The following is a 46,611-nucleotide window of genomic DNA, read 5'->3' as shown; positions in this document are numbered from 1 at the left end:
AAAGCTCAATTCGTTTACTAGCTTAATTGAATCTCATATGAGATTCGCACGTTACTCGTTGTTCAGTTTTCAAAGAGCAAGTTTGTCTTACTCAACGTTGCTGCCGAAGCAGCGAGTAATAATATATCATGTTAACCATTTGAAAGTCAATAGCTTTTTTTTCTTCCAATCCGTCTCGAAAGTACGAATCAATCGAAGCAGATCATCCGTTTATTTGCTAGACTTACGACCGCCTCTCAACGGCCGGAAGAACAATATATCATGTTAATCGATAATGAGCAACAAACAATTTTTTCCTTTTGGGTAGTCTTCTTATTCAAGTAATCTTGTCATATGGTTTGAGCAAATCTGATAAAAGGAAAACCCTTTACATAAAAATGTTAAAAGGGTTCCCCTCACCAGGCTTACATGACTAAGTTTATATTTCATTTTCGTGCCTGAATGTGAGTTATATGATCATTTGAGACATAAACAGCCCATTTTAGGCTGTTTTTTTAACATCAATGTGAGACTGTTTATAATATCCGATTGGACAAACCTTATATTTTTATAAGATAACCTTAGACAAACATCATTTTCTTAGTTTCTTGATCACGACTTCCATTTGGGCAGGCATAGGTGTTAGGGGAGAACAGCAGCATAAACCAAGGGAAGTGGAGCGGTGTTCATATGCTCGGCGCCGTCTTATGCCTTAAAAAACAGTGGATGCAATTCCTTGTCTGGAATTAAAGAACAAGAAATTGCAAATATTAATAACGTTCGCCGCGTACAGATCGACATAGGAATCAGGTTCGGCAGTGGCAGTTATCATCCGGGTTTATGCGATGATTCCAAGTTCCAAAGCTTTCATAACAGCTTCTTCCTTGTTGCTGACGCCAAGCTTAGTATTAACTGAGCTGGCGTAGTTTCTGACCGTGCCGACCGACAAATACAATTTGGACGCTATCGTCTTGTACCGGTGACCTTTGGCGACAAGCTGCAATATTTCGATTTCTCTGGGTGTCAAATCATAGGTATCGGCCGTATTCGATCGCGGTAATGCGCTGCTCTCATCAAGCTTTTCAAATATTTTGCGGGACATTCCCTGTTCGATCAACGTGTCTCCACGGTGAATAATCCGTATCTTATTAGCTAACTCAAGCGGCTCCGTCGTTTTCAGCAGGAAACCGTCCGCGCCGTTGCGCAGTAAATCCCGCGCTTGCTCGCCATCCTGAAACGTGGTGAAAATCAATACCCGGATATGAGGCCACTGCTCCTTGATGATCGTGGTTGCTTCCGCTCCACCCTTGCGCGGCATATCCAAATCCATGAGCACCACGTGAGGCTGAAGACGTCCGCATAAGTCGACAGCTTGCTCGCCGTCCTCAGCCAAGCCGACTATGACCAAATCCGGGAATTTGTCCAGCAGCGTCCGCAAACTTTCTCGAATAAACGGTTGGTCATCGACAATCAGCAAGCGTATCTCCTCTTCCAACGTCTCCGCTTGTCGGGGCAAAGTACAAGTGACCCGTGTCCCGTCCCCCGGTTTCGTAAAAACGGATACTTGGCCCTGCAAATTCATCGCTCGTTCCTTCATCGCGTTAATGCCGAACCCCTCGCGCCACTCTTCCATCCCTCGCCCGTTGTCCTGCACCTCAAGCCTCGTAAATTGCTGTTCGAATTGTAGTGAAACGGTCATTTCCGTCGCCTCGCCGTGACGAACGGCATTTGTAAGCGACTCTTGCATACAGCGAGTCAAGGCCATTTTCGCTTGCCGTGACAACATATACTCCTCTCCCAACACTCGGAAAATGACATTGACCTGGGCATGCTCCTGAAATTCATCTCCAAGCAGTTGCAGAGACTGAATCAGCGAATCCTCTGCTGATCCCATTTGATGCAAATAGCCCCTCACTTCCTCGATGCTTTTGCGGCCCAGTTCAAGCAAGGAATCTAGTCTTTGTATGCCTGTTTCGGTAACAAGCTCGGCACGCAATGTCTCCATTCCCATGATGATGGAAGTATACGCATGCCCAACCGTATCGTGGAGCTCCCGCGACAGCCTATTTCGTTCTTCCGTCAGCGTAATGCGCTCGATCTGGGACATATATTGCTCGAGCACCGCGTTTTGCTTACGAATCGTTTCATTTTGCCGATGATTGACGATCAATAAATGAAAGGCGAAGCCCATCACATAAGCAAGCCCATAATAACTGATCGTAATAAAGTAATCGTTGCTTTGCGCTACCGTATAGAACAAGGCGGGGAAAATAAGGATCGTGGCCGGAGCCGTCCAACGATAAGATCGGTGGGCGCTATTCGCCGCGATGAGAAACGCAGAGACAAGAAATGAGACGAAAGCAACAGGGAACAATGAAGTTAAATAGATGCACAGTCCGCCATAGATCAGCATTTCCGTGAACAGGTAGTATTTATAACTGAACTGCAAGCAAAGCCAAGGAATGGAGAAGGCAGCGATTCCCCAGAAAACAACGATCCAAAGCGGTAGTGTCAAACCTTCCTGAACACTGATCATCGTGATGATGAGCGTAGTGCTGTTTATAAAGCGGGTCGCCAACATAATCCAGTCATACCATATCCACTGTTTAACCATGTCCAACAATTCGTTTCAACCCCTGTATCCAACGTCTGATATTTTTCATAGCTATCATTTTAACTGTCGAATCATGATACGAGTATAACCTCCGATCGATTTCACCAAGCGATCGGCTAGCTTGAAGCTGATCAAAGCAAATGCGGCTCCGACCGCCATCACAATGAGCGATTTTGCCAAAGTATCTACACGCATGATAATAACATTCATATCAATGTAACGATACAGCAGTGGAGTCAGGAGTAACATAAAAGGAGCTACATAGAGCGCTGCGGCACTGACGAGGCTGATAAGCCCAATCACTAATTTCTGCATCAACCAATAGACGGCGACCCAATTGCGACGATCCGTCAGCTCGGATTTGGCTTGAGTCCACACCGATCCTTCCGTTGTCGCTTTCTTGTCGTATGGGGCAATCGTAACATCGGTATAAATTTTTGTTTGCGTTCGCTCAAATTGAATAAACGTTGCAGTTGTTCGTAAAACATGAGTGACTAAAGGAATGCCAATGACTGTAAAAGAAAGGCTTAAACTAAACGATAGAGCAACCAGATAGAAGCAAAAGTAAAACAGACCTGTAGCAAAAGTCAATAATAAAAAATAACCATTTTGGATGAAACCTGTCATAATGTTCTTCATAGGTTCATCGCTCCTCTCCAGTAATACCCGCATCGTACAGCTTCCTGTGTCATTTGCGCCAGTGTAAAAATGTCATGTGATACTTTCCAAAGAGAGGATTATCCCAGTCCTGGATTGTAAAATGATAAGTTATTTGGATTCAGTCAACGAAATGGATTCAAGCCCAACTTGAGAATAGGAAGCACGAATGGTCCGATTAGCTGATAGGCGTTCTCAGACAGGTTGATCCTCATTAGTTCATCTGCGATGCCGTCACATTCTGAATATGGACGACAATATCGAACACTTGTTCCAAGGCTATGTTGACGTGTGAAGATCGATGGCATATTGCGAGAACTCGACTTGGCCGAATGCGTAGTTAAAGCTTTCCGGGTGGTTCGCATTAACTGGAAACGGAACGATGGTTTTGCCATTTCGTCTTCCGCTTGATATTGGCCTGTAGTGACTGAAGTTCCGATCGATACGTATTTAGGGCCGTAATGCTTTGCCAGATGTTGTCCCGCGATCTCGTCATATACTTGCGGGAGCAGATTTGTTTTCGCGGTGTGGCCGTTGCGCGCCCAGACGATCGACTTCCCAAATTTCTCCTCCGTCCATCTGGCATTTTCGTACATCGCAATATCATACTGATTGTAAAAGTCTTTAGGCTTCTCCGGTAAGTATCCCATCATTTTGGTAAACTGTTCGATGACGGCAGCATACTGTTCGATCCAGGTGAATTCTGGGGATTCCCCGTTCAATTGTATTCTGTTCGAGCAACCTACGAATTTCTTCGGTGTCTTCATGATATTTGTTTTTCATTTCTTCCGAAAGATTCATGTAAATGTACGCATCCTTCGTTCGGGGATAAGGTCTTTAAACTTATCGTTCAAAAGTGGCACAAGTTCCGGTTTATGCAGTTGCACATACTCTATGATGGATTCATAGACATTTTCGCTAATCGTTTTCACATGCCTATGATACGCACACTTTTTGATCATTGTCTGGATTGTTATTATAGACCCGAATCCATTCAATCAGATCGGTCATTTCTTTCGTATTAAATATAAGGTAACCCCACTGCTCCGGACGACAGCGCATGCCTTGCCGCGAACGGTTCCCAGCGTGACGACCTCTGCGGGACGGCTAGCTGCGAATCACCGCAAGCAAATGTCGGATAGAACCGTCCGAGACCGAATCCGACACGCCCGCCTTCACCTGCTTCGAACACATCTCCCACGCTGCCGCATCAACGATGACGGCAACAAACGTCTCCCGCCAACCCAACTCTAGCAGCCGCTTCAGAACGAGGGTCAAATCCATGCTAGCGCCTGCAGCGGGTTATCGCCGGTATCCGACAAAATGACCGATCTCGCCGCCTCCTCTGCCGCCGCTTGTAACGCATCATCCAAGGAATAAGCTTCTGTCGTGAAGCCGAATTGCTCACTTCGGTCCCAGAAAACATTGGGCGATGAGCCGTCATATGACAGTAAATACGCATCATGGTGACATAATACATCTTGGCAGTATGACAATTACTTTGCAATACTCGGGGAGACAAATCGCTTCGCAACGATTGTCAAACAATAACCCTGGGGAGGAAAAAAATGAACAAGAAATTATTAACGAGGCTGGCGCTTACTACAATATGTAGTATAAGTTTGGCCGGTTGTTCCACAGAAGAAATCCCATCAACACCACCCAGTTCGGGCAATACGCCTGCATCTAAACTTGAAACTGACATGAAGGACAACCAGACTCCATTACAGTGGCTGGAGAAGAATGCAATCAAATTAACAACAACTGAGCCTCGTGCTTCTTTGGAAGATTTACAACCACTTAAAGAGATGATAGGATCCGCTTCTATTGTTGGTTTAGGCGAAGCTTCTCATGGCATGCATGAAATCTTCACAATGAAAACCCGTATCGTACAGTATATGGTTACGGAATTGGGGTTTACAAACCTTGTCTTAGAAGAGAACTGGGGGAACGGATTGATGCTTGATCGCTATGTTCTTACAGGTGAAGGGCATCCAAGCAAAAATCTCAGCCCCACGTTTAACAATAAAGAAGAGACACAGATGTTGGAATGGATTCGTGACTACAATGCCAATCCCAAACATGTCAACAAAGTACGTGTAATCGGGATGGATCAACAAAAATTAGATGAACATGTGTTTAACAAAATTTCGGACTATATCCAACAATATCATCCGAATTTGATTTCTCAATTAAATGGCAAAATGAAAGAGCTTATTCCCGCAACAAAAGATGATCAAAGTTTTGCGGAACTGCCCAAAGATGAGAAAGAAAAGCATCTTTCCAATGCCCGGTCTATTATTGAGCTGCTAGAAAAAAATGAAGCTAATACCGGCAAGCAAAAAGAAGATTACGCATGGGCATTGCATAGCGCCCGTATTATCGAGCAATTTATTTATATGTTTGCAGCTGAAGAACAGCCGGAGTTCTTCTTAAGACATGATATTGCAATGTATGAAAATGCGAAGTGGACACAAGAGCAATGGGGGAAAACCATTGTATGGGGTCATAACGGACATATATCCAAAACCAATATTCTTCCATTCGTATATCCGGAGATGTCAGGACAACATTTGGCTAAACATTACGGCGACAAATACGTATCCATCGGGACTTCAATCAATTCAGGTTCATATAACGGTATTAATGAAAGCGGCAAATTCGGTCCTTACGGAACGGTTAAAAGCGATGACCCCAATAGTATTAACTATACCTTCGGACAAGTCAAACAAGATCAATTTTTTGTAGACTTGCGCAAAGCAAGCGGTTCGGTGAAAACTTGGTTAGATGAAACCCGTCCTCTATTTGCCGGAATAACAAAATTGGGACCTCAAGTACCTTTGTTTGTAGACGCTGCATTCGGCAAGACATTTGACATCTTTTTCTATATCAATAAGGTCACTCCATCACAAATGAATGAATAATACGACGATTCCATAATCAAAAGGAGAAACGAAATGAACAAAATTTCTATGCTCACTGTATCGACAATGATTACCGCGACTCTATTACTGCCATTACAAGGAACTGGTATTGCAAAGCAGGCGGATCCCCTCGTTACTACTTGCAGTCAAGATTCGCAGACCAAAGCCAAGCAACTTATCGATGAAGCTGCTAACCAACAAAATATACCGGGCATAATTGTAGCTTCCTTAAACAAAGGATCAAAATGGGCATATGCTTCCGGTGAAGCAAGCATTTACGGTACTGACCCGGTTAAGACGAACTTTACTTTCCGGATCGGTAGTCTAACAAAGACGTTTACTGCAATGGTCGTTCTTCAGCTTGTTGATGAACAAAAACTGAACCTGGATGACACGATAGACAAATGGCTGCCTGATGTTGTTAAGGGTACTGAATATGAAGGGGGTCATATCACGATTCGGCAACTATTAAACCAAACAAGCGGTATTCCTGACTATTCAGATCACCAGGATTTTCTCGATAAATTTCTCCCAAACCCGTTACATTCCTTTACTGCTGACGAATTAGTTCGTACTGCACTGAGCATGAAGGCAATCTCTAAGCCTGGAGAGAAATGGGTTTATTCCAATACGAATACGGTACTGGCAGGGATGATTATTAAGAAGGCTACTGGAGAAACATACGGGGAACATATTAGGAAACGTTTCATAGCTCCCCTTAAGCTAACGAGCACTTATGTACCCGACGACTACTCGTTTATTCCAGGTGAACATGCACGAGGATACTTCGTACTCGACGACGGTCAATTCATAGACAGAACCGAAATGAATCCCTCTTGGGCAAATGCTGCGGGATCTATGATTTCCACAGCGGATGATATGAATACATTCTTCCATGCTATACTTAGTGGCAAGCTATTAAAACCAGCTACTTTAGATCAGATGTTAACTGGGGTTGAATCTCCAGCAGGTGAATACGGCTTGGGGATCGCTGGAATAAAGCTGACGAATGGTATTACGATTTGGGGGCATGGCGGCAACGTTCCAGGATTCGCAACGTTCACAGGTGGAACTCGCGGCGGGGATTATGTACAAACCCTTAATATCAATGCGATGCCTTCTGATAATACGTTGCCTCTTTCCAAAAGCATTGCCGAGCAACTCATTGGCTCTTCATCACAATAAGAACACCAGCAAGCTGGCACCGGAAATTTCCTATTCCGGTGCCAGCTTGCTGCCATCTCGGCCCCGACCGTTTCCTCTGCCCGCGACGGAATGTCCGAGATAAACAGTCTCAAACTATCTTATAAACAGTCTCAATTTACGTTATAACTCACAACTTGATACATTAGTTGTCTCAGTGCCCCCGCTGCCGCATCGCCTCGAATAGGACGACGGTAGCGGCCATCGCCGCATTCAGCGATTCGGCGCGCCCCTTCATCGGGATGAGCACCTGATGCCGGGCAAGCTGCCGAACTTCCTCTGAGACGCCTTGCCCTTCGTTGCCGATCACAAACCACGTGGATTTGCGGAAATCGTGCTCGTAGCAGCTAACCGCCCCCTGCAGGCTTGTAGCGACAACCTGCACGCCGGACTCGGCCGCCCGCGGCAGCCATTCGGTCAAGTCGCCTTGGACGATTGGCAGATGGAACAGCGATCCCATCGTCGAGCGCACCGTTTTCGGGTTATACAAGTCGACGGTTCCTTTGCCGAGCAATACGCCGGAGGCGCCGACCGCATCCGCGCTGCGGATGATCGTGCCCAGATTGCCGGGGTCTTGGATGCCGTCGATGACGACAACCAGCCCATTCGGCTCGCTGGCCGCCAGCAGATCGCTTCCGCGCCACGGCAGCTTCGGCACGACTGCGAACACGGGCTGCGGCGTCTCGGTGTCCGTGCATTTAGCCAGTACGGCTTCCGTTACCGGGACGCTTTCTACTCCTTTAGTCACTGCATCTTCCAGCAGCCCGGCAATCGCTTGCTTCTTATCGGAGGCATACACCAAAACCTCCGGCACCAGGTCAACGGAACGCAGCGCCTCCTGCACAAGGTGGACGCCTTCGATCAGGAAGCGTCCCTGCTTGTCCCTCCCTTTGCGGCTGAGCAGCTCGGTCCACTGCTTTACCCGCGGATTTTGAACCGAGCTTAGGATAGCCGATTCGCTGGAAACTGTCTTTTTTTTATCGCTCATACGATTTCTGCAGCCCTCTATTCCGCAAACGTCTTTTCGAAATTTTTCAAATCTTCGTTCGTCCCAACGACGACCAGAATGTCGTTATGTTTTATGATATCTTCGGCGTGCGGAGCGATGTTCATCTTGTCCCCGGTTCGGATCGCCATCACGTTGCAGCCGTATTTGGCGCGAATATCGAGCTCTCTCAGATTGCGGCCGACCATCTGCCCGGACGCCTGAACCTCGACGATGCTGTAGTCCTCCGAAAGCTCGATGTAATCGATAATGTTGGATGAGATCAAATGATGGGCTACCCGAACGCCCATATCGCGTTCCGGATAAATAACCTTATCCGCCCCGACCTTGCAGAGCACCTTGCCGTGAAGTTCGTTCTGGGCCTTGACGATAACCTTCGGCACGCCGATTTCTTTGACAATGATCGTCGTGAGAATGCTTGCCTGAATATCTTGTCCGATTGCGACGATGACGACGTCGAAATTGCGCAATCCGAGCGCTCGCAGCGCTTCTTCATCAGTAGAATCGGCTTGAACGACGTGGGTTACAATATTGGACACTTCCTGAGTCCGCTGCTCGCTGCTGTCGATCGCCAGCACTTCAAAACCGAGATTCGATAACGTTTTGGCTATGCTGGAGCCGAAGCGTCCCATACCGATGACGGCGAATTGTTTTTTCATCCGTGCTCATCCCCCTTCTCATTTCTTTATTATATCAAGAAGCGCGGCAGTTCACCAAAGTTCGTGCCGAAGCATGAATCTTATTCAAGCGGAGCATATTAATAAAAGCGAAATCGCATCAACCAAGTGGAAAAGACAACAAAGCGAGGAACTGCCATGAACCTGAATTTGCGGCAAGCGATCATTCAGCGCATGCATGACAAAAGCAACGAAGAGCTCTTTGATGTTATTGCGGATTCGATGGATGCGGAAGAACGTGTGCTGCCGGGCCTTGGAGTGCTGTTCGAAATTATTTGGAAGCACAGCGAAGCGGATACGCAGAACCAGATGGTTGCGACGCTCAAAGAGCATTTGGCTTAAAGCAACGGCAAAAAAGCGTGCGGGGAACGGTCCCTGCGCGCTTTTCCGTTTATATTATTGCAATTCGTCGAAAATACCGCCGGCCAGCCCGGCTTTCAATGGCGCCGGACGTTCACAGCTGCTGTGCATCTCATAGTGCTTTCCATGCATAGAAGCGTCATGGAAGCCATGCATAGCCTCCAGCACGTGATAGGCTAGTTCCCCGTTGGCCCGGTTGATCCGCCCTTGTCGAATCGCCGCGGCCATATCCAGCACGCCAAGACCGCGACAGTTGTCCGTAAAGCCATGCGTAAGCGGCATATCGCCGAATTCCGTCGCGTCATAGCGGCGGACCCGCACCGGTCCTCCGAACGTGTTCGGATCGGGTACGCTAAGCGTCCCCTCGCTTCCGTAAATCTCAATCCGCGGCAGTTCCGTTCCACCGAACGCATCGAACGAGGTGATAATCGTTCCAATCGCGCCGCTGCGGAAGTCGAGTACGCCCGCAATATGGGTCGGCGTCTCCACCTGAATCGTGCGGCCGAATTTAGGCTGGCTTGTTATCGTTCGTTGCGGGTAGGAGATGCCGGCCGGGCCCGTAACCCGGCGGATCGGTCCAAGCATAGCCACGAGGGCGGTTAAATAATAAGGCCCCATATCAAACATTGGGCCTCCGCCCTTCGCATAGTAAAATTCCGGGTCAGGGTGCCAGTGCTCGTGACCCCGGCCGATCATAAACGCAGAGGCAGCTACCGGCATGCCGATCCATCCGTTTTCGATCAGCTTAATGCAGGTCTGTATGCCGCCGCCGAGAAACGTATCCGGGGCGCTGCCAACGAGCCGCCCTTTCTCTGCTGCCTTGGCCAGAATGGCCCGCCCTTCCTCCCGGGTTACGGCGAGCGGCTTCTCGACGTAGACGTGCTTCCCGGCCTCCAGCGCTTGCAGGCATACTTCGGCATGCGCGGCGGGAATCGTCAAATTGACGACGATGTCAATTGCCGGATCGGCCAGCAGCTCGGCAGGCGTGCAGGCTTTCGGGATGCCGTATTCGTCGGCGCTCGCCCGGGCTCGGGCCACGTTCAAATCGGCGCAAACCGTCACTTCAAGCTCCCGATTCGCGGTTAAATTTTGCAAATAGATACCGCTGATTTTGCCGCAGCCGACGATGCCCGCTTTTAGTTTATTCATAGGTCAACCCCTCCGGGCCGCTTCCGCCCGTCCGTCGGAAGCCCACAGCAAGCCACGCCGCATGATTTCGTTCACTTGCGGTATTTCCAGAATGCCTTTCTCATGACCGAGCGAGCAGTAGAACACCCTTCCCGCCCCCCACCATTTTGTCCAAACGACGGGCATATCGACGGCGCCATTCGGCGAATGAGGTCCAAGCGCAACCGGGAATCGCGTGATCGCCAGCACGTTGACCGCAGGATCGACGTGCATATAATACTGCTCACTCCGCACGCGGAAATCGCCGATTCCGTCCAGCAGCGGGTTGGAGTTCGGGATAAGCTTGACTTCGTAATCCACCTCGTTGTTTCCCGGATGGGCGACCCATTGTCCGCCGGTCATAAATTGCCATTCGACGTCCGTGCGGAACGCGTCGCACATCCCCCCATGGCAGCCTGCAAGACCGGTGCCGTTCTGGACGGCAGCCGAGACGTTGCGGATGAGCGCCGGATCGGCTTTCCCCATCGACCATACCGGCACGATCAGATCCAGCGTCTTCAGCTTTTCCCCATCAGCGAATGCCTCAAGGGTATCCGATATTTCCACTTCGAACTCCGCGTCAATCAACAGATCCCGGAACAGACCGGCGATTTCCTCGGGGTGATGTCCCGGCCAGCCGCCCCAGACGATCAATGCTTTTTTCATCCCTCGATGTCCCCTTTCTACACTTCCTGGATGGAAACCCAGCGGCGTTCCGCGATCGACAGATCGACCGCTTCCAGCACCTGCTGGCTTTTGACGCCGTCCCTGAAATTCGGCACCGGCTGCCGGTCCTCCCCAATCGCCTGAAGCAGCTCGACCGTCTCGTGGATGATGGTGTGCTCGTAGCCTATAGTATGGCCGGGAGGCCACCACGCTTCCGCATACGCATGAGACGGATCGGTCGCCAGCACGCGCCGGAAGCCCTGCACATCGCCTGGATCGTCTGCGAAAAAGACCTGCAGCTCGTTCATCCGCTCGAAGTCGAATTTAACACTGCCTTCGCTGCCGTTAATTTCAAAAGCATTTCGGCAGCGGCAGCCCCCTGCGATCCTCGTCGCCTCAAAGCTGCCAAGCGCCCCTCCCGCGAACCGGGCAAGGAACAAGGTCGCGTCGTCGACGGTGACGGGGCCGCAAGCTTGCCGTCCGTCCACGGGAGCGCCTGCCTCCGACTCCGGCAGCGGCCTTTCCTTGACGAACGTTTCGTTCATTCCGACGACCTCCGTCATGTCTCCGATCAGGTAATGCGCCAGGTCGATCAGATGCGCGCCCAAGTCGCCGTGAGCGCCGGAGCCGGCCACTTCCTTCCGCAGCCGCCATACGAGCGGGAACTCCGGGTCGATAAGCCAGTCCTGCATAAACCAGGCCCGGAAGTGATAAATGTGCCCCAGACGGCCTTCGTCTATCAGCTTCTTCGCTAGCCGAACCGCGGGAACGAAGCGGTAATTGAAGCCGACCATATGCTTGACGCCGGCCGCTTCCACGGCCCTGAGCATTTTACGGGATTCGGCCAATGTCAAAGCGAGCGGCTTCTCGCAGAACACATGCTTACCCGCGGCGGCGGAAGCCAGCACGATCTCCTTATGCACATGGCTCGGCGCATTAATATCGACCAGATCGATATCCTCCCGCTGCAGGAGCTCCCGCCAGTCGGTCGTGCAGCTTTCCCATCCGAATTGCTCCGCCGCTTGCGCCACAGCTTCGGCATCGCGCCCGCAGATCGTCTTCATCACAGGTTTCGGTACCTTCGGAAAAAACATCGGTACATCTCGATAAGCGTGGCTATGCGCCTTGCCCATAAATTTGTACCCGATCATCCCTACGCGGACTTGTTTCATCTTCGGTTCCCCTCCTTTGGCCTGTGGCTTATTACCCTTCGCCGCCCCTTACCGAATCGGACGCCGCGACGGTCTTACCGCAGGATGCGGCACGATTGCCGCACGACAAGCTTCGTATCCAGCTTCAGTCTGAAGCTCTCCGATCCGCCATCCGTTTCATTCCCTCCGCCTACGCGTCTTAACACCCGCTCCGCCGCAAGCCGACCCATCTCGTAAAACGGCACGGCCACGCTTGTCAGCGGAGGGTCAGTTACGCGGGCAGCTTCCGAATCGTCATAGCCGACAATCGCATAATCCCGGCCGGGAACGTGTCCGTACTCGCGAAGTCCCTGCATCAAGCCGATCGCCATCCGGTCGTTCGAGGCGAACACCGCCTCGATCCGGCTCAGGTGCGGATGCATGGCCGACGCCGCTTTCATTCCGCTTGTTCGGCTGTAGTTGCCTTCATAGTACAGATGCGCGGGCAAGTCGCCCGCAGCCTTGGCATCCGCCGGGAGCAGACCCGCTTCGCGCATGGCCCGCATGTATCCCCGCAGCCGGTCGCCGCTGTTGGAGAATTCGGGCGAGCCGCTCAAAAATGCAATGCCCCGATACCCCAAGTCGAGCAGATGCCGTACTGCGCGGTAGCTTCCTCCCTCATGATCCGCATCCACTTCATTGAACCGCTCTCCGCTCATATGCTGGTTGATCAGGCAAAACGGGAACCCTCCGTCCTCCAATCTTTTCAGCTCCGCCCGCTCCGAGGGCGTATCCGTCGCTCCGAGGATCACGCAGGCGTCCACCTTCTGTGAACGAAAAATACCGCTGTAATCGCTTTCCTCTCCGGGAACGCGGAATTTCAGCAGCATATCGTAGCCTGAAGCCTTCACCTGTTCCCCGATACCGCTGAGCACTTCAGAGAAATAGTAGGTCGAAAAAATGTGTACTTTCGGCACATAAGGCAGCACGACACCCAAGTTGCCGCTTCGACGGCGGGCGAAGCTTTGGGCAATCGCGTTCGGATGATAATTTAATGTCTTGGCGGCCTGAAGCACCCGCTGCCGGGTCTGCTCCTTCATCGGACCGACGTCGTTGAATACGCGGGAAACTGTCGCTTCGGATACTCCCGCCAGCTCTGCAACTTCCTTTCGGGTTACGATTGCAGCCACCTCCTTCATAATAATGTACGCGCGTTCATTATCTCACGCTCCCGCTTTTTATGTCAACCCTGAATGCCGAAGTTCGCTTCAATAAAAAGTAAACATTTTCACCTATTGACAGCTGGCGAATTATAGGAAACGATTAAAACATAACGACGTTCATCAACGAACGAAAACGAGGGGAGAGGTAGTGTTGGACACCTTATTGTATTTGGAGGAACTGGCGTTAATAAGGCCTGACAGCCGTTTTAAGGCGCAGCTGTGCCTTGGCGGCCGTACATATCCATATGAAGATACGGAAGCATTGAGCATCCTGCATGAACAGGAGCTTGCTTACTACCGCAAGCTTCAATATAAAAGGAAGCATAGCTTTGTGCTCGGCCGCTACTGCGCGAAGCAGGCGATCTCCGCTTACACCCGTATGGCGGAACCTCAGCTTGGGCAAATATGGGTGCAGCCGGGGGTGTTCCAGCAGCCGGTCATCATGCTTCCACGAACCGAGCCCCTTCAGATCACCATTACACATTGCGATCATATCGCGGCTGCCGTTGCATTCCCGGAGGCCCACCCGTTAGGAATCGATTTGGAAAAAATCGACGGCGCCAACGTCAGTGCCATCGAATCGCAGATTACAACATCCGAGAAACAAATGATCGCGGACACCTCCCTTGATTACGAGGTCGCTCTCACGATGCTGTGGACCTCTAAGGAATCCTTGTCAAAAATTTTGAAGACCGGACTCATGACCCCGCTCCCCGTATATGAAATCAATCATATGGACATCAAACAAGACCGCATCGTCACCAGCTATACGAACTTCGCCCAATATAGTACCGTATCGTTCCGAGTCGGTCACCACATGTGCTCGATCACGCATCCGAAAAGAACTGAATTCAACGTGAACATCGCGGAGATTCAGCGGTTTTTCGGTTCATCGCGCGCTGTCGATGTCCGGTGACTGAGAGCTACAAGAAAGGGAGCGCGAACTATAGTACGTTCAGCCGATCCCTTCTTTTTTTGAAAACGGTTCGGTCGAATTCCGCTCGGACGACTGGCGCAAAACACCCGTATCGTTCGGACTTATCACACCCTTCCCTGGGAAGTATTGGCGACTCCTCAATATGAACCGGGCAACGCAACTGCGTTTCTGAGCGGGGATGATGCCGAGGCCAAAGAAATCGTTGTTCGATTGTCCCGCGACATCGACCTCGATCCGGTGGACGTGGGCGGTTAGCAGCAATCAAGCGCCTATATGATAGTCAATCCAAGACAAGCCCGGCAAGCAAAGGGCTTGTCTTTGTGCATATATGCCGCATGCCCCGTTAAAATACATTACGGTAGGGTATACTTCATCAATCGCGGTGGACAGTCTGGATTATATGCCTCTCGCTTGACTTGCTATCCCGCTTGGAACCCACTATGCTGGAGATAACAGACTTAACCGAACCATTCCGATTTCGATGGAGGTGCCGCCATGAAACTGCTGATCGCGGAGGACGACACGTCCGTTTGCGAAATGCTGCACTTGTTTTTTCAAAAAGAACAGTATGATACGACCTTCGTTCATGACGGGCTTAGCGCTCAAGAACAGCTTGACCGATATACGTGGGATTTCGTCATCCTGGATTGGATGCTTCCCGGCAAGGACGGGCTGGCCCTGTGCAGAGATATACGCCGTAAAGGAGAGACGCCGGTCATCCTGCTTACGGCACGAGATCAGGAGCAGGACCGGATCATGGGACTTGAGCTCGGAGCCGACGATTACGTAAGCAAGCCGTTCAGCCCGATGGAGCTGATCGCCCGCATGAAAGCCGTGCTTCGCCGATATCATCGTGGCGGTGGAGCTGAGACAGAAGGAGCGGCCGAACCGCATGAGCTGCTCAAGCACAAGACGATCGTCGTCAATCTGTCCTCCCGGACCGCCACCGTCGGCGGGAATACAATCAGCAACTTAACGCCGAAGGAATTCGATCTGCTCTCGCTGTTCGTCCGGCATCCCAGACGCGTCTTTACCCGCGAACAGCTGCTGGAAAGCATATGGGGCTACGATTATTTGGGCGAAGAGCGCACGGTCGATGTCCATATCAAGCGTCTCCGCAATAAGGTGTCCTCGCCGGAGCATCCGCTGATCGTGACCGTCTGGGGCGTAGGCTACAGGCTGGAGGATTGACGATGAAGCTGAGCGACCTGCGGCCGCGCTTCCGGTTTACGTTTTTCCAGCGGCAGTTCCTGTCCCATCTTCTTCTGTCCATGCTCATTCTCGTCCTGCTGGCCGCCGGGTTTACCTACTACATGAAGCAGCAAACGTTTAACAACGAGACGGAAGAGCTCACCAGCGTATCCAAGGGAATCGTCCGCCTGTTCGCAAAAGAAGGGGAAGATCCGACCAGCGCCTTGCAAGCGTATCGCAACCTGCTGGCCGAGCGCCGGACGTCGTTCATCCTGCTGGACCAAGCCGGCGAAATCGCCTACCGCGATCCGAAGATGCCCGGTGCGCTGCGCACCAAAGCGTTCTTGGACGAGCTGCGGTCGCACATGTCCAACACCAAGGAAAACGAAAGCTTCATCGTCGAACGCGGCGCCGAGGAGCCGTGGGTCGTCGTTTACAGACAGACCAAGCTGAAGCCGCAAAAGAACGAGCTGCATCTCTTCATCTTCTCCCCGCTCCACGGCATTCAAGAGACGATGGACACGCTTAATCAAGCGCTGATCTACATGATCGTCGTTATTTTCGTACTGGCCGTCGCCGTCAGCTGGCTATTCTCCCGCAGCATGAGCGCCAGCATCCTGTCGCTGCGCCGGACGACCCGCCAAATTGCCGCGGGAGATTATGCCGCCCGATCCACAGTCCACCGGTCGGACGAGCTGGGCGAGCTCGCGGGCGACTTCAACTCCATGGCCCAGCAACTCGAGCTCGCCCTGCACAAGCTGCAGCAGTTTGAAACGCGGCGCCGCCATTTTATTATGGATGTGACGCACGAGCTGCGTACGCCGCTCACCTCGATCCGCGGCATCATCGAAGGGCTGAAGAACGATCTCGTCCACTCGCCGGAGGAACGGGCCAATTATTACGGCATCATCGAGAAGGAAACGTTCCGCCTGATCCGGCTCATCAACGGGCTGCTCGACATGGAAAAAATCGAAAGCGGCCTCATCACGCTGAACAAAAAACGGACGCCGCTCAAAGAGCTGTTCGAAATCGTTCACGAGTCGCTCGAAGTGTTGATTGAAGAGAAGCGCCTGCACATTCTTATCGAATGCGAGCCGGACCTGCAGGTCTATGCCGACTACGACCGGCTGATGCAAATTCTCATCAATCTGGTCAAAAACAGCATCCAATTTACAGCATACGGCACGATCCGCCTGACCGGCTCGGAAACGGAAACGCATACCGTGATCGTGATCGCGGATACCGGTCGCGGCATGTCCCAGGAAGAGCTGGCGCTCATCTGGGAGCGGTTCTACAAGGCCGATCCGTCCCGGTCCAAGAGCAACAGCGAGACCGGACTCGGTCTATCCATCGTCAAGCAGCTCGTCGAAGCCCACGCAGGCACGATCGAAGCGGACAGCACGCCCGGCATCGGCACCTCGTTCACGATCGCCCTGCCCAAAACCGATCAAGCCGCATCCAAGGACGACGAAGCGGGATAACGCCGATACGGGAGCTGCGCAAGGCCCCTTCTTCCTAAAAAACGGACGGCTGCTTAGAGCCGTCCGTATGCTTTTGCGTATCGGTAAATTCTCGCGAAGATACGCTTATCCTTCAGCTTTCGGAATATATAAGGGTCGGGTGCTGTGTTAATCTCCAAAATCCACGGATGCAGCTTCTCGTCCAGCGCGACGTCCAGCCCGATTTCCTTGAGCCTTCTATACTTCAAGCGAAGCTGCCTCGCAACCGAAGTGCCGAGCCTGCGCAGCCCTGAGGTTAATCTCAACCTTTCCGCGCTCCCGGCATGCCCCCCTAGCAAAACCTCCACAGGCTTGAGCTTTCCTCCGTTATGCACGTTGGTCACGATCTTGCCCGGCGCAGCGACGCGCCCGATCAGTCCTGTCGTCTGCCAGTTCCCGGTCGGCGTCTTCTGCACCATGACGCGAAGATCGAAGCGCCGCTTCTTATATTTGAGCAGATGGATGCCTTTTTGCACCAAATACATCCGTTTTCGGGTCAATCCCGCGATATGCCTGTATAAGTCATCATATTGGGTAAAGGTATGAATTTTCGTTCCAAAATGACAGCGGTAAGACCCGCTCCCTTCGCCGGCCAGCCGCTCCACCCGCATCACGCCGATGCCGTAAGTGCCGCTGTTCGGCTTGACATAGACCATGCCGTGCCGGTCCAGCATCCCCCTCAAGCTATCGCGGTTCAGCTTGCGCGTCTCGGGAATGTATTGGGCCAGCTTCCGGTTCGGAATCACCGCCTGGGTTTTGGCCCATTTACTCACGATGTAGCTGCTGTAATTCGGTTTGATCTTCCTCATTTCATCCACCTTTCTTCCTTTGGCCGGAGAACGGCTGACACCAAGATCCCTCTGCAGCGCCTTTGACGAACCTTCTGCTCCCGCGCTCCGCTCACTCTGAGCCCTAGTCTCGTTCATCCATCATATTGTATGCCTTCCGCCGCAGCACGGTCAGGTATAGAGGCCTACGACAGGCGGCCGGGACACGCGGAGACCCCCGATTTACCGCAAAAAAAGCAGCTACCGCGATCCGGCAACTGCTCCAACAGTCTTTCTACGATTTATAGCCAAGCTTGCGCTCGATTTTTTCAAAAAACGACAAGCCCGCGGCCAACAAGCGCCGGGCGAGCGTCCATTGGGTGAACAGCTTGTTTACGGCTATGGCGGAGCCGATGCCAAGCAGCGCACCGACGGTCACATCGATCGGATAATGGACGCCGGTCCAGATCCGGGACAAAGCGATCAATGCAGCCAGCACAAGCCAGACGTATCCGTCCTTACGACGGTACAGCCAGATCGAGGTGGCGATGACAAAAGCGCCGATGGCATGGCTGCTCGGAAACGACGCATTGGCCGCATGCTGGATCAACTGATGAACCTCGTGGCTGACGAACGGCCGGTTCCGGTAAAACAACATACCGATCAGCGAGCCGATTCCCATCGCCAGAACAGCGGAACAGAGCGCGTTAGCCACCATCCGGCGGTTCTCTTGTTTTCGAGTGAACCAATACACGAGGATGCCCAAATAAAAGAAATATTCCGCATATTCCGCAAAAAAGCGCATCCACACGTTAAGCGTCGTATGATCGACAGCCAAGCCGTTGATCATTTCGAATAAATCATAATCCCATTTCAACAACATTCGCAATCTCTCCTCTTCCCGTAATCCGTTTCGTTACCGGCTGAACGGCAATTGTACCGTCACCGTTGTCCCCTGGTTCTCTTCGCTTTCCAAGCGTATGTCCCCATGATACTTCTCGACGAGCCGCTTGGCGATCGAAAGCCCCAGGCCGCTGCCGCCGCGTTTGCGGCTGCGGGCTTTGTCCACCCGGTAAAACCGGTCGAACACGTGCTCCACTTCCTCTTTCGGGATACCCATACCGTAATCGCGGATGGCGATGCGCAGTATCCTATCTTCTACCAAGACGGCTGAAACGTGGATTTTGTTTCGTTTGGTCGAATATTTCACTGCATTATCCAACAAAATCAACAAAATTTGTTTGATATGATTGGGAACCAGCCGGATTTGGACACCTTTCAGCGCATCCACCTCCGTCGTAATCTCGAACTCGGGATGAACCACGGAGACGTTCTTCACGATTTGGGCGATAGTGTCCCCCAGATCGAACAGCTCGATGGCACCGTCCGGACTCGCATTTTCCGCACGGGTAAGCTCCAGCAGCTCCTGCACGAGTCCCTTCAGACGTTCAAGCTCCTCTAGCGAAGCGAGAAGCGATTCGTCCATGAGAACCGGGTCGTGCTTGCCCCAACGGTTCAGCATTGACAAATGTCCGGAAATGATCGCAATCGGGGTCCGCAGCTCGTGCGAAGCGTCTTCTACGAATTGCTTTTGCTTGCGGAACGACGTTTCCAATTGATCCATCATCTCGTTGAACACATGGGCCAGCGCCGAAATCTCATCCTTATTATCGTAAAAAGGCACCCGCTCCTGCAGTCCGTTCCGCTGGATTCTTCTCATCGTTTCGGTTATGCTTTGCACCGGTCTTAGCAGTCGGCCGGCCAAAAGCAAGCCGCCCAGGCCGCTCAACAGTATTCCGCCGATCCCGCCCAGAATCATGACCAGCGTGATGACCCCTTTCAGCTCGTCGAACGTCTCCAGATTGCTGACGATTTCAATCGTGCCGCGGAATTTCTCCGATACGACGGGGGCGCGCAGAACGAGCAGATGCTCCTCTTGATGCCACACGCTTTCAAGCTCGGTCTTTGTGACCGGACGCGGCGCCACCCAGTCCTCCGGCAGGTCCGTAAGTACCGTCAGCACCGGCTTTCCCTCGTTGTCCAAAATTCGGATCAATTGATTTTTTTGATTGATGCTCTGAATAAAATGCTTGCTCCTGACGATTTGGCCGGCATCCAATATATCGCTTTTTTCCGTGAAATAACTTTGCAGCTCCCCCATCGTCTTGCGCACCGATTCCACTTCGCGGCTGCTCATCCATTGGTTGATGCCTATATATTGAACGGCGTTATAGACCGTGAACAAGACGAACAGCATGAAAGCCGACCATAAGGTCATCTGCCATTTGATCGGCAGCCGGGTGAAGCACCTCCGCAGCTTGTTCATGACCGGATGACGTAGCCGATGCCGCGGACGGTTTGAATATAACTCCGCTGCGCCGGATCGTCGATTTTGTTGCGCAAATAACGGACGTACACATCGACCACGTTCGTCTCGACCTCGCAATCGTATCCCCAGACCAGATCAAGCAGCATATCCCGGCTCAATACCCGGTCTCTATGATTCATGAGTACCAGCAGCAGCTCGTATTCGCGCTTGGTCAAGTCCAGGGGAACTCCAGCTTTGCTTACGGTTCTGGTCACCGGATCGAGCCGAAGATCGCGGTACGTCACCGCTTCTTGCGGCTCGGCCGTCCCCCGCTTGCTCCGCCGCATCACCGCCCGAATCCGTGCCAGCAGCTCCTCAATCGCGAACGGCTTCGACAAATAATCGTCAGCTCCGCTGTCCAGCCCCGACACGCGATCCGTGACGCTGTAGCGGGCCGTCAGTATAATGACGGGCGTCGCCAAACCCGCCTCGCGAATGCGGCGGCATACCTCGAAGCCGTGCATTCCCGGCAGCATGGCATCCAGCAGAATGGCATCCCATGCGTCACGAGTAGCGGTTTCCAGACCTTCCTGACCGCTCCCGACGACGGTAACGGCATAGCCCTGGTGCATCAATTCTAATTCCATAAAACGGGCGAAATTTCGCTCGTCTTCCACGATAAGAATCCTTTTCATCCTGTTCCCTCTGGCTGCCCTTGAAATAGTAAAAAAGCGGCAATCGTCCCGGTTCTATTATTGCCCCTCCGCCGCTTCTTTAACTATACACAACGAAGATGAAAATTCGATGAGAAAAGAGAAAAATTTCGCTTCCGCTAAAGCCCCAAAAAATAGAAAAAGGCCGGCCGGACTCCGCGTCCCAACCGACCGGGTATTCAAGGCGTGTCTAGCCTCCGTTCAAGGCAGCCCATATGTTTTGGATAAAGGAATAAGCAAGCAGGACCGCCATCGATCCTACCGAGACGATGACGTATAAGCGAAACGGGTTTTTAATACGTCCGGGGTAATGGTCCAGACGCTTGGGCGTAGATACCCCTTGGACGACATCAAAATGATGAATCGCATCGTTAAAAGGCTTCCGGTCCTCCAGAATTAACATTCGGTTCGGCTGCGTAGCGTGCAGGGCGGCATCTTCATACCCCGGCAAAACAAGAACAGCCCTTCGCTCGGCCACGAAGACCGCGAAGGGCTGCTGTTTATCGGATCGGCGCCATTAAGGTGCGGTCTCCAAAAATTTCAGGTTCGGATTTTTCTCCATCGCCGTACGCAGCGCGTATTCGTTCTCGAACAGCGCGACGTAGTTGTCCTTCTTATCCTTCACCAACTGCGAGTTGATCCGGAACTTGGCCGGATCGATGTCGTCGCCGACGAGCCACCGCGCGAACTGGTAAGTCATTCGGGAGAGCTGCACTTCGCTGCTGTACTCCGCTTTCATCCGGTATTCGAACACCTCGAATTGGAGCTGTCCGACGACGCCGAGAATCAAATCCTCGAAGCCGATCGTTTTGAACACCTGAATGGTGCCTTCCTCGGTCAACTGGTCGACGCCTTTCTGGAACTGCTTGTGCTTCAGCGCGTTTTTGACCGTCACCTTGGAGAACAGCTCCGGGGAGAACGTCGGCAGCTCGTCGAATTCCAAGCTTCCGCCTTGGCTTAGCGAATCCCCGATGCGGAAAATACCCGGGTCGAACAGTCCGATAATGTCGCCGGGATAAGCGTCCTCGACGATATCGCGGTCCTGCGCAAGAAATTGCTGCGGCTGCGCCAGCTTGATGTCTTTGCCGACCCGCACGTGCTTCACCGACATGCCTCGTTCGAATTTGCCGGAACAAATCCGCAGGAAAGCGATTCGGTCGCGGTGAGCCGGGTTCATGTTCGCTTGAATTTTGAAAATGTACCCGGAAAACTTCTCGTGCAGCGGATCGACCAAGCCTTCGTTGCTTTTGCGCGGCGTCGGTGTCGGAGCGAGCTGCAGGAAATTTTCAAGGAACGTCTGCACGCCGAAATTGTTGATTGCGCTGCCGAAGAACACGGGCGTCAGCTCGCCCTTCTGTACCTTCTCGTAGTCGAATTCGTCGCCTGCCACATCAAGCAGCTCCAAGTCCTGCACCAATTGGTCGTAAAAAAATTCGCCTGCGATTTCCTTCACAATCGGGTCGTCGTAGCCGCTCACTTTGCGCACTTGAATTTCTTTATGATCGTCGCCTTGGAACAATTCGACCTGCGTCAGCTTTCGGTCGTACACGCCGCGAAACTGTTTACCCATCCCGATCGGCCAGTTCATCGGATACGAGCGGATACCGAGCACCTGCTCCAGCTCTTCGAGCAGATCGAACGGATTTTGGCCCTCACGGTCCAGCTTGTTGATGAACGTGAAGATCGGGATGCCCCGCTTGCGGCATACCTGGAACAGCTTCTTCGTCTGGGCCTCGACCCCTTTGGCCGAGTCGATCAGCATGACGGCGCTGTCCGCCGCCGTTAACGTCCGATACGTGTCTTCGCTGAAGTCTTGGTGGCCCGGGGTGTCGAGAATATTGACCCGATGTCCTTCATAATCGAACTGCATTACACTGGAGGTGACCGAAATCCCTCTTTGCTTCTCGATTTCCATCCAGTCGCTCGTCGCATGGCGGTTCGCTTTGCGACCTTTGACCGTACCAGCCAGCCGGATCGCGCCCCCGAACAGCAGCAGCTTCTCGGTCAAGGTCGTTTTCCCCGCGTCGGGGTGGGAGATGATGGCGAAGGTGCGCCGCTTCTGTACTTCTTCATTTAATTTCTCGGATAATCCGGTGCTCATATCGGTTAATTCCTTCCTCAATCTTATTCGGTGATGCGTTCCGGAAGCTGCAGCTGCCCCCAGTCACTGTACGTTCAAGTCAGCTTGACGGTCCAGTCGGCTTCCTTCAGCCACGTTCCCGATTCGAACGCACGGCCGCGCAGCGTCACTTTGTCTTGATATACCTGCACATACAATCCTTGCGCCTTCTCCTTGGCCGCGTTTTGATAGCTGCGGTTCAGCACGCGTCCGACCGAGGAGTTATGAAAATAGTGAAAGCTTTCTTTGACGTAATGCTCCACCGTACCTTGAAAATCCTGATGCCGGTGCCCGCAGAACACGAACACGTTTTTATAAGGCTTCAGGAGCGCGCGGAATTTTTTCGCCGGAATCAATTGGTGCGATCCCCCGTCTTGTCCGGCGGGCGGCAGTGGCTGATGGGTCATGATGAAGACGGGCTTGCCGTCCTTGTGCGAAGCCAGCCGTTCCTTCAGCCAATCCAATTGTTCGTCGGAATACCATGCCCCTTCGCCTACCTCAGGCTTCTCCTGCACATAAGCCTCCTGCGACAGCAGGATCAAGTGGTATCCTTTCTCCCAAGCGTCGTGATAAGGCTTCGACAATCCGAAAAACTTCTGGAACCGCTCGCGCGATTGCCAGTCCGTTTTGCCGTTGGGCATCGTGTCTTTATTGAAAGCCCCTTTCCGGTCGATCCAAATGTCATAATAATCGTGGTTGCCCATATTGGCGTAAACCGGAGGCAGCTTGTAAGCGGACAACGTTTTTTTCAGCTCTTTATAGTCTCTCTCCCGCCCGTAGTCGGTCACGTCGCCCGTCAGAACCAGCGCCTCGACAGGCGACTGGAACTGCTTCATATCGTCAAGCGCTTGCTTCAAATGCCGGACCGTATTAGGATCATCAGGCGACACATGCAAATCGCTGAGAATCATGAACGAGAACAATGGCGCTCCCGGAGTCCCCGCCGCCGGATCGGAATTCGTCACCCGTTCCGTCTTTGGCAGCACGACATCGTCCGGCGCTTGTGCCCCGCCGACCGCCTGCCGGTCGACCGATTGCTGCAGCAGCTTGATTAGTCCTGCGAGCGCCGCCCCGATCATGACTAGAAGTCCGAGCATCCAGCGTATAAAAGCGCGTCTGGACATGTAAAGATCCCCCTTGCGTTAGCCGGCACTTTACACTCCATCATACCATATTTCAAGAGGTGAAAAAAAGACGCAACATGCGCACGCAAAAAAGAGCAGAACCCGGCGCAACCGGATCTGCTCTTTCGGTTTCTTTCGACTAGCGATTACATTTGGGTATGTCCCCAAGTGACTTCGCCTTCATCCTGCCCGTTCACCGGCCACCAGCGGAAGCCGTCTTCGGCAACGAGCTGCTGTCCCTGTTCCGGTCCCCAAGTGCCTGCCGAGTACAGATGCAAATCGTCCGTACGCTCGCCCCAGGCGGAGGCGATTTTGTCGACATATTTCCATGCCAGCGCGACCTCGTCCCAGCGGGTGAAGTACGTGGAATCCCCACGGGCGGCGTCGTAGAGCAACCGCTCGTACGCTTCCGGCGTGTTCAGCCCGATCTGGCAGCTCTGGCAGAAATCCATCGCAACCGGAACGATCGTTCCTTCCGACCCCGGCTGCTTGGCGTTCATTTTGAAATAAATGCCTTCCAGCGGATTGACGCGGAACACAAGCAGGTTCGGCTCCAGCTTATGCTTGCGCGACAAGTAAACGTTGTTCGGCACGTTCTTGAACTCGACGACCACTTCCGTCGTTTTCACCGGCAATCGTTTTCCCGTACGGATGTAGAACGGAACGCCGGCCCAGCGGAAATTGTCCACGAATACGCGGGCGGCAAAATACGTCTCCGTCGTCGACTCCGGATTGACCTTGTCTTCGTCACGGTAGCCGCGCACCTGCTCGCCTTTGATATTACCGGCGACATACTGCCCGCGTACCGTATTGGCCCGCACCTCCGCGGCCGTCTGGAAGCCGCGCAGACTGCGGAACACCTTCACCTTCTCGTCGCGGATATCCTCCGGATGCATTCGGCTCGGGGGCTCCATCGCCATAATGGCCAGCATCTGCAGCATATGGTTTTGTCCCATGTCGCGCAACGCGCCCGAATGCTCGTAATAGCCGCCCCGTTCTTCTACGCCTACGGTTTCGCTCAGTGTGATTTGAATGTTGGCGATGTACTTATTGTTCCACAGCGGCTCGAAAAAGGCGTTCGCGAACCGGACGACATTGATGTTCTGCACCATTTCCTTGCCGAGGTAATGGTCGATGCGGTAGATGTCCTGCTCCTCGAACACCTGGCGGATTTCGGCGTTCAGCTTCTCAGCGGACGGTAAGTCGTAGCCGAACGGCTTCTCGATCACAAGCCGGTGCCAGCCTGCCCCTTCGAGCAGTCCGCCCGCCTTGAGATTGTGCGACACATTGCCGAACAACTCCGGCGCCAAGGCCAAGTAAAATAACCGGTTACCGCCGATGTCGAATTTGACGTCGAGCCGGTCGGTCAGCTCGCGGAGCTGCCGGAAGCCGTCAACGTTATTAATGTCCAGCGACATGTATTCAAAATGCTCGGCAAACGCATCCCATTGCTCGTCCTTCGTCACGTTGTAGCGTGCGAATTCTTGAATCGATTCGTAGACGTCGTCGCGGAACTGGTCGTTCGTGCGCGAACGCCGCGCGAGGCCGATTACCGCAAATCGGTCGCCCAACTTGCGCTCACGGTACAGGCTGTAAAACGCCGGGAATAACTTGCGCCGGGCCAAGTCCCCGGTCGCTCCGAAAATCAAAAACACGGCACTCGTCATGGCTTCAGGTCCTCGTTCTTTCTATAGAGAATAGGAGATAAGGAACGGCAGTTGTTTCCTGTCCGTTCCCTTTACCCCTTTAGCATATCGAAAACTGCCGAGAGATTCAATACTCTGTCAAATGCAAGCGCGTTCATGAAAAATAGGCATGCGCATACGGGACATTTATCCCGTACAACCGGCACAAATGCCGCATAGTCTAAAGTGTAGAAATCAATTTCGGAGGTGACTTCGCATGAGACCGATTCATCCGATTAACGAAGAACAATGCAGGCCGTATTTCGGCCAACCGGTTTTCATTATATTGAAGAACGGTACCGAACTTGTCGGCACGCTCAGCCGGTTGGACAAAGGAAAGCTCTATTTTAACGAGACGGCGGCGGGCATTCAATCGAGTGCAAGCGCGTCCACCCAAAGCAGGCGAGGCGGAGCAAACAGCAAAAGTCTGGGAAAAGCCCGCTCCCAAACGAAAAAATCCGACAGGCCGAGAACATCCGCCGTAAACGAAGCGTTCCCCGTACCTTATCCGAACTCCGAGCTGTTTGGCAGCCCGTTTGAATTGGACATCGACAATGTTGGGGCGTTGATCGTGCCCGACTAACACGACCGAACAACGGCCCGCCTGCACAGCGCAACAACACCCAGACTTTCGCCGCCATCGGGCGGGAGAGCCTGGGTGTTGGTAGTTTCTGCGTCTAGTCCAGCCGCTTCATCATCATATAGCACCGAAGCCTGGCGTCGTAGTGAACCGTTTCGTAGCCTTTCCGTACATAGAACGTCTGTGCTTGCGTATTCGCTTCGTCCACCCATAGAACCACTTCGCGGCATCCCTGGGTCCCCGCCGTTCGCTCCGCCTGACGCATCAAGCGCGTGCCGATGCCGCGGCTCTGAAACTTCGGATTCACCGCCAGCATATCGACAGAAAGGCGCTTATCCCGCTCCGCGCGCAGCGCAATAAATCCGACCGGCAAACGTCCAGCCGAGGTATCGACGTAAGTGACACAAGATTTGAGCCGTTTGAGAATATCCGTACGGCCTACGCGAAGATCGGGTACCGTCTGCAGCGCGAAGGGAAGAAGCAGCTTTTCCACCAATCCGTATATGATGCCGTCGTCCTGCCTGGGAATACGTTTGCGGAGCATGGCTAAAACCGCCTTTCTACGCATAAAGTTTAAGTACTTTATCGTATGACAGGCGGTGGCGGAACGTTAAGAAGAAATGAATGCGAGGCGAAAAAAAGCTTGCCGGTTACTTTTTGTATTTTTTCCCGACAAACATCATAAACAGCACGCTGACAAGCAAAACGGCGGCGATGACAATCCATTGAACCCAATTCATGTGCTGACGCGAGCTCCTTTGACAGGTTTTGATTGATAAATCATCATACTGCATCCTTTTGCAGCCTGTCAAGCATGTATCCGTTTACGGACGGAATGTCTTCCGCTATAATGTAAAGAAAAATGTTCCATTGACAGTGAGGTGATCGGGCATGATCGCGCCGATTCAGAGCGTGATTCGTTCGTATCAAGTTCATAAGCAGTGGTTTGCCTTGGAAGACCGACACAGAAGACAAGATGACTTAGCAGGCAAACGTTACCGCGGACGACCGCAGAAAGGAACGGGACAACCCTCCTATGCGTTCGACCGCTTTGCTGAACGGGCGGCAGGGGATGCCAGAACCATCGTCACGGCGGCTGGCGCCTTGAAAGAAACGGCGGATAACGCCAGGGCCGCTCTGCAAAGCAACGGCGCATCGCTCCGGCTGGTGGAAGGGCTTGTCGGAGGCTACAACGAACTGGCGAGCGCATTGTCCGAAGCCGGCGTCCTTCTGCGGCCCGCATGGAGAAAGCTGGGGATCGGCGCCCCTGCCGAAGAAGAGCTTGACCGGCTTGGCGTGGTCCCGCAGGCCGACGGCACCTTAAGCTTGGACGAGCATAAGCTGCAGACGCAGCTCGACGGCGGGGACAAGCATGCGAATGCCGTACTTCAGGGTATCGACGGTTGGATATTGCGCTTGACGCAGGCGGCTGCCGCCCTGCATGCCGTCCCTCCAGCCGATCTGCTGGAGCGGCACGATACGGATGCCCGCGCGTTTGGCCACTATACGGCACTGCCGGGCAAAAGGCCGCACAGCTATTGGCCTGTTCCGCCGCTCACGGGCATTCTTATGAATGTTCGCTATTAAGAATCTTCGTTCGTGCATCAAGAAGGCTGGCGTCCGCTTCGCACCGCCAATGCGTGCCGGACGGCGGCAGCCTTCACTTTTTCCTTGCGCTCGTGCTCCGGCAGAGCAAAGAAACCATCCAGCTTGTATAAGGCGAGCAGCGCTTCCTCGGCTGCGAGACGCGCTCCCGCCTCCTGCTGCAATAAATAAAAAGCGACCTGGTAGCAATACACTTCGTACCGCTTCAACAGTTCCGTTTTTTCCCCGAACGTTATTGGAATGCTGGTTTCATTCCGGTCTTTCACGGCTAATCCGTTCATCCGGCTCTCATCTCCTCTCCTTGATGTCCACGATCCGTTGTATATATTTTACTATCCCTATGATCCGACAAACGGAACGGATTCCTCGACTTGAACATCTACACCTATATAGACGAAGGAAACGTGTCAAAACTCACATTTATTAAGAAAACTTTAAAATTGAGTATCGCGGAAGCCTACAAAATACGACATGCAAGCAAAAAAAGCTCCCAAGAAGGAAATCCCGACATCCTCGGGACCTCTTGAGAGCTTATTACCCTGATATTATTCGACCAAACCGTTCTTGTAAGCATAAATGGCGGCCTGCGTGCGGTCCTCCACTCCAAGTTTAGCCAAAATGTTGGTGACATGAAACTTGACCGTTTTGACCCCGATGAACAGCTCGTCGGCTACATCCTGATTGGATTTGCCCGCGGCGATGAGCCGGAGCACCTCCATCTCGCGCTCAGTCAATTCTTCATGCGGCTGCGCAGCCTGCTTCGGCCCGCGGAAGCGATTCATCAGCTTGGAAGCGACTTGGGATTCCAACACCGACTGGCCTTTGACGGCCGAGCGGATCGCTTGGGCGATTTCGGCAGCACGCGACGTTTTAAGCAAGTAGCTGAACGCTCCTGCTTCGATCACCGGATAAATCTTTTCGTCGTCGATAAAGCTAGTCAGCACGATCACCTTGCATTCCGGATGCTGCTGCAGCAGACGACGTGTCGTCTCGATGCCGTCCATCCCCTCCATGACCAAATCCATCAGCACGACGTCCGGCTTGTATTCCAATGCCAGCCGGATGCCTTCCTGTCCTCCGCTCGCTTCGCCGACCACCTCGATATCGTCCTCCGTGCTCAGCACGGCGGCAAGACCGATGCGAACCATTTCATGATCGTCGACCAGCAGCACTTTAATCGTCGTCTCTTCCAATCTCAAGTCCTCCTTCCGCCATAATCGGAATGCGAATCTCAATGCGCGTTCCTTTGCCCGGCGCTGTGATCAAATTAAGCGAGCCTCCGATTTCGTTCACCCGCTCCCGCATCGTCAGCAGCCCGTACGAAGCTTGTTTTTTCATATCCAACTCGAAGCCGATGCCGTTATCCCGAATGAGCAACCGCACCGCATCGCTTGACGGCTGGGTCAGCTTCACCTCCAGCTTTGTCGCTTTGGAGTGACGGAGCGCATTGGACAACGCCTCCTGCACGATGCGGAACAGGTGATCCTCAATCCCGCTCGGCAGCTTGATGTCTTCGGTCAGCTCGCAGTCGATCTGCATCGGCACCTTCGAAGACAGCTCCTGCACCAGCTCGATCAAGCCTTCGGCCAGACGCTTCCCTTCCAAATGAACGGGACGCAGGTGAAGCAGCAAAGCGCGCATCTCCGACTGTGCTACCGAAGCCATTTCCTCAATGAGAAAAATTTGCCGCTGCGCCTTTTCGAAATCTTTGTCCAACGTCCGGCCGACGGCCGTCGCCGTCATCGAGATCGCGAAGAGCTGCTGGCTCACGGCGTCGTGCAGCTCCCTCGCCAGCCGCTGCCGTTCTTCCACGATGGCCGAATATTTCGCTTTTTGCGCCAGTTGGGCATTATTGCTGGACAAGCGCTGCAGCGAGGATACTTGATCTTCCCATTTTTTGGTGATCGCATTCAATTGATCGCCGAGCCTGCCGATCTCATCCTCGCCGAGCGGCGGCACCGAACGACTCAGGTTGCCCTTCTCGAGCGACAGCATCACCTCGCGCAGCGTCTCAAGCCGGTGCTTCATCCGGCTGCTATACCATAGGCCGTACGAGCCTCCGACCGCTGCAACGATCGCAATCAACGTCAGGCTCATGCGCACGCCTTCCTGCCACGTTTCGAAAGCATTCAAGTAGCCGTTCGACTGCAGGAAATAGACGATCACGGCAAACAAAACAAGGCTGAGCCCAATCGACTCCGCCATGCTTCGCCATATCATGTTGGTTAACCGCTTGTCATGTCCGTCCATTCCTGCCGTCCTCCGTGCATCAAACGATTTTAATATCAATATCGGCTACGATATACGAAATTTCCAGCTTCACCTGACGGTCCGCCGTCCAGTAATTGGGTGACTGCCATACCATCTTGTTCAGCACGCCGGCCTCTTTGTCATACCCGATGCTCGTTTGCCCGAACAAGACGGAAGCCGTAACGGTAAGCCCCACATCCTCTGGAACGATCAGATCGATATCGGCGATGACCCCCTGCAAAATAATCGTCGTCTCCTTCTGCTCGTGGATCGCGTAGGTCAAATCCATCTGCAGCTCCCCCAGCACGTTCCAGATCGACATGTTGCGCAGAACCCAAGGCTCGCGTCCCCATCGGATGCTGTCGATCACGCTTTGCTTGCGGTAATGCTGCTCGCTGCGGTGAATTTTACGCGATTTATTGTAGAAGAAGCCGAGCGAAATAAGGATAATGGCCAGGATCAGCGTAAAATTGCCACCTGCGAGCAGCAGCAGGCCGAGAACCATCATGATGTAGCCTTTGCGCTCGGCGCCCGAACGTACCTTATACACTCCCAGCAAAAGCAAAAAGAGGGCAAGCACGGTGAAAAATCCGAGATGATTGTCCGCCAGAAGGAAAAGCCCTGCGCCGATCAAGACCAGCGCGATGTTGCGGTTTCGTTTGCGGTTCATCCGTGTCGCCCCCTTTCCCAGTAAATTCTGGTTGATCCGGCAAAAGCCATAGCGCCTTACGAAAGGACGTCCATGGCTTTTGCCTTACATAGCATATCACAAGTGCCGCTTTTGCTCCAACAGCTTTTTCGTGAAGATTATTTCCCTTGTTCGGTGGACATTTTTTCTTTCAGAAGCTGCAGTTGATCGTCGATTTTTTGCTGCTTCGCCGGGTCAACCGACACGGCGCTGCTGTACACCGAACCGGCATAGCCGCCGCCCACATAAGGCTTCCGCGCGATTTCCGCTTCGACTTCCAGCGACATGATCTTCTCTTCCATGCGACGGAAGCCTTTCACGGCATTGCCGCCTTCGATCACGTTGGTTGCCGTCACTTCGGCCATTTGCTTTTTGGCCTTCGCCAATTGAGCACGGGAAATCAGCTCACTGCGCTTGTTACGCATTTGATAGAACGCGTCTTTCATTTCATGCAGCTGCTGAACCAGCTCGGCCGCTTGCGCTTTGGCCTGCTCGTGCATTTCCGTGTACTCGGCGATTTTGCCCTCGTAGTACAGCTTTTGTTCCAGAGCTTGGCGCGCCGTCGCTTCCTGATCGTTCTTCAGCGCTTCCTTCGCTTGTCCTTCATATTGCGCCGTCAGACGAACCGCTTCTTCCAGACGCTCTTTCAGCTTGCGCTCGCTGGCGATTTGACGGGCAACCGTCACTTCGGCTTGAGCTATTTCTTCTTCCATGTCGCGCAAATATTGATTCAGCATGATGATCGGATCTTCAACCTTATCAAGCAGTTCATGCAGCGAAGCCTTCGTCATGTCTTTAATTCTAGAAAATACTCCCATTGTTAAACATCTCCTTTAGATGGTTTTTGATTTTGGTTTTTTTCGTATTGCGCTACTTTGCCGCGCAGTTCTTCGATTTCTTTCCACATCGCTTTTTTCTCGATATCTTTCATCATATCGTCCAGATCGCTGCCGGCGGTACCGCCCGGATTCGAGGAGGCCGCATATTCACCTTCATAGCGGTTGCCTTCTTGCGGCGGAACCCAGCCATGTCTTTGCGCTCTGCGGTAGTGCTTCTCGGCGCGTCTCCACTCTCTCCAGTTCGGGTAATTGCCGCCAGGTTGCCCGTAGCCCTCGCCGCCGTAGGACGGTCCGTAGCCATGAGGCCCGCCGGTCCAAGGCTCGCTTGGAATGACCAACGCTGCCAGGAAGTACAGCGGAATCACGACGCCTCCGGAAAAGAAAGCCGTTACCACCACGATCAGACGAAGCAGTGTGGCATCAATGTTCATCGACTCCGCGAGACCGCCGCACAGGCCGGTTACTTTACGATCGGAACGGGAACGGTATAGTTTGCTCATGATTTATCCCAGCCCTCCTGTTTCAGTTTCGTCCGCAGCTTGGCCAGCTCTTGTTCCAGCGCTTGCGATGCCGCGCTGCCTACGGCGGACCATGCTTCACGGACTTGGCCCCTCACTTCGCGCAAGGTGCGTGCGGTCAGCTCCATATCAGAGACCCGCTCGTCCAGACGGTCGAAGATCCGCGGATTCGGACCTGCGCCCATCGAACGCAGCCTTTCGTTCATCCGCTGCTGCAGCCTAACGGACTCCAGCCGCGCGATATAGTAGCTGCGTTTCGAGGCGATTTCGTCGAAATCGGCCTTAAGCTGTTGCAACTGCTCCTCCAGCTCGACGATCCCCATCTTGCTTTGATCGTACAGCGCCCGGTACTGCGTCGCTTTTTCCTCCTGCTGCATTTTCTCTTGAAGCGCGATGCGCGCCACTTCTTCCTCGCCGGCTCTCAGCGCCAGCATCGCTTGCTGCTCGCGGCGCTCCTTAAGCTGCTCCGCCGATACGTACTGCTGGCGAAGCGAAGCGGCGTGAGACAGACACTGCTGCAGCAGCCGTTCGGAATCGCGGATTTGCTCCGACTGAGACGCAAGATATTTATCGATCAGGCGAACCGGGTCTTCCGCGTTTTCCAGCATTTCGTTGAAGTGCGCAACCGTAATATCCCGGAATCTTTTTCCTAAACTCATGCTTTGCTCAACCACCTTTTCTCCGAATTTGAATCCGTCGTTTGTTTGATTTAATATACCGATTTGTTACGCAGCAGCGAGATGCCGTAGCAGATCAAGCCGATGGCGATCAGGATGGCGAACAAGCCGGACAATTTACCGAAGAGGAACAGGCCGCCAAAGATGATCAGCCCCCATCCGATGATCGTTTTTCCGTTTCTCAGTCCTACGAATCCGAGCCCTACCATAGCTGCCGGGAACAGATAGCTCATGATATGGTGCCCGAGGTGAAAGCCGAGCTTGTTGCTCAGGATCAACGCTCCGAAGAAGATCAGAAGGAACGCGAGTCCGGTATGCCGGTTCATTTTCATGGATTGACTCACCGCCTTTCGTTTTTGTTGTCGTTTTGCTTATGTCTTTATTCTAGGTGAATCCGTCATTTCCCAAAACGGACCTGCGGCGGTTTTTGGAACTGGACCTAAGTCCAGTACGTCACCCGGCCTTGGACAAGAGGGGCCCCCGCCTTATGTACAAGGAATTGCTTGGCTTGTCCCCGAGTCTCCCTTCAAAACAAAATCCCCAGCTGCCGGCTTTCAGTGCTGAGGATCGATTGTACGTATTCGATTGTTCTTCCCCGGCATTACGGTCGTTTTTCAGCTTTCCTTCTTGGGACCGTCGATTCCGCCGAAAGCGAGGCCATACCCGTCGCAATCCTGAATAACGAACTCTTTCCACGGACCGCCGTCCGGATAAATGACCGGCTCACCGGAGATTACGACATCCCTGCTGCGGAACTCCTCATACAGACTGTCCAGAGCAGCCCAGTTCTCGACATAGGCGTATATATCGTACGCCCGGGTTTCCCCTTGCGCCACGGGATTGGGACGCACGGCTGACACGTCCGGCGCTTGCAGCAGCTTGAGGGCGATTCCTTGAAGGCCGTCCCGCTCCGCCCACCAATCCGTTACATTAAAACCGAGCCGATCCCGGTAAAATTGTTGAGAACGCATAAGGTCCGATACCAATAGAACGGTAAGGGAACTGCCGATTTGCTTTTGGTTTGCCATAGCATCCATCCTCCGCTTCAAATGTAACAATCCGTAAACATACGAATATATATTCGTGTTTTTTCTTTCAAAATCCTGCTTGTTTTGGGCCCGCTTACAAAAAAAGCCCGCTTCGATCGATATCGAAGGGGCCTGAATCCAAACTGTAAAAAAAGTCTAGAAGAAGTCGGGTAAATACGTCTGACGTACGGGAATGAGCCGCTCCAGCGATTCGCATACCTCCGTCGTGCCGGTCAACCTGCCGATGTCCATCAAAAAGGAAGGGCGTTGGTACCCTGTCAGCATAGCGGCAAGCGTTTGAATCGTGCAGCTGGCGGCCGGCAGCTCGGACGAAGGGCTTGCGATAGGCGCTACACGCGCCGTCCCCGACTCGTCTACCTGCAAAAGAAACCAGCCGTTGTTCCATTCCGCCTGCTCGTCTTTTACCTCCAGCTGCAGCGACCATTCCGCCCCCGACGCGAACGGATACTTGGTCAAAAAGCCGGTCACATCCACAATCCGCGCCATGAAATAAGGCACGATCTCTTGTTTGATCCGGGGATTGTCGAGCAGAAACGGCAGCTTATCGTTCGCGGGCGCTTTCATCACCAGCTTATCCAGCATCGAGTCGTGGTCGGCCAAGAAACGCCATAACGCCAAGCAAGCCCCGTGATGCAGATAGACCAGCTCGTGAACCTTAAGGATATTGTCCTTTACCTGATAATATACGTAGCCCGCAGGTTGATTCTCCGCATCATAATATACGGCTACCGTTCCTTGCTGCGCATTGCCGAAAATTCGGTTCTGCCACCAAGACTCGTTTCGAATAAGCGTACCGTTGTACCTGCAGGCGTAAGCCTCGTAGATGCCGTTCAGCAGCTTGACATCGTAGCCGGTCCGAACGATCCGCCCCGGCTGCGGGCCGAGCTTTGGAAGCTGTTGGACGGGGATCTCATACGATTTATACTCAGCATACGTCTCCCAGCCGTACTTGCGGTAGAACGAGAATTGAAAAGGATGAAGGAACGACACCGTCTGGCCTTTCTCCCGCATCACCCGCAGTCCGTGCGACAGCAGCTTAGCCACCAGACCGCCCCGCCGGTATTCCGGCCATGTGACGACACCTGCGATTCCGCCCATGTCGAACGCCTTGCCTTGAATCCAGGTCTGCAAATCGAAAATGGTCATTTTCGCTGCGAGCGTATCATCTACATAAGCTCCCCACATCTGGTCCGAATTGAGAAGCGCCATCCACTTCTCCACTTTTTCGGGAGTAAGCTCATATTGAAAGGCGAATGCTGACATTTCCAAGCTGTCCATAAAATGCACATTCGGAATATTGCGAATCTCCAACTGTTGGTTCACGCGTGTCCACCCTCTCCGCTTTTGTACGGCGACCGGGGATTTCGTCCGGTTCTCCGCTTATCGGCGCTTCTCATGCCTCCGCACCTTGTCTCGGCCATTGTAGCCCAATTTTCCAATAAATTCTACCTAGAAAATCCTTTTACTTGTTTTCGCCGCCAGCCGTGGGAAACACAGCACAAATCACGGCAATAGCCGCCCTTAATTCGTATCCGGTACAGACAGGATATTGTCTCCTGCCCGCAGAAAGCTGTATTTTCATTGAAAAAACGGGCGTACGTCCAATCAGCCTCCGGCATTCGCACATATCATTTAACATGCCTTCTGAAAGGGGGATGTCACATGAGCCACGTTGGCGGATTCGGCTTTACTTCCACTGGTGTTATCCTGGTGCTGTTCATTCTGCTCGTCATCGTTTCCCGTTCATTGTTCATCTAATGCACCATGTACCGCCCCCCTGTCATGGACTTTACTCCGGCAGGGGGTTTTTCACATTAATCTCCGATCGTCAAAACCCGCACCAACTCGCCCCGCCGGGTTCCTCGCCCGCCCGCTGGAAGACAGATTAAGCAGTCGGTTTCTCTGATTGAAACCATAATGCTGGATTTGTCGCGACCGGCGGGCCTCACACGGACCGTCCCATGTTCCACGCGCGAAGCCCCGCGGACATACCGGGGATACGCCGATCCTTTCCCGTAATCGGCATCCAGTACCGCCGTCGCTGCGGGGGGCAGCGGGTCGGGCGCCCCTTGCGAGGCGCGCAGATAGGGGCGTACCAGCAGCTCGAAGCCTACATAGCAAGCTCCAGGATTGCCGGACAAGGCGAACAACGGCTTGTCCCGCCACAGACCGACTGACGTCGGACTGCCCGGACGCATCGCGATCTTGTTAAAAAGCAGCTCGCCGTCCCACCGGCCGAACAGCTCGGCAAGCACATCCTTATCCCCTACCGACACGCCTCCGGTCGTTATCCACAGATCCGTCTGCTCCGCAGCGGCCAGCAGTTCCCGTTCCACCCGGTCGGCTTCGTCGGGAAGAAAAGGCATCAGCAGCGGCACACCGCCCGCCTGCATAACCTGACAGGCCAGCATATAGCCGTTGCTCCCCCGGATTTTACCCGGTTCGAGCGGAGCGTCCACAGGGAGCAGCTCGGAGCCGGTCGAGAAGATCGCTACTCTCGGCCGCTTGTATACCTTCACAAGGCTATGGCCGAAGGTAGCCAGCACTGCCGCTTCCCCCGGCCCGATGATACAGCCCTTCCGCAGAAGCTGCTCCCCGGCAGCAGCCTCTTCTCCTACCGGGGTCACATTGTCGCCGGGATTCATCGCTTTGTGAACCGCCACCGTTCCTCCAAGACCGATCTCCTGATGCACCGCGTTGGTCATCTCCAGCATCACAACCGCATCCGCCCCCTCGGGAACAGAAGCGCCGGTCATAATTCTGGCCGCTTGGCCCGGACCGATTGTCTTCGCCGGAACCGAGCCGCAGGGAACCGTCTCCACCACCTCTAAGCAAACTGCCGCTGCAAGGGAAGCTCCCGCTGTGTCCGATGCACGCAAAGCATAGCCATCGACACCCGATCGCCGAAAATGCGGCAGCGGGCTGCCGGCGTAAATATTTTCCGCCAGCCGCCTGCCGTAAGCCTCGAATAGCGGCACCTCTTCCGTCTCTTGAAGACGGACATGCCGGAGCACACGCTGCTGCGCCTCTTCAAGGCTGATGGTCTGCCGCCCGAATTTCAATTCGTTCACGCTTCAGCCCCCGATCTGCGACATGCGCCGGGAGGTAGGCGTGTGGCTCTGCTGCTCGCTCAGAAGCGCTTTAACCATCTCGTGGCTTTCCGGCTTCACGTCCAGCGCCCGGAAGAACAGCTCGGCCAGCGCCTGATCGTTACCGATATAACGGCGCACATTGAACTCGTCGGACCAGTACAGGCAAGGCTTGATGTTGCCGTCTGCGGTAAGGCGCAGCCGGTTGCACGTTTCGCAGAAATGGTCGCTGACCGGATGAATCAGCCCGAACGTACCGGCCGCCCCGGCGATCCGGAAATTTTGCGAAGGGCCGTTTCCCCGGACCGACTGCTCCACCGCCTCCACCTGCCACCCGATGCTTTCACAGCGTTCCAACACCGTGTTGAGCGATATATATTTCGTTTTCCAGCCGTCGTCGTCATGTCCGATCGGCATATATTCAATAAAGCGCACGTGCAAATTGCGCTCTAGTGTCAGCTTCAAAAAATCTTCGATTTCGTCGTCATTCATGCCTTTCATGAGCACGACATTCAGCTTGATCGGGTCGAGTCCGACCCGATGTGCCGCTTCCAGACTCGCCAGCACGCGCGACAAATCGCCTCCGCGCGTAATGAGAGAAAACCGGTCCGCCCGCAAGGAATCGAGGCTGACGTTAATTCTTGTGAGCCCGGCTTCGCGCAGCTTTTCCGCCCGCGAAGCGAAATGGATCGCATTCGTCGTCAAAGCGATATCTTCAATGCCGTCGATCGCGCTCAGCATCCGCACGAGCTGCTCCAGATTTTTGCGTACGAGCGGCTCGCCTCCGGTGAGCCGCAGCTTGCGAACTCCGTATCCGGCAAGCACCCGTACAACTTCCGCGATTTCCTCGAACGTCAAGAGCCTTTCCTCCGGCTCGAATTCCATGCCTTCTTCCGGCATACAGTATACACAGCGCAAATTGCACCGGTCCGTCACGGAAATTCGAAGATAGTCATGAATGCGGCCGAAACGATCCTTCAATATCTGTGACATCCTGCATGCCTCCCCGTTCTAGTTATACCCCCCATTATGTCATAAAACAGGCCCGTCTTCCATAAACAAAAAGCATTCGATACATGGCATGCCAAACTGCTAAAACCGAATTCGTTTGCCGGTAAGCCTCTCATATTCGTCCGGATCGTTAATATTCCGGATGAATTCCGGAGAAATCCCCTTCCGTTCCAGAAACGAGTCGTCCGCTACCTTTAAATCAACCGAATCCAACAGCCTCATCAACCGCAGATCGTTCGCAGCCAATAGCCGCTCCGCCTCGGGAAGACAGCTTTTGAAGTATACGCCATGAAGCGGATGGAGCCTTCCGTCGATCTTCGCAACCGCGGCATCCGCGCCGGTGCTGCTCCGCAGCTCCGAGAGGGCCTTCGCCGCTTCGGCGTCCACCCATGGCATATCGCAGCCGACGATCCACAGCTCCTCGTACGACGCCGCTCTCATGGCGGCTTGAAAACCGGCAAGCGGCCCCCGGCCCGGCTGCAGGTCGGGAATGATCCGCACCGGAGACTCTCCGGAGAACGCGTGGACGACAGCCTCGTACCGTTCCGGCTCCTGAGTCACGACAAGCAGCTCCGCGCACAAGCTTCCAAGCTCGGCCAACTGTCTTGCCAAAAACGTATCGCCTTCGTACATAAGCAGCGCTTTGCTTTGTCCGCCCATCCGCCGATTTTGCCCGCCGGCCAAGATAACGCCTGTCATGGCATGCCTTTGCCCGCCGTACCGTTCCATCGCCTTCCATCCTTCCTTCGTCTATCCTATCTTATTTTTGCAGCCTCATCATGTGCTTCGTTTCCATCCTTTATTTACGCCCCGGACCTATTTCTTACAGATGGCCCCCTCAGTGCGTCCCATCCTCCAACTGCTACGCCTGCGCTCTTCCCTTCGGCACCCAAGCATCGTTATCGTAGCCCCGCAGCTCCCAGTACCCGATATGTTCTTTGTCGATGAGCTCGATGCCCTGGAGCCACTTTACCGATTTATACGCATACATTTGAGGAACGACCAGCCTTACCGGACCGCCGAGCTGCTGGGGAATCGGCTTTCCGTCCATCAAGACCGCCACCATGACGTCATCCATCCGCGCCTGCTCCAGCGACAAACAATCCGTATAGACGCGGTCCCCGGAATAAAATTTGACGAACTTCGCCTCGTCCCTCACCTTGGCCAGCTCCAGCAGCTCCTTAAGCGGTATCCCCTCCCAAGTGACCTTGTACACCGACCAGCCCGTCACGCAGTGAAAATCGCTAACCTGAACCGTCCGTTTAAGCTCCAGAAACTGTTGCCAGCTCCACGCATATTCCCGGCCGACAAGTCCGGTAAGAGCGAACTTCCAATCCTCGCTCGAAAAAGCCGGGATCGGCGTCACCGTATATACCCGGAACTGCCCTTGCCCGCCTCCGCCGAGCGGAGGATTGGATTCCGCAGACGGAACCGGCGGCGGCAGCATCCGGTTCGCATCCTCCCGGGCCAATCGCTCAAGCTCCGCGCCTCCCGTATCGGAAGCGGTCATCAGCCACCGGTAAAACGACGGCCCCAGACCGAACACCAGTAGCAAGCCTGCTGCCATACGAAGGAACGCTGCCCTGGAGATCGGAGCGTTCCTGAGCATCTGTACGATGCGTCCAGGCTCGGACGGCGGTACGTCACCGGTTTCCGTCGCTTCTTCTTCCACGCGGTTTTCCGGATAGCTTTGGACCGCTTTGACCCATCGGCTGCGGGAGACCGAATGGTAGATGACGTAAGGAACCCCGACCCAGGTAAACAGATCGTGGAGCAGCAACACGGCGTTGCCCCAACCCGAAGGCAAGCTTCGCACCAGCCAGAGCACCACACCGGTGACAATCCAGCCCGCAAGCAGGAATAGAACAAGTCCCAAATTCCAACGTTGCGTCGGTTTTGTCCGCAGCTGCTTCCAATGCCGGGGGAGCAGCGGCAAATATAGAGCAGCCACCGCAACCGAAGCCGTGCCAATCCATAGATGTCCTTCCTTCAGCCACACACGGCCCGCTCCCAGCGCCCGTACCGGCTCTGCAAACAGCAATAGCCCGGTCAACGCGAGCAGCGCCAGCAGCCATGCGTTCCAGCGGTGGAGCTTGGCCAGCCTTTTTCCGTACGGCACGCCGGAAAGCCAATTCGTCCATACCCGTTTCGGTTTCATTACCCAGCCACCTTTCGCTTACGTCTACTTGAGAATACGCATGCTGCGGGCTTTCCGGTTTGCCGGGAAGGCTTTTTATTCACAAAGGCAAAAAGGGCCCGAACCCGTCGGTTCAAGCCTCTCGTCTTCTATTAATTCAAGTACCCCATAATAATGCCGGCTGTTTCTTCAATCGCTTTATCCGTTACATTGATCACTAAGCATCCGACTTGTTTCATCAACGCTTGCGCATACCGAAGCTCTTCGTCGATTCGCTCCATCGCGGCATATTTCGCCCCGAACGGCAAACCGACCGCTTTCAACCGCTCCGTCCGGATTTTGTACAGCTTGTCTGCGTCCATCGTCAAGCCGACAATCCGGTTGCCCGGCACCAAAAACAGCTCCTTGGGCGGTTTGACCTCGGGCACGAGCGGCAAATTGGATACTTTGATTCCTTTATGCGCCAAAAAAATACTGAGCGGCGTCTTCGACGTCCGTGAGACTCCGATCAAGACGAGATTCGCCTTCAGCAAGGCGCTCGTGTCGCGCCCGTCGTCGCATTTAACGGCAAATTCGATTGCTTCTACCCGGCGGAAATAATCCTCGTCGAGCTGATGAAGCAAGCCCGGTTTCCGCTTCGGCGCATCGCCCCACGTATCGATGAACGCCTGCATCATCGGTCCCATGATATCGACCGCCCGGACGCCGAGGCGAACCGCCTCTTCCTTCATCATTTCCCGAAGCTCCGGCTGTACCAGCGTATACGCTACGAAGCCGCCGCGTTTGGCCGCCTCTTCCATAATGGTACGGATTTCGTCCTCGGTTTTGATATGGCCGATCCGCTTCGTTCTCACCTGGTGGGCGTCAAACTGGCGGATTGTCGCTCGAACGACCGCCTCCGCCGTTTCCCCGACGGAATCCGAGCATATGGTGATCTCGTACTGTTGCTCTTCCTTCATCCGGTTTTCTTCTCCTTTGTTCATGAATGCCCTAACGGTCCATCGCCAGATCGACCAGAATATTCGTCATAATCGTTTTTGTCACCCGTCCGACAACGTCCCATCGGGATCTTCCGCTCACCTGGGCAGCTTTGGATTCCACGACGACAGGTAAGCTGTCGACCTGATGGTGAATCATCTTCCGCGCAGCATCGATGACCGACTCGTCGGGAGAAACATGGATGACGTTCGGCTCCCGGGTCATGACCATGCTGACCGGCATGGAAGCCGCATTCGTATTGCCGAGCGTGAATTTAAGCAAATCTTTACGGGAAATGACGCCCGACAGGCAAGCCTCGTCATCCACGACGATCAAGCTGCCGACGTTCTCCATAAACAGCATCACGACCGCGTCGTTCACGGAAGCATTCTCCCGGACCACGACAGGGATCGATTGGACATCCTTTACCTTCATGCCCAGCAGCTTACGGGAAACCTGGGAACCCGGCGTCATGGCCGAGCCCGGCGTATAGCCCACCTTCGGTTTGGCATCCACAAGCCCGAGCATGACAAGCAGGGCCAGATCCGACCGGAGGGTCGGGCGGCTTAGACCTAACATCTCCGCTATTTGTTCGCCCGTAATGGGCGCGTGTGCCTTTACCAATTCTACGATCTGCAGTTGGCGCGCAGTCAGTTCGATGACCGGTCCCTCCTCACTCAAAGCAGCCTTTGCGGTTTATCGCTGTGCCGCATTCCAATCCAATTGTACCAAAAATAGTCCGAAACTCATAGAACCGTTTTTCATTCGATGATTTTATTTTCAATCTAACGCACTACTCAATTCATATCAAGTATTTATTGCGCATTATTTATTTATTAATTATACTATATATGTTGAAACGTGACCATTTATTTTATAGGGGGCTGAGCTGGTGGAAAGGGAATTGGCACTTGAGATCGTCCGGGTAACGGAGCTGGCGGCGCTGTCCGCGGCAAGATGGATGGGCCGGGGCGATAAGATTCAAGCCGACGGTGCGGCGACGACCGCTATGCGCGCCATGTTCGATTCCGTTTCTGTCCGTGGTACCGTCGTTATCGGAGAAGGAGAAATGGACGAAGCGCCGATGCTGTACATCGGTGAACAAGTAGGCAACGGACAAGGTCCTGAGGTGGACGTAGCCGTCGACCCGCTCGAAGGAACGGAGCTGGTTGCCAAAGGATTGAACAACGCGCTGGCCGTCATCGCCATTGCCAACAAAGGCAATCTGCTGCATGCGCCGGATATGTATATGGAAAAACTGGCTGTCGGACCGGCTCTTGCCGGAAAGCTTAACTTGACGGACCCGCTCGAAACGACGCTTCAACGGGCCGCCGACATTTTGGATAAGCCACTGAGCAATCTTACGATCATGATTCTTGACCGCGACAGGCACCGGAAGCAGATCGATACCCTCCGTCAGGTCGGCGTACGGATCAAGTTTCTTAGCGACGGCGATGTCGCAGGGGCCATGGCTCCCGCTTTGTCCGAATCCGGCATTGACATGTATGTAGGCTCTGGCGGCGCACCCGAGGGCGTGTTGGCGGCTGCGGCGCTGCAATGTTTGGGCGGCGAACTGCAAGGAAAGCTGCTGCCTTCCAATCAGGAGGAATACGACCGCTGCATCGCCATGGGACTTGCCGACCCGCACAAAATTTTGACCATGGAGGATATGATCGGCCGAGACGACGTTATTTTTGCCGCGACGGGCATTACCCCCGGTGAATTTTTAAACGGCGTCCGCTATTTGCCCGACTCCCGGGCAGAGACGCATTCGATCGTCATGCGGGCAAAAACAAAAACGATCCGATTCATTCAATCGATCCATTACTTGCCTAATAAAAACATTCTTAACGATATCGGATAACCCGGTATTGAACTATTTTCTTCCTGTGTTAATATTACCATAAAGTAACTATTCGACACGGAAGAAGGTTTGCGCATGAGTATATTGTTTTATACCGCTGTCGGGCTGATCGCTGCTACCTTCGGGAGCCTCGTTGGTCTCGGCGGCGGTATTATTATTGTGCCCGCTCTGGTTTATTTAGGCCCAATGTTCGTCGGACAGACGATTTCGGTATCGACGGCGGTAGGCACTTCGCTGGCCGTCCTGATCTTCACGGCATTGTCTTCGACCCTGACCTTCGTCAAGCAGAAAAGAGTCGATTTCAAAAGCGGCTGGCTTTTGTTCATCACATGCGGTCCGGGAGCCATGCTCGGCTCGTATACCACGCAATTCGTCAACGCCAAATCGTTTCAGCTTAGCTTCGGCCTCTTCATGCTGCTGATGGCCATACTGCTCGTGCTGCGCGACTACTTGAAGCCGTTGAACGTGAAGTGGCACATTCAGCGCTCGTATACGGACAGCAACGGGAATACATATCATTACGGCTACAGCATACTGCCCGCCTTGATCATCGGGCTCTTGGTCGGATTCATTTCGGGCCTGTTCGGGATCGGCGGCGGTTCTCTATTCGTGCCGGCGATGGTGCTGCTTTTTCGCTATCCTCCCCATGTAGCGACAGCGACCTCCATGTTCGTTATCCTGCTGTCATCCCTTATGGGCAGCTTCACGCATTTTACCTTAGGAGAAGTGAACTTGTGGATGGTACTGGGCTTGGCACCTAGCGCCATTGTCGGAGGCTGGCTCGGTGCAAAAATCGCCAGTCGGCTGAGCAGCAAAAAGCTGCTTTGGGTACTGCGCATCACCTTCGTTATCGTATCCTTCAAAATGATCTGGGAAGGCCTGGTCCTTAGCTGATTGCCTTAGCTCCATACTATTTATTGGCCGCGGCGTTCGTGGCATCATTTTCATGAGTGGATAATTCGTCTCTTCTTATCCCAAACTAAGGTAACGTAATCCTGTTGCCCAAAGGAGACCAAGCCCCCATGAAAAAGCGAACGCCTGCGGCCTTTTTGCTTTTATCCGCTCATCAGTTCATCTTGCTTCGAATCAGAAGCGGTTTATTTTTGTTGAGTCTAGCCTTATGCTTGGCTTTAACGGCATGTACGCCTACCGCAAAATCGCCGCAAGCGTTGCCCTCGGAGATTGGGCCTACTGAGGCAGTGCCTCGGAACGCGGCTAAAGCACCGGAAACCGGCAGCCCACTGTCTCTGGCCGGGCCTCCCGCCCCTTCCACGGTGCAGCAGGTTCCGCCTACGGCGTCGCCTGCCCCTGTACCGGCACCTACCCCCACACCGGCGGTCGTTTCGCCGGCAGAGCCCAAGACGCAGAAGAAGCGCAAATCCAAAGCCAAGCAGCCCGTTGCCAAACCGTCCAAAGAAACATCGGGTCAAAGCCAACGGCTCACCTTATCCCAGCTTGTGCGCAAATATCCGGAGCTGCTGCTGCTGCGGGGGTCAGCCGCCTCCGGGCAGGTCGCACTAACATTTGACGACGCCCCCGACACGACATTTACGCCGCAGGTGTTGGATGTATTGAAAAAATATCAGGTACGCGCCACGTTCTTCTTGGTCGGCGCCCAAGCCGAGAAGCATACGGAGATGGTTAAGCGAATCGTTCGCGAAGGCCATGTGATCGGCAATCATTCATACAGTCACAAGCTGTTTACTAAGCTGTCCGACGACTTGTTCCAGTCGCAAGTACTTCAAACCCAGCAAACCTTAAAACGGCTGATCGGATATTCCCCCCGCTTGCTGCGGCCACCCTATGGCGAGATCAGCGAAAGCCAACTATTATGGGCATCGGAACACGGTTACCGCATTGTAAACTGGAACGTCGATTCGCTTGATTGGAAGCAGCTTGGGCAAGAGAAGGTCATTTCGAACATTCTCACGAACGTTAAGCCGGGTTCCATCATTCTGCAGCATTCCGGCGGCGGGCCGGGGCAAGACTTGAACGGTACCGTCCAAGCGCTCCCGACCGTCATCCAGACTTTAAAAACCCGCAACCTGAAGATGGTTACCTTGCCTGAGCTTTTGCAGGTATCCAAGCAATTGGATTGAGTTATCGCCTTCAACAATCAGAACGGTTCACCTAAAAAGGGACGCCCCTCGCACCAGCGGAAGGGCATCCCTTGAATTGTTATTTGTATCATCAACGTGACTTTAGGCTTGCACAGTTTCCAGCCAAGCGTTGGCAATAAGCGCGTGGCCTGCCGGTGACGGATGTACACCATCGGGCGCCCAATAAGCCGACGGTGCTTTGGTACTTGCCGCCGCGAATAACCCGTCTAACGGCACGTACAGCGTTTCAAATTCCCGGGCAAGCTCGCGAACCGCGTTAATTTTCGGGTCCAAATCCTCTCTCCATCGTTTCCGGTCTTCCGGTACTGGCAGCACAAACGGTTCGACTAAAATAAGCTTCGCATCAAGCGTCTCCTTAGTACGAACAATCAAATCACGGTACCCTTCCGCAAACGCTTCCACTGAAGTTGGATCATTACGATCATAACGCCGCCATGTATCGTTAATACCGATATAGATCGAAACCCATGTCGGCTTCAAATCGAGGCAATCTTCCTGCCAGCGCTGCTGCAAATCCTTTACTCGATTGCCGCTGATTCCGCGGTTGATGAATTGGACTTGTTTCTCAGGATATTTGCTGGCGAATAACGCAGAAGCGATGAGCGCGTAGCCCCGGCCTAAATCCGATCCGGCCTCTCTGTTTCTTCCGCAATCCGTAATGCTGTCTCCTTGAAACAAGACAACCGCCCCATCTTCGATTTTTGTCATGACCTGTTCCTCCAACATTTGGGATATAGTTCTTCTTTTAGTACCATACTAAAAGTTAGCGCATTTGTATATCGTAATGTGAAGAATCGACAAAAGAAGTTGAGGATACAATAAATCATTCCCCAGAGCATAAACAAGTCCAATACAATAAAAATAAGCCCTAAAGATCTTGTTGATCTTTAAGGCTTATTTATACCGATGAGAGGACTCGAACCTCCACCCTTTCGGACTCGATTTTGAGTCGAGCGCGTCTGCCATTCCGCCACATCGGCAAGTGGCGTGCCCTAAGAGATTCGAACTCCTGACCTTTTGATTCGTAGTCAAACGCTCTATCCGGCTGAGCTAAGGGCACACATTTTAAGTTGTTGGAGTGGTGCCGAAGACCAGACTTGAACTGGTACGGTAGTCACCTACCGCAGGATTTTAAGTCCTGTGCGTCTGCCGATTCCGCCACTCCGGCGAAGAAAGAAAGTTGGAGGCGCCACCCAGATTCGAACTGGGGGTAAAGCTTTTGCAGAGCTCTGCCTTACCACTTGGCTATGGCGCCAT

At 53.5% G+C, this 46,611-nt stretch carries 49 protein-coding genes and 4 tRNA genes; 13 read left to right on the top strand and 40 right to left on the bottom strand.

Translation table 11 applies throughout. The features are described 5' to 3' along the window. Window positions 1–817: 817 nt before the first annotated feature. From PEL01S_RS28735 to PEL01S_RS34655, 4 genes are all read right to left on the bottom strand, one after another. Entirely contained in the window at window positions 818–2,593 is a 1,776-nt protein-coding gene (locus tag PEL01S_RS28735) for a helix-turn-helix transcriptional regulator (protein WP_127462695.1), read from the bottom strand. Window positions 2,594–2,647: 54 nt separating this feature from the next. After that, window positions 2,648–3,223 carry a sensor domain-containing protein gene (locus PEL01S_RS28730; protein WP_127462694.1) on the bottom strand — a complete coding sequence of 192 codons (576 nt, stop codon included), beginning with the start codon at window positions 3,221–3,223 and terminating at the stop codon, window positions 2,648–2,650. 152 nt (window positions 3,224–3,375) lie between these two features. Next, a complete protein-coding gene (locus PEL01S_RS35435) occupies window positions 3,376–4,017 on the bottom strand; it encodes an erythromycin esterase family protein (RefSeq protein WP_239551378.1) in 642 nt (213 codons plus the stop codon). A 340-nt stretch (window positions 4,018–4,357) separates the two neighbouring features. After that, window positions 4,358–4,534: a hypothetical protein gene (locus PEL01S_RS34655; RefSeq protein ID WP_157261614.1), complete on the bottom strand. Its 177-nt coding sequence runs from the start codon at window positions 4,532–4,534 to the stop codon at window positions 4,358–4,360. 284 nt (window positions 4,535–4,818) lie between these two features. Between PEL01S_RS34655 and PEL01S_RS28720 the strand changes: the two genes are divergently transcribed. Together PEL01S_RS28720 and PEL01S_RS28715 are read left to right on the top strand one after the other, a co-directional pair. Further along, complete coding sequence (locus PEL01S_RS28720) at window positions 4,819–6,174, top strand: erythromycin esterase family protein (protein ID WP_127462692.1); 1,356 nt, start codon at window positions 4,819–4,821, stop codon at window positions 6,172–6,174. A 33-nt stretch (window positions 6,175–6,207) separates the two neighbouring features. Continuing rightward, window positions 6,208–7,359: a serine hydrolase domain-containing protein gene (locus tag PEL01S_RS28715; RefSeq protein WP_127462691.1), complete on the top strand. Its 1,152-nt coding sequence runs from the start codon at window positions 6,208–6,210 to the stop codon at window positions 7,357–7,359. A gap of 172 nt (window positions 7,360–7,531) precedes the next feature. Here the strand turns inward: PEL01S_RS28715 and PEL01S_RS28710 are convergent, their stop codons facing one another. Next, window positions 7,532–8,365: a TrmH family RNA methyltransferase gene (locus PEL01S_RS28710; protein ID WP_127462690.1), complete on the bottom strand. Its 834-nt coding sequence runs from the start codon at window positions 8,363–8,365 to the stop codon at window positions 7,532–7,534. A 17-nt stretch (window positions 8,366–8,382) separates the two neighbouring features. Continuing rightward, window positions 8,383–9,042 (bottom strand): potassium channel family protein, encoded by a 660-nt coding sequence (locus PEL01S_RS28705; RefSeq protein WP_063185556.1) that lies wholly within the window; start codon window positions 9,040–9,042, stop codon window positions 8,383–8,385. Window positions 9,043–9,198: 156 nt separating this feature from the next. On the opposite strand from PEL01S_RS28705, the gene sspI reads away from it, so the two are divergent. Further along, window positions 9,199–9,402, top strand: a complete 204-nt coding sequence (gene sspI, locus PEL01S_RS28700) for a small acid-soluble spore protein SspI (protein ID WP_063185554.1) — start codon at window positions 9,199–9,201, stop codon at window positions 9,400–9,402. A 54-nt stretch (window positions 9,403–9,456) separates the two neighbouring features. Here sspI and PEL01S_RS28695 read toward each other — a convergent pair whose 3' ends face one another. From PEL01S_RS28695 to PEL01S_RS28680, 4 genes are all read right to left on the bottom strand, one after another. Then, window positions 9,457–10,569: a Gfo/Idh/MocA family protein gene (locus PEL01S_RS28695; protein WP_127462689.1), complete on the bottom strand. Its 1,113-nt coding sequence runs from the start codon at window positions 10,567–10,569 to the stop codon at window positions 9,457–9,459. A 3-nt stretch (window positions 10,570–10,572) separates the two neighbouring features. Then, complete coding sequence (locus PEL01S_RS28690; RefSeq protein ID WP_127462688.1) at window positions 10,573–11,253, bottom strand: ThuA domain-containing protein; 681 nt, start codon at window positions 11,251–11,253, stop codon at window positions 10,573–10,575. A gap of 17 nt (window positions 11,254–11,270) precedes the next feature. Further along, window positions 11,271–12,425, bottom strand: a complete 1,155-nt coding sequence (locus PEL01S_RS28685; protein ID WP_127462687.1) for a Gfo/Idh/MocA family protein — start codon at window positions 12,423–12,425, stop codon at window positions 11,271–11,273. 74 nt (window positions 12,426–12,499) lie between these two features. Then, the gene (locus PEL01S_RS28680) at window positions 12,500–13,582 is read right to left on the bottom strand and encodes a LacI family DNA-binding transcriptional regulator (RefSeq protein WP_174807024.1); all 1,083 of its coding nucleotides are present in this window, start codon (window positions 13,580–13,582) and stop codon (window positions 12,500–12,502) included. A 175-nt stretch (window positions 13,583–13,757) separates the two neighbouring features. On the opposite strand from PEL01S_RS28680, the gene PEL01S_RS28675 reads away from it, so the two are divergent. The 4 genes from PEL01S_RS28675 to PEL01S_RS28665 all read left to right on the top strand — a co-directional run bounded on the left by PEL01S_RS28675 (window position 13,758) and on the right by PEL01S_RS28665 (window position 17,215). Continuing rightward, a complete protein-coding gene (locus tag PEL01S_RS28675; RefSeq protein WP_127462686.1) occupies window positions 13,758–14,522 on the top strand; it encodes a 4'-phosphopantetheinyl transferase superfamily protein in 765 nt (254 codons plus the stop codon). Window positions 14,523–14,669: 147 nt separating this feature from the next. Further along, window positions 14,670–14,798: an NAD(P)-binding domain-containing protein gene (locus PEL01S_RS35430; protein ID WP_255320172.1), complete on the top strand. Its 129-nt coding sequence runs from the start codon at window positions 14,670–14,672 to the stop codon at window positions 14,796–14,798. A 240-nt stretch (window positions 14,799–15,038) separates the two neighbouring features. Further along, window positions 15,039–15,734: a response regulator transcription factor gene (locus PEL01S_RS28670; protein WP_063185546.1), complete on the top strand. Its 696-nt coding sequence runs from the start codon at window positions 15,039–15,041 to the stop codon at window positions 15,732–15,734. A gap of 2 nt (window positions 15,735–15,736) precedes the next feature. After that, a complete protein-coding gene (locus PEL01S_RS28665) occupies window positions 15,737–17,215 on the top strand; it encodes an ATP-binding protein (RefSeq protein WP_127462685.1) in 1,479 nt (492 codons plus the stop codon). A gap of 53 nt (window positions 17,216–17,268) precedes the next feature. Here the strand turns inward: PEL01S_RS28665 and PEL01S_RS28660 are convergent, their stop codons facing one another. The 8 genes from PEL01S_RS28660 to zwf all read right to left on the bottom strand — a co-directional run bounded on the left by PEL01S_RS28660 (window position 17,269) and on the right by zwf (window position 25,931). Next, window positions 17,269–18,042 (bottom strand): YheC/YheD family protein, encoded by a 774-nt coding sequence (locus tag PEL01S_RS28660; RefSeq protein ID WP_063185540.1) that lies wholly within the window; start codon window positions 18,040–18,042, stop codon window positions 17,269–17,271. A gap of 253 nt (window positions 18,043–18,295) precedes the next feature. Then, window positions 18,296–18,883 carry an undecaprenyl-diphosphatase gene (locus PEL01S_RS28655; RefSeq protein WP_063185539.1) on the bottom strand — a complete coding sequence of 196 codons (588 nt, stop codon included), beginning with the start codon at window positions 18,881–18,883 and terminating at the stop codon, window positions 18,296–18,298. A 33-nt stretch (window positions 18,884–18,916) separates the two neighbouring features. Further along, a complete protein-coding gene (locus PEL01S_RS28650) occupies window positions 18,917–20,326 on the bottom strand; it encodes a HAMP domain-containing sensor histidine kinase (protein WP_127462684.1) in 1,410 nt (469 codons plus the stop codon). After that, complete coding sequence (locus tag PEL01S_RS28645) at window positions 20,323–21,003, bottom strand: response regulator transcription factor (RefSeq protein ID WP_108532079.1); 681 nt, start codon at window positions 21,001–21,003, stop codon at window positions 20,323–20,325. Before PEL01S_RS28645 ends, PEL01S_RS28650 begins: the two co-directional genes overlap by 4 nt. A gap of 208 nt (window positions 21,004–21,211) precedes the next feature. Beyond that, window positions 21,212–21,472, bottom strand: coding sequence for a hypothetical protein (locus PEL01S_RS28640; RefSeq protein ID WP_127462683.1), 261 nt, complete (start codon window positions 21,470–21,472; stop codon window positions 21,212–21,214). A gap of 66 nt (window positions 21,473–21,538) precedes the next feature. Then, window positions 21,539–23,122: a peptide chain release factor 3 gene (locus PEL01S_RS28635; protein ID WP_127462682.1), complete on the bottom strand. Its 1,584-nt coding sequence runs from the start codon at window positions 23,120–23,122 to the stop codon at window positions 21,539–21,541. Window positions 23,123–23,196: 74 nt separating this feature from the next. After that, window positions 23,197–24,264 carry a metallophosphoesterase family protein gene (locus PEL01S_RS28630; RefSeq protein WP_127462681.1) on the bottom strand — a complete coding sequence of 356 codons (1,068 nt, stop codon included), beginning with the start codon at window positions 24,262–24,264 and terminating at the stop codon, window positions 23,197–23,199. Between the two features lie 146 nt (window positions 24,265–24,410). Next, complete coding sequence (gene zwf, locus PEL01S_RS28625; protein WP_063185528.1) at window positions 24,411–25,931, bottom strand: glucose-6-phosphate dehydrogenase; 1,521 nt, start codon at window positions 25,929–25,931, stop codon at window positions 24,411–24,413. A 235-nt stretch (window positions 25,932–26,166) separates the two neighbouring features. Here zwf and PEL01S_RS28620 point away from each other — a divergent pair, with 235 nt between their 5' ends. Beyond that, on the top strand, window positions 26,167–26,532 hold the full coding sequence (locus tag PEL01S_RS28620) for a hypothetical protein (protein ID WP_127462680.1): 366 nt from the start codon (window positions 26,167–26,169) through the stop codon (window positions 26,530–26,532). 94 nt (window positions 26,533–26,626) lie between these two features. On the opposite strand, the gene PEL01S_RS28615 is transcribed toward PEL01S_RS28620, so the two are convergent. Continuing rightward, on the bottom strand, window positions 26,627–27,073 hold the full coding sequence (locus tag PEL01S_RS28615) for a GNAT family N-acetyltransferase (protein ID WP_127462679.1): 447 nt from the start codon (window positions 27,071–27,073) through the stop codon (window positions 26,627–26,629). A gap of 347 nt (window positions 27,074–27,420) precedes the next feature. Here PEL01S_RS28615 and PEL01S_RS28610 point away from each other — a divergent pair, with 347 nt between their 5' ends. Next, a complete protein-coding gene (locus PEL01S_RS28610; protein ID WP_127462678.1) occupies window positions 27,421–28,116 on the top strand; it encodes a hypothetical protein in 696 nt (231 codons plus the stop codon). Between the two features lie 17 nt (window positions 28,117–28,133). Here the strand turns inward: PEL01S_RS28610 and PEL01S_RS28605 are convergent, their stop codons facing one another. From PEL01S_RS28605 to PEL01S_RS28560, 10 genes are all read right to left on the bottom strand, one after another. Beyond that, entirely contained in the window at window positions 28,134–28,415 is a 282-nt protein-coding gene (locus tag PEL01S_RS28605) for a hypothetical protein (RefSeq protein ID WP_127462677.1), read from the bottom strand. 264 nt (window positions 28,416–28,679) lie between these two features. Beyond that, complete coding sequence (locus PEL01S_RS28600; RefSeq protein ID WP_025847297.1) at window positions 28,680–29,327, bottom strand: response regulator; 648 nt, start codon at window positions 29,325–29,327, stop codon at window positions 28,680–28,682. Beyond that, a complete protein-coding gene (locus PEL01S_RS28595) occupies window positions 29,308–30,384 on the bottom strand; it encodes a sensor histidine kinase (protein WP_127462676.1) in 1,077 nt (358 codons plus the stop codon). The genes PEL01S_RS28600 and PEL01S_RS28595 overlap by 20 nt, the downstream gene beginning before the upstream one ends. A 19-nt stretch (window positions 30,385–30,403) precedes the next feature. Further along, on the bottom strand, window positions 30,404–31,054 hold the full coding sequence (gene liaF, locus PEL01S_RS28590; protein ID WP_108532087.1) for a cell wall-active antibiotics response protein LiaF: 651 nt from the start codon (window positions 31,052–31,054) through the stop codon (window positions 30,404–30,406). Window positions 31,055–31,191: 137 nt separating this feature from the next. After that, window positions 31,192–31,890, bottom strand: coding sequence for a PspA/IM30 family protein (locus PEL01S_RS28585; RefSeq protein WP_063185518.1), 699 nt, complete (start codon window positions 31,888–31,890; stop codon window positions 31,192–31,194). 2 nt (window positions 31,891–31,892) lie between these two features. After that, entirely contained in the window at window positions 31,893–32,411 is a 519-nt protein-coding gene (locus PEL01S_RS28580) for a PspC domain-containing protein (RefSeq protein ID WP_063185516.1), read from the bottom strand. After that, window positions 32,408–33,088, bottom strand: coding sequence for a PspA/IM30 family protein (locus PEL01S_RS28575; protein WP_010500058.1), 681 nt, complete (start codon window positions 33,086–33,088; stop codon window positions 32,408–32,410). Before PEL01S_RS28575 ends, PEL01S_RS28580 begins: the two co-directional genes overlap by 4 nt. A gap of 50 nt (window positions 33,089–33,138) precedes the next feature. Continuing rightward, window positions 33,139–33,438 carry a LiaF transmembrane domain-containing protein gene (locus PEL01S_RS28570; RefSeq protein ID WP_010500059.1) on the bottom strand — a complete coding sequence of 100 codons (300 nt, stop codon included), beginning with the start codon at window positions 33,436–33,438 and terminating at the stop codon, window positions 33,139–33,141. A 282-nt stretch (window positions 33,439–33,720) separates the two neighbouring features. Beyond that, window positions 33,721–34,134 carry a VOC family protein gene (locus PEL01S_RS28565; RefSeq protein ID WP_255320171.1) on the bottom strand — a complete coding sequence of 138 codons (414 nt, stop codon included), beginning with the start codon at window positions 34,132–34,134 and terminating at the stop codon, window positions 33,721–33,723. A gap of 156 nt (window positions 34,135–34,290) precedes the next feature. After that, window positions 34,291–35,478 (bottom strand): GNAT family N-acetyltransferase, encoded by a 1,188-nt coding sequence (locus PEL01S_RS28560; RefSeq protein WP_127462675.1) that lies wholly within the window; start codon window positions 35,476–35,478, stop codon window positions 34,291–34,293. A gap of 339 nt (window positions 35,479–35,817) precedes the next feature. Between PEL01S_RS28560 and PEL01S_RS34975 the strand changes: the two genes are divergently transcribed. Then, window positions 35,818–35,913, top strand: a complete 96-nt coding sequence (locus tag PEL01S_RS34975; RefSeq protein WP_216798076.1) for a YjcZ family sporulation protein — start codon at window positions 35,818–35,820, stop codon at window positions 35,911–35,913. Between the two features lie 56 nt (window positions 35,914–35,969). Here PEL01S_RS34975 and PEL01S_RS28555 read toward each other — a convergent pair whose 3' ends face one another. The 6 genes from PEL01S_RS28555 to PEL01S_RS28530 all read right to left on the bottom strand — a co-directional run bounded on the left by PEL01S_RS28555 (window position 35,970) and on the right by PEL01S_RS28530 (window position 42,051). Beyond that, complete coding sequence (locus PEL01S_RS28555) at window positions 35,970–37,226, bottom strand: molybdopterin molybdotransferase MoeA (protein ID WP_127462674.1); 1,257 nt, start codon at window positions 37,224–37,226, stop codon at window positions 35,970–35,972. 3 nt (window positions 37,227–37,229) lie between these two features. Continuing rightward, window positions 37,230–38,237, bottom strand: coding sequence for a GTP 3',8-cyclase MoaA (gene moaA / locus PEL01S_RS28550; RefSeq protein ID WP_127462673.1), 1,008 nt, complete (start codon window positions 38,235–38,237; stop codon window positions 37,230–37,232). A gap of 99 nt (window positions 38,238–38,336) precedes the next feature. Then, entirely contained in the window at window positions 38,337–38,984 is a 648-nt protein-coding gene (gene mobA / locus PEL01S_RS28545) for a molybdenum cofactor guanylyltransferase (protein WP_127462672.1), read from the bottom strand. Window positions 38,985–39,117: 133 nt separating this feature from the next. Then, a complete protein-coding gene (locus tag PEL01S_RS28540) occupies window positions 39,118–40,413 on the bottom strand; it encodes a molybdopterin-dependent oxidoreductase (protein WP_127462671.1) in 1,296 nt (431 codons plus the stop codon). 131 nt (window positions 40,414–40,544) lie between these two features. Further along, window positions 40,545–41,351, bottom strand: coding sequence for a pyruvate, water dikinase regulatory protein (locus tag PEL01S_RS28535; protein ID WP_010500068.1), 807 nt, complete (start codon window positions 41,349–41,351; stop codon window positions 40,545–40,547). Window positions 41,352–41,382: 31 nt separating this feature from the next. After that, window positions 41,383–42,051: a helix-turn-helix transcriptional regulator gene (locus PEL01S_RS28530; RefSeq protein ID WP_010500069.1), complete on the bottom strand. Its 669-nt coding sequence runs from the start codon at window positions 42,049–42,051 to the stop codon at window positions 41,383–41,385. Between the two features lie 211 nt (window positions 42,052–42,262). Between PEL01S_RS28530 and glpX the strand changes: the two genes are divergently transcribed. From glpX to PEL01S_RS28515, 3 genes are all read left to right on the top strand, one after another. Further along, a complete protein-coding gene (glpX, locus tag PEL01S_RS28525) occupies window positions 42,263–43,234 on the top strand; it encodes a class II fructose-bisphosphatase (protein ID WP_127462670.1) in 972 nt (323 codons plus the stop codon). 75 nt (window positions 43,235–43,309) lie between these two features. Continuing rightward, window positions 43,310–44,128, top strand: a complete 819-nt coding sequence (locus PEL01S_RS28520) for a sulfite exporter TauE/SafE family protein (protein WP_127462669.1) — start codon at window positions 43,310–43,312, stop codon at window positions 44,126–44,128. A gap of 128 nt (window positions 44,129–44,256) precedes the next feature. Continuing rightward, entirely contained in the window at window positions 44,257–45,333 is a 1,077-nt protein-coding gene (locus PEL01S_RS28515; RefSeq protein ID WP_127462668.1) for a polysaccharide deacetylase family protein, read from the top strand. A gap of 102 nt (window positions 45,334–45,435) precedes the next feature. Here PEL01S_RS28515 and PEL01S_RS28510 read toward each other — a convergent pair whose 3' ends face one another. The 5 genes from PEL01S_RS28510 to PEL01S_RS28490 all read right to left on the bottom strand — a co-directional run bounded on the left by PEL01S_RS28510 (window position 45,436) and on the right by PEL01S_RS28490 (window position 46,609). Further along, window positions 45,436–46,062 carry an SGNH/GDSL hydrolase family protein gene (locus PEL01S_RS28510; RefSeq protein ID WP_063185501.1) on the bottom strand — a complete coding sequence of 209 codons (627 nt, stop codon included), beginning with the start codon at window positions 46,060–46,062 and terminating at the stop codon, window positions 45,436–45,438. A gap of 193 nt (window positions 46,063–46,255) precedes the next feature. Then, window positions 46,256–46,334 (bottom strand) — tRNA-Leu (locus PEL01S_RS28505). Window positions 46,335–46,337: 3 nt separating this feature from the next. Beyond that, a tRNA-Arg gene (locus tag PEL01S_RS28500) sits at window positions 46,338–46,414 on the bottom strand. Between the two features lie 19 nt (window positions 46,415–46,433). Next, window positions 46,434–46,522: transfer RNA gene (locus tag PEL01S_RS28495), tRNA-Leu, on the bottom strand. A gap of 13 nt (window positions 46,523–46,535) precedes the next feature. Beyond that, window positions 46,536–46,609: transfer RNA gene (locus PEL01S_RS28490), tRNA-Cys, on the bottom strand. Window positions 46,610–46,611 lie beyond the last annotated feature (2 nt).

The sequence above is a fragment of the Paenibacillus elgii NBRC 100335 genome (assembly GCF_004000865.1).
Taxonomy (GTDB): Bacteria; Bacillota; Bacilli; order Paenibacillales; family NBRC-103111; genus Paenibacillus_G; species Paenibacillus_G elgii.
Note: the sequence above shows the minus strand (reverse complement) of the source record. Positions and strands in the feature narration are given on the sequence as shown.

Excerpts from the sequence above, each read along its gene's own strand:
- PEL01S_RS28715 (WP_127462691.1), top strand. The coding sequence starts at position 6,208 with ATGAACAAAATTTCTATGCTCACTGTATCGACAATGATTACCGCGACT.
- PEL01S_RS28510 (WP_063185501.1), bottom strand. The coding sequence starts at position 46,062 with ATGACAAAAATCGAAGATGGGGCGGTTGTCTTGTTTCAAGGAGACAGC.
- PEL01S_RS28655 (WP_063185539.1), bottom strand. The coding sequence starts at position 18,883 with ATGTTGTTGAAATGGGATTATGATTTATTCGAAATGATCAACGGCTTG.
- liaF (WP_108532087.1), bottom strand. The coding sequence starts at position 31,054 with ATGAACCGCAAACGAAACCGCAACATCGCGCTGGTCTTGATCGGCGCA.
- PEL01S_RS28610 (WP_127462678.1), top strand. The coding sequence starts at position 27,421 with ATGATCGCGCCGATTCAGAGCGTGATTCGTTCGTATCAAGTTCATAAG.
- PEL01S_RS28650 (WP_127462684.1), bottom strand. The coding sequence starts at position 20,326 with ATGAACAAGCTGCGGAGGTGCTTCACCCGGCTGCCGATCAAATGGCAG.
- PEL01S_RS34975 (WP_216798076.1), top strand. The coding sequence starts at position 35,818 with ATGAGCCACGTTGGCGGATTCGGCTTTACTTCCACTGGTGTTATCCTG.
- PEL01S_RS28535 (WP_010500068.1), bottom strand. The coding sequence starts at position 41,351 with ATGAAGGAAGAGCAACAGTACGAGATCACCATATGCTCGGATTCCGTC.
- PEL01S_RS28605 (WP_127462677.1), bottom strand. The coding sequence starts at position 28,415 with ATGAACGGATTAGCCGTGAAAGACCGGAATGAAACCAGCATTCCAATA.
- sspI (WP_063185554.1), top strand. The coding sequence starts at position 9,199 with ATGAACCTGAATTTGCGGCAAGCGATCATTCAGCGCATGCATGACAAA.
- zwf (WP_063185528.1), bottom strand. The coding sequence starts at position 25,931 with ATGACGAGTGCCGTGTTTTTGATTTTCGGAGCGACCGGGGACTTGGCC.
- PEL01S_RS28660 (WP_063185540.1), bottom strand. The coding sequence starts at position 18,042 with ATGAGGAAGATCAAACCGAATTACAGCAGCTACATCGTGAGTAAATGG.
- PEL01S_RS28735 (WP_127462695.1), bottom strand. The coding sequence starts at position 2,593 with ATGGTTAAACAGTGGATATGGTATGACTGGATTATGTTGGCGACCCGC.
- PEL01S_RS28570 (WP_010500059.1), bottom strand. The coding sequence starts at position 33,438 with ATGAAAATGAACCGGCATACCGGACTCGCGTTCCTTCTGATCTTCTTC.
- PEL01S_RS28630 (WP_127462681.1), bottom strand. The coding sequence starts at position 24,264 with ATGTCCAGACGCGCTTTTATACGCTGGATGCTCGGACTTCTAGTCATG.
- PEL01S_RS28615 (WP_127462679.1), bottom strand. The coding sequence starts at position 27,073 with ATGCTCCGCAAACGTATTCCCAGGCAGGACGACGGCATCATATACGGA.
- PEL01S_RS28685 (WP_127462687.1), bottom strand. The coding sequence starts at position 12,425 with ATGAAACAAGTCCGCGTAGGGATGATCGGGTACAAATTTATGGGCAAG.
- PEL01S_RS28690 (WP_127462688.1), bottom strand. The coding sequence starts at position 11,253 with ATGAAAAAAGCATTGATCGTCTGGGGCGGCTGGCCGGGACATCACCCC.
- PEL01S_RS28520 (WP_127462669.1), top strand. The coding sequence starts at position 43,310 with ATGAGTATATTGTTTTATACCGCTGTCGGGCTGATCGCTGCTACCTTC.
- PEL01S_RS28540 (WP_127462671.1), bottom strand. The coding sequence starts at position 40,413 with ATGAAACCGAAACGGGTATGGACGAATTGGCTTTCCGGCGTGCCGTAC.
- PEL01S_RS28705 (WP_063185556.1), bottom strand. The coding sequence starts at position 9,042 with ATGAAAAAACAATTCGCCGTCATCGGTATGGGACGCTTCGGCTCCAGC.
- PEL01S_RS28565 (WP_255320171.1), bottom strand. The coding sequence starts at position 34,134 with ATGGCAAACCAAAAGCAAATCGGCAGTTCCCTTACCGTTCTATTGGTA.
- PEL01S_RS35435 (WP_239551378.1), bottom strand. The coding sequence starts at position 4,017 with ATGAAGACACCGAAGAAATTCGTAGGTTGCTCGAACAGAATACAATTG.
- PEL01S_RS28575 (WP_010500058.1), bottom strand. The coding sequence starts at position 33,088 with ATGAGTTTAGGAAAAAGATTCCGGGATATTACGGTTGCGCACTTCAAC.
- PEL01S_RS28580 (WP_063185516.1), bottom strand. The coding sequence starts at position 32,411 with ATGAGCAAACTATACCGTTCCCGTTCCGATCGTAAAGTAACCGGCCTG.
- PEL01S_RS28585 (WP_063185518.1), bottom strand. The coding sequence starts at position 31,890 with ATGGGAGTATTTTCTAGAATTAAAGACATGACGAAGGCTTCGCTGCAT.
- moaA (WP_127462673.1), bottom strand. The coding sequence starts at position 38,237 with ATGTCACAGATATTGAAGGATCGTTTCGGCCGCATTCATGACTATCTT.
- PEL01S_RS28680 (WP_174807024.1), bottom strand. The coding sequence starts at position 13,582 with ATGAAGGAGGTGGCTGCAATCGTAACCCGAAAGGAAGTTGCAGAGCTG.
- PEL01S_RS28665 (WP_127462685.1), top strand. The coding sequence starts at position 15,737 with ATGAAGCTGAGCGACCTGCGGCCGCGCTTCCGGTTTACGTTTTTCCAG.
- PEL01S_RS28620 (WP_127462680.1), top strand. The coding sequence starts at position 26,167 with ATGAGACCGATTCATCCGATTAACGAAGAACAATGCAGGCCGTATTTC.
- PEL01S_RS34655 (WP_157261614.1), bottom strand. The coding sequence starts at position 4,534 with ATGGATTTGACCCTCGTTCTGAAGCGGCTGCTAGAGTTGGGTTGGCGG.
- mobA (WP_127462672.1), bottom strand. The coding sequence starts at position 38,984 with ATGGAACGGTACGGCGGGCAAAGGCATGCCATGACAGGCGTTATCTTG.
- PEL01S_RS28670 (WP_063185546.1), top strand. The coding sequence starts at position 15,039 with ATGAAACTGCTGATCGCGGAGGACGACACGTCCGTTTGCGAAATGCTG.
- PEL01S_RS28635 (WP_127462682.1), bottom strand. The coding sequence starts at position 23,122 with ATGAGCACCGGATTATCCGAGAAATTAAATGAAGAAGTACAGAAGCGG.
- PEL01S_RS28695 (WP_127462689.1), bottom strand. The coding sequence starts at position 10,569 with ATGAATAAACTAAAAGCGGGCATCGTCGGCTGCGGCAAAATCAGCGGT.
- PEL01S_RS28720 (WP_127462692.1), top strand. The coding sequence starts at position 4,819 with ATGAACAAGAAATTATTAACGAGGCTGGCGCTTACTACAATATGTAGT.
- PEL01S_RS28645 (WP_108532079.1), bottom strand. The coding sequence starts at position 21,003 with ATGAAAAGGATTCTTATCGTGGAAGACGAGCGAAATTTCGCCCGTTTT.
- PEL01S_RS28515 (WP_127462668.1), top strand. The coding sequence starts at position 44,257 with ATGAAAAAGCGAACGCCTGCGGCCTTTTTGCTTTTATCCGCTCATCAG.
- PEL01S_RS28710 (WP_127462690.1), bottom strand. The coding sequence starts at position 8,365 with ATGAGCGATAAAAAAAAGACAGTTTCCAGCGAATCGGCTATCCTAAGC.
- PEL01S_RS28595 (WP_127462676.1), bottom strand. The coding sequence starts at position 30,384 with ATGGACGGACATGACAAGCGGTTAACCAACATGATATGGCGAAGCATG.